The following is a 57671-nucleotide window of genomic DNA, read 5'->3' on the forward strand; positions in this document are numbered from 1 at the left end:
CTTCCAGGTCAAGGGCGGCGCCTCGGCAGTTATCTATTTGAGCGCCGCAACCGACTTTAAGTACGAGTTCCCCGCCTACCGCACAGGCCAATCAGAAGAGGCCCTCGACGCGCAGGTCAACACCGTCTTGGCTAAGGCTGTCGCTGCTGGTTGGGACACCATTAAGTCTGAGCACGTGAACGATCACCAAGCCCTGATGGACCGTGTCCAGCTCAACCTGGGATGGGACAACGCTCGGCCAACCGATGAGCTCCTTGAGCGTTACAAGCGTGGCCAGGCGACATCTGCTGAAGAACGCACCCTGGAAACACTGCTGTACCAGTACGGACGGTATATGACTGTCGGATCTTCTCGTGAAGATTCACAGCTTCCCGCGAACCTTCAGGGCGTGTGGCAACGTCGAAATAGCGACACCGGACCGGAAGCGGACTGGAAGTCCGACTACCACCTCAACGTGAATCTGCAGATGAACTACTGGCCGACCTACGCGGCCAACCTGTACGAGTCAGCAGACCCGATGATTCGCTACATCGAAGGCCTGGTCAAGCCCGGCCGCGAGACAGCAAAGGTCTACTTTGGTACTGACGGATCAGAGGGTTCAGGCTTCTCCGCACACACTGAAACCACCCCCTACGGTTGGACCGCACCTGGCTATAACTTCAAATGGGGATGGTCCCCGGCAGGTGTTCCGTGGATGTTGCAAAACGTTTATGACGCCTACGAGTACTCCTTGGATACCGAGCTCTTGGGTTCCCGCATCTACCCCTTGATGAAGGAACAATCTGACTTCTACATCTCCAAGATCTTGATGCCGACCCGTGACGCATACGGCGTGGAACGCTTGGCCTCCGCCCCTGCCTACTCGCCAGAACATGGTCCCGTGACCGCAGGCAACACCTATGAACAAATGCTTATTTGGCAGCTGTTCAACGACACGATCCATTCAGCGAAGGTTCTTGATCGTGACGGCGACAAGGTGGGTAACCTCGAGGGTTGCGCGACGGCGAACTGGAACCGAGATTGGGCCCGTGCGGGCGCCTTCGTTAACGCCGACGCTAACCGCTCGTGGAGCTGCGCGCTGTCCTTGCTCAAGCCAGTCGTTGTCGGCACTGATAACCAGATCAAGGAATGGTACGACGAGGGAGCACTGGGCAAGTGGAAGGACGGGCGCCGAGTCGACAGTTTCCAAAGCCCACACCGCCACATGTCGCACCTGCTGGGTCTCTTCCCCGGTGACTTGATCACGGTTGACGATCCCACCTTCATGGATGCTGCGAAGGTCTCGCTCAACGAGCGTACCGACTCTGCCACCGGCTGGGGTATCGCACAGCGTTTGAACGCCTGGGCTCGAACGGGCGATGGAAACCGCGTCCACCGCATTATCCGTAGTCTCTTCGCCAGCTCGATCTACGCGAATCTCTTTGACACGCACCCACCGTTCCAGATTGACGGTAACTTCGGCTACAGCTCCGCAGTCAATGAGATGCTCATGCAGTCCAACTCCACCTTCGTGGATTCGGAGCAGAAGGCACATGTGAACTACATCAATGTCCTTCCCGCACTGCCTGATGTGTGGGCGAGCGGCAGCGTGAAGGGACTGCGTGCGCGCGGTAACTTCGGCATCGATATTGACTGGGCGGATCATTCCGTGACCGAGGTCCGTCTGACCTCCGGCTCGGGCATTCCAGCAACGCTCGCCATTGCTGGTGCTCGTGGCGCCATTGTCCACGATGCTGAGGGGACAGAGGTGCCCATCACCGTCCTTGACGACAGCCACATCACCTTCCCCACTGAAACTGGAAAGACCTACACCATTTCTGGCATTCGGAGCGTGAGTGTCGAGTCTGTCACCGGCGCACACGTCATTGGTGGCAAGGATAAGACCCTGACCCTGCGTGCGAAGGTCCGTGATGGTCGCCTGACCGACGGAAGTGTCCCAGCTTTGACCTGGCAGTCAAGCAATCCGGAGATTGCCACCGTTAACAATGGTGTGGTGACCTCTGTGGTCGATGAGGGCACGGTCAGGATCGACGTTGCCCTCGCCGATGATCCAACGGTGAAGGCAAGTTTCGATGTCACGATCATCTCCGGCCGGACCGCTACACGTCAGATTGACGACGCGGATCCTTCCGTGAAGTACTCCGGTAGGTGGGGTACCTACAACACCGATAGCCGTAACCATAAGACCACCCTGCATTTCTCTCAGGGTCCCAGGGCCACAGCAACTCTGACCTTCACTGGCTCCAGCGTGGCTGTTTACGGCAATATCAATAACCACCCGAGCAATACGCTGGCTGATATCAAGGCCTGCGTGGGTGAAGAGAATTGCAAGACCGCTCAGACTAGTACTGCCTCCGATCTGCACCAGCAAAAGCTCGTTGAGTTCACCGAGCTGGAGTACGGCGAGCACACGATCACCGTGTCTCCAACGAATGGTGGTCGAAAGATCGAGCTCGATTTCTTCGAGATCGTTGTTCCCGGTGTGGATCGCACTCCTTTGCAGGATCAGCTCCAGCGCCTGGCAGGAATGGATCTGGATCCGAAGATCTACACGCCTGAGACCTTGGCCGCTGTTGAAGAGGCACGTGCCATGGCTGTGCTCGTGATGAATGCTGAGCAAGTTACTGCTGACGAAGTGGCGCTCACCACTGACGGCCTCAAGGATGCCCTTGACGCTTTGGCGCGCGACAGTGTGGCGCCGTCAACGGTGGCGAACCTTGTTGCTGACCCTGCTACCTCTAGCGTCGTCCTCACCTGGAATGCCGCTGAGGATGCTTTGGGTGTGAAGCACTACGAGGTGACCGGTGCGGACAAGACGCTGACGACCACTGAGTTGACCGCAACCTTCGAAGAACTCGCCGCTGATACTGCCTACACCTTCAGTGTTGTGGCCGTTGACTTCGCGGGTAATCGTTCGGAAGCCGCGAGCGTGGAGACGCGCACCAAGGTGGACACGCCGATCCTGCCGCAACCGAGCGATCCCGAACCGGAGACTCCGGCTCTTGAGGTCGATGAGGAAGCTCCCTTCGTTGCGGGGAACACGGTGCGTTTCACAGTGACTGGTCTGCAGCCGTTGACCCTGTACAAGGTTCAGTTGCACTCCGATCCGATTGATCTGGGTGAAGCGCTCTCGGATGCTGGCGGCACTTTGAATGTCGAGGCCGTTCTCCCTGCGACAGTGAGCGCTGGGGATCACCATATCGTCGTCCTGTCCGGCGAGGGCGTTGCCGCTCGCCTTCCCGTGAAGGTTGCCGCTCAGCCGGGTGACAATGGCGGCACTACTCCTGGCGGAAGTGACCAGGGTGGGAACAAGCCCGGTGGCGACGACCAGGGCGGGAAGAAGCCCGGTGGCGACGACCAGGGCGGGAAGAAGCCCGGTGCGGACCAAGGCGGCAAGCCCAATGGCGGTGACAACGCCAAGGACAAGGGCTCCGCGAAGAAGGATGGTTCCAAGTCCGGAGCTTCGTCGAAGCTGGCCTTGACCGGCTGGGCTAGTGGAGTGCTTCTCCTTGCCCTTGGCTTTGGTGGCGCAGGTGTCTTCTTCCTCCGTCGTAGCCGTGTTGAAGAGACCGCATAGATTCAGGTGAGGATCTCTTCTCTCTTTGAAGAGAATTCATTCTGATCCACTTCAGGGCCGTTCCCAGCAGGGAACGGCCCTGAAGCTATTTCGCACAGAGAACTGGGGGTCATGCTTATGAGCAATGACCCCCAGGAGATCGCCGATCATCGCGGCAGAGAGTATGGCCTACAGGTTAAGGATCTCCACATCCATACCGCCATCGGTAGTCAACGCCCACACCTGGCCGTAGAAGCCGAGCTCAGCTGCCCAGGACACCTGAATATTTGGTGCCCTTGTGAAGCCGTGGGCTTCATCGGGGAAGAATACTGTTGCCACAGCTCGTCCCTTTGCTGCCAGGGCATCACGCATGGCGCGGGCCTGGGAGGGGGGCACGACGCGGTCCTTCTCGCCTTGGAGGAGCAGCAGGGGAGCGGTAATGCGATCGATGTGGCTCAGGGGAGAGCGCTCTTCCCACACGGGGTCATTGAGGTCATTTGAACCGACGAGGCGGTAGGCGTAGTGCGACTCAAACTTATGGGTCTCCTGAGCGAGGAGTTTAAGATCAGCGATGCCGTAGCGGGACACGCCAGCGGTGAAGACATCGGTGGTGGCGAGAGCTGCCAGCGTCGTGAAGCCACCAGCGGATGCTCCGCGAATTGCCACTCTGGCAGGATCAACGAGGCCCTGAGCGATGAGGTACTGAGCGCCGTCGGCGCAGTCAGCAACATCGAGCACGCCCCACTGTCCCGTGAGACGTTCGCGGTAGGCGCGCCCGGCGCCGGTAGAGCCCCGATAGTTGACGTCAAGCACCGCGAAACCGCGGCTCGTCCAATATTGCAGGGGGACGGCAAGGCCCGGTCGGGCTGCTGTGGTGGGGCCGCCGTGGACGTTGACAATGAGGGGAGGCAGGTCGCCCTCGGGGGCAGTGAACTCGGGATTGACCGGAGGGTAGTAGAAGCCATGGGCCTTCTCTCCATCGCGCGTATCCCAGCTGATGATCTGTGCCCGCGACACAAGTCCGGGGTCAATCTCTGCCTCAGAGGAGGGACGGATCACTCGGGTGGTGCCGTTCTTTACCTCGACGATAGCGGGGGCGTGAGTGGCGGAATCGGCAAGGAATACGACGCGCTCGTCAGTGGAGGCGACGTTACCGATCGGCCACCAGCCGGTGGGCCATTCCTCGGTGAGGCCATTGTCCAAGCGGACCGTCCCCAAGTGCCAGGTGTGGTTTTCTGCCCAGGAGCAGATGAGTTGCTCATGGTCAAAGTTGTCAAAGGAGTGAAGGCCCAGTGCCCAGTGCGGGTGGGAGAAGGCCCGGGGGCCAGGGCGCAGGGGACGAGTGCGCAGGCGAGTGGCCCACGTCTGATCATCATCGCCTTCTACCCAGGTGAAGCCTTCTGTGCGGTAGAGGTTTGCCCAGCCTGAGGAATCATCAACATGAATAAGGTCGCCATCAAGGGTCCATCGTGGTTCGTAGACGCAGACATCTGTTCGGTCGATGATGCTGAGCTGGTGGCGAATCTGCCCGCCGAAGCCGAGGTCGCCGACATGCAGCGCCGACTGCGTCCATGGCATATGTGGATGGTCCCACGTGATCCAGGCGAGTTTGGTGCCATCAGGGGACAGGGTGGGGGCGGAGACGAAATCCGTGCCCTCGAAAACCGTTTCGATGGAGGAAGCGTCGCGGCTGGCGGAACCATCAAGGGGGATGGCTACGAGGCTATTGACAGGCTCCTCACCGACGGAGTGATCCTCGCAGACGGCGTAGACCAGTCCTCGCGTGTCGTCGCACTCAAAATCGCCGTAGCGTCGATTATCAAGGGGGGTGAGGGGACGGAGGATACCGCCGGAGACCTCTGTGTCGTAGCGGTAGACGCGGCCGTCAAAACCGTCAGAAAAGATGATCATGCCGTTGACGACGGCGTAGGCGCGGCCCCCGTATTCGTGGACGCGGGTGCGCACGTCGGGCAGGCGGATGCCGTCGATCATGGGGAGGACCTCGGTGGTCTGACCGAGGGAATTACGCCGGAGGAGGACATTGCGTCCATCGTCCTTGGGGTGGCCTTCGACCCAGTAGGTGTCTGGTCCATCAACACGTACCTGAGCAAGGGTCACGGAACGCGCCGTGAATGAGTCAACAGTGACAGGAGAAGTCCATTCACCATAGGGAGCGACGACCGGAGCCATGAGAGGGAACCTCTTTTCCGAAGACTGCGATAGAGGAGGGCGGGCCTCCCCATCCATGCTAATGCTTGGCGCGCTCAGGAGGGAGGATCCAGTCTCGATGTGGTCACATCCGTAGGGTGATTCGCGTCGTGAATACCGCTAATGTGCGTTTGGGCCTCTAGAATCGTGCTCATGGTTGAAAGTGGACTCCAGACAGTGCCTACTCTCCTGGCAGGCATCCAACACCCTGCTGAGTTGAAGAACCTTCAGGTGCCTCAACTCAAGCGGTTGGCGATTGAGATCCGCCGCCATTTGATTACGTCGGTTTCGCGGACGGGTGGGCATCTGGGTCCGAATCTGGGTGTGGTTGAGCTGACGATTGCCCTTCATCGTGTGTTTGACTCACCTGAAGACACCATCATCTTTGATACCGGACATCAGTCCTATGTCCATAAGCTGCTCACGGGTCGGCACGATTTTTCGCAGCTCCGCCAAGAGGGAGGTATTTCTGGGTACCCTTCGCGTGCGGAGTCCGAGCATGATGTGCTTGAGAATTCGCACGCCTCCTCCTCGCTGTCATGGGCCGATGGTATTTCGCGTGAGAAGGAGCGTCAGGGGGATGAGACGTGGACGGTGGCTGTCATTGGCGATGGTGCCCTGACAGGCGGCATGGCCTGGGAGGCTTTGAATAATATCGCGGCATCGGAGCACCGCCGCGTACTCATCGTCATTAATGACAATGGCCGGTCCTATGCGCCCACTATTGGCGGGGTTGCCCATCATCTTGACACTTTGCGTACCTCTGAAGGGTATGAGCGAACGCTCGCTTGGGGTAAGCGTGCTCTTTTGGGCTTGGGGGAGCCCGGCCGAGCCGCCTACGATGCTCTTCACGGTCTGAAGGCAGGTTTAAAGGACGCGCTCATTCCGCAGGTTATGTTCGAGGACCTGGGATTGAAGTACCTCGGCCCGGTGGATGGTCATGACGTCGCGGCTTTGGAGAATATCTTGAGCCGAGCGAAGGGCCTCAATCAGCCTGTTCTCGTTCACGTGCATACTCAGAAGGGCCGAGGCTACACCCCGGCTGAGGAGGACATCGCTGATCGTTTCCACGCGGTAGGGCAGATCCACCCGGAGACGGGACTGCCTGTCGCTCCTGCCCGTTTCGGATGGACCAGCGTTTTTGCCGATGAGATGTGCCAGATCGCTCGTGAGCATCCACATGTGGTGGGTGTGACTGCGGCGATGATGCTGCCTGTGGGGTTGGGACCGATGGCGGAGGAATTCCCCGAGCGTGTCATCGACGTGGGCATTGCCGAGCAGCATGCGGTGGCCGCCGCCGCAGGGATGGCCTACGAGGGCGCCCACCCGGTGTTTGCCGTGTATGCGACCTTCCTCAATCGTGCTTTCGACCAGGTGTTGATGGATGTTGCGCTCCATCAGGCTGGTGTGACCTTTGTTCTTGATCGTGCCGGTCTGACCGGTGACGATGGTGCGTCGCATAATGGCATGTGGGATATTGCCATGCTTTCGATGGTGCCGGGACTGCGCTTGGCTGCCCCGCGCGATGAGGTGAATCTGCGTGCGTGCCTGCGTGAAGCCATTGCCGTTGAGGATGCGCCCACAGTCGTGCGTTACCGCAAGGGCGAGTTGCCTGAACCGATGGAGGCTCTTCGCTGTGTTGGGGGAGTGGATATTCTCTTTGATTCCTTCACTGAGCGCGATGTCAGCGATTCCTTCGTCGGCGACGTCGCATCCTCCGACGCCCCTGCTCGGACGCGAGTGTCGCGGGTTCTCTGTGTGGGGACAGGCGCGCTTTTGCCGGACTCTTTGGAGGCCGCTGAGCGCCTGCGAGGCGAAGGATTTGAGGTTCGCGTTGTTGACCCGCGCTGGCTCCTTCCGATCAATCCTGCCCTGGTGGATCTTGCGCGGGAGGCCGACCTGGTGGTGACCGTCGAGGATGGCCTCGTTGAGGGCGGTTTTGGATCTGCTGTGCGCGATGCCCTTGCCCTATCCCGCGTGCCGGTGGTGAGCTGCGGTATCCCGCGTTCCTTCCTCCCTCACGCTTCCCGTGTGAGTTTGAAGGCGGCACTTGGTCTCGATGCTGATGGCATCGTGAGGGCCGTGAAGGATGCCTGCGCTCAGTTGCGGGGGTAGCTCTGCTACGCAGGACGAGGCGAACGCGCCGTCCTCGTCAGGCGAAAGGGCGCACGATCAGGTGCTGAGGGCATCAATGAGAGCGTCGGTGCACAGCGTGCGCTGCCACTCGCGCGCGCCACTGTGGACGAGGCGTTCTTCGATTTCCTCTCCGAGGCGGCGGCCTTCGAGGGGCGCCCAGCACAGATAGCGTTGGACCTTGGGTTCGAGGAGGATCTCAGGATCGAGGTCTAGTCCCTCTGCGATCTGCGCGATAGCAAAGCGTACGCTTCGCAGTCGTTCAAAAGCCTCGGGGTCGAGGCGGTTCCAGTGGCGAATCTCTGGGATGCCCGCGCTGGATCGGGGCACTCCTCGGGAGGGCAGTTCCTCCTCCGTCGCGAAACGGCCTCGGTTGATGGCGCGCATCCACTGGTCGGTGTGTTCGCGCGCAAGCGGGGAGCGGAAGTCCTGGATGGTCAGCAGTGTTCTGCGGTTGCGGGGTGGTTGGGCGGCGGCGCGGATCAGTGCGGAGTTTCGCAGCAGGCGGTTTGGGTCCATGTCGATGGCCTCTGCAATGCGTTCACGGGCGAGCCAGAGCTCACGGAGGATTGCGAGGTTGCGGCGGGACTTGAGGGCGCCCTTGCCGGGGACTTTGCGCCAGCGCTCGGTTTTCGGTTCGGGGCGCGGACGGGTAAGGATGTGGGCGAATTCGGCTTCTGCCCATTCCCATCGACCGGAGTCATGAAGTCGTGTGGCGAGCTTGCGGTAGAGCTCGGTGAGGACCTCAACATCCAAGGCGGCGTAGCGTAGCCAGCCGGTGGGGAGAGGTCGAACAGACCAGTCTGAGGCCTGGTGTTCTTTGGCAAGAGCAAGCCCCAGGAATTCCTTGGTAATAGCGGCAAGGCCAAAGCGTTGGCTTCCCACGAGGCGCGCGGCCATCATCGTGTCGAACAGAGCCTGGGGTTCCAGTCCGACTTGGCGCAGATTCGGTAGATCCTGCTCGGCATCATGGAGTAGCCATACGGTGGAGGCTGCGGGAGTCAGAGCACTCAGGTCGTTGAGGATGGTGGGGTCAATGAGGAAGGTGCCAACGTCCTCGCGGCGCAGTTGGATGAGGTAGGGGTCTGCGCCGTAGCGGAATCCGTGGGCGCGTTCGACATCTGCGGCGATGGGCGCCGTACCCGAGTGAAAGGCGTTGATGGCCTTGTCATAGGCTTCTGGGGTGTCGATGATTGCCGGGACGCCGTGTCGCGGACCTGCCAGGAGCACAGGATTTTCGCTGTCTCCGCTGGGGAGGTCGCCACTGTTGGAAATACGCATGCAGGTGTTAGATGTGTTCGAGGTGACGGGTAGGAACGACGCCGGACGTGCGGCACAGGAGTTCCATCCAGGCACTGAGGTGCTCACCGAGGTAGGCGGTGGTCGGCGTCCATGATGCGCGTAATTCAACGTAGAGCGTTGAGTCGGTAAGTTCAAGTCCGCCGAAGGATTCTGACATCTCTTTTGTGACGGTTCCGGTCAGATCATGGTAGCCCGCCCCTGCGTCGTCCAAGCAATCGTGAGCCCAATTCCACAGCGCTTCGCTCAGGAGAGGATCGGTGCTCATTTCAGCGTCGATTTGGGTACGTAACTGGCCGACGATCCTGAAGGTACCATTCCAGCCGATTTGCCCGTCAGGATCATAGAGGACGACGAAACGTCCCGTCGCGAGGGGATTTTGGTGTCCTTCCATGCGCGTGCGCATCGACAGTCCAGCGCTCCAGGGCGCGAGTTGGCGAGGAGGGGGGATCTCTTCGAGGATGAGTTCGGGTGAGCGTGGGGTGTCACGCAGGCTGAGGAGGGCCGTGATGAAGTCCGCCGGAATAGGTGTTTCGCTCACTCCTTCAGCGTAAATCCCTCCTGCGGCGGCGCTGTTCAGGCGCGCCGTCTGGCGGTGAATAGAGGCGCATTGTGGTCGCAAGATGCGTGTGCGTGCGAGACCTCAAAACGAGGTGTTGCGCACCTCACGTTTGCCTGAACGTGGTCTGAGATTGGTATTTCCCTTGCGTTCACGGCCAAAACCCGCTCTTGAGTGCTGATTTTGCATGCGGGCGCAGAAGTTGTTAGAGTTCTACTCGTTGCACGGAGCGATCTGAGATCCTCACGATGTACACGCGGATGTGGCTCAGTTGGTAGAGCATCACCTTGCCAAGGTGAGGGTCGCGGGTTCGAGTCCCGTCATCCGCTCGGGCGATTGGCGCAGCGGTAGCGCGCTTCCCTGACACGGAAGAGGTCACTGGTTCGAACCCAGTATCGCCCACTCGTCGTCACCTGGTGACAGGAGGACGCGGGGTTGATCCCCAAAATATGCGGATGTGGCTCAGTTGGTAGAGCATCACCTTGCCAAGGTGAGGGTCGCGGGTTCGAGTCCCGTCATCCGCTCGGTCCCCCTCGGAAACTCTCCGACGAACGGTGGGATGTTCGGTGGGTTGGCCGAGAGGCGAGGCAGCGGCCTGCAAAGCCGTATACACGGGTTCGAATCCCGTACCCACCTCGGGCGATTGGCGTAGTGGTAGCGCGCTTCCTTCACACGGAAGAGGTCACTGGTTCGATCCCAGTATCGCCCACCAGTAGTAGGCGGCACTCGTGTGCCGCCTTTTGTTATATCCCACAGCTTGACCCAAGAAGACCTATTCTCCCTGCACGTCGAGGAGGGACAAGCTAGTCTCAAGGTGACGCTTCTATGGAAAGAAGCCGAAAGGAGCACGCCCGAATGACTCAGACAGACCGACACTCCCTGCTTCCCGTGATCATTGGTGGGGATACCGGTGTCTACGCTATCGGTCGTTCCTTTCACGAGGCCTTTGGCTGTCGATGCATCGCGGTTGCCTCGGCACCCACCGAAGCCATTAAACGTTCGGTCTTCTTCGATGTGGAGCGCATCCCCCCGCGCATAGGAGACGAGGAACTCCTTGCTGTCCTCGTTGGTTTGGCGGCGGCGAACCCCGGTCGTGAGCTTATTCTGATGGCCAACCACGATCTTTTCTCGTCCTTCATTGCCCGCAACCGCGAGGTCCTTTCCTCTCACTACGCCTTACCTTTCCCCACTCTTGAGGTGGTCGACGCTGTCACGGACAAGGCCTCTTTCGCGCACATCTGCGAGGGGCTGGGCATTGCCACTCCCGGCACCGTTGAGGTCGACTTCTCGGCAGCGACACAGGCCCAATGGTGCGCTCCGACAATTCCCTTCGACTTCCCCGTCGTTGCCAAAGCCGCGCGCGGCGATGCCTACGACGCACTCGTTTTTGAGGGCAAGCGGAAGATCTGGTTCATTGAGACTGCCGAGGAGCTTGAACAGCTGTGGAGCACGCTCATTGATGCCGGATTCACCGACACCTTCCTCGTCCAAGAACTGATCCCCGGCGACAACACCTACATGCGCTCCGTGACCGCTTACGTGGATTCGCGCGGTGAGATGACGCTGATCGGTTCGGCTCGCGTGCTTCTTGAAGACCACGACCCGACACTGATTGGCAACCCTGTTGCGATGGTGACAGAGCCCTTTGAGGAATTGTGGGAGGATGCTCGACGCATCCTCGAGGCAACGAAGTATCGCGGCTTTGCGAACTTCGACGTCAAGATCGACCCGCGTAACGGCCGCGCACTCTTCTTTGAGGTTAATCCCCGCATCGGGCGGAATAACTGGTACATGAGTGCTGCGGGGGCCAACCCCATGTCGGTGATGGTGGCCGATCTTATCGACAAGATGGAATGTGAACCCGTGGAGGCTCGTAAGGAGATTCTCTACACCCTGGTTCCCAACTCCCTCCTCTTGCGCTATATTCGCGACGACGCTCTGCGGGCTCGCGTGGAGGGCATTATTGCCCGCGGGGAAGCCCTCAATCCCCTGGAATACCCGGTGGAAACAGATATGAAGCGGCGCCTCATTGTCGCCCTACAGAAACTGAATCAGCATCGAAAATTTGCCAGGTATTACCCTGAAGCCACGGACCAGTCTTTCTGATGCGTTGCTGCCCGCAGGGCGCCACCGTTCACCACACCTAAGGAGCTTGACGGCGATGACGACCTCACCTCAGTCCCATGCCCCGGCCACGCGATTGGTCGCAGTTGACGCTGAAGGCATGCGTATTGGCGCTGCGGGTGTTGCTCCGCTGCCTATTGAGCAATCGGCTCCCTGGGAGGCTTTTGAGGCGACCCGAGGAAACCGCCATTGGGGCCGCTTTGAGTGGTTCGAGGGTGAGAAACGCTGCGCGGTCATTAGCCTGTACGCGCACAGCCTGCGTGGAGTCACCTACCTGTGGGCCAAGCACGGCCCGGTCTGGCTCAAGGAAGCCACGCCTGAGCGTGAGGCAGCTTTCCGCGCTGATCTGGCGGCCGAGGTGAAGAAGCGTGATCGTTCGGTGGCCTTCGTTCGCCTGCATGCCACCTACAGCGCTGAGGATCTGGAAGACGTCTTGCAGATCATTACCTACGACCGCACTGTCATTATCGACACTTCCGGTGGGAGCGAAGAGTCTGTCCTCGAATCGATGACCACCGAGGGACGACGTGCGGTTCGTCGGGCGAAGAAGAGGATGGACGAGGGCGGCGGCATCATCGTCGAGGAAACCGGCCTGTCCGAGAAGGATTTCGCTGAGTATTACTCGATCCTTGTCGAGACGGCTCAACGCGATGGTTTCTCGCCTCATCCGATGGAGTACTACACCTCCATGCTGTCTGCTCTTGGTCCCGAGCATGCGCGCCTCTTTGGCGTCAGGGTAGGGGAGAATCGTGAGCTCGTCTGCTGGGACCTCGTGCTTGTCTATGACAAGCAGGCAGTGGCCTTCTACGGGGCTTCCTCCGCTCAGGCGCGCAATGTTTTGGGTCCCGATGCTTTGGACTTTGGTGTGGCCGCGATTTTGGCAGCGGAGGGAATCACGGGTGGCCTTGACCTGATGGGCGCGCATTCTCCGCGTATTCCCCAGCTCTTCCGCGTCGGCAAGTACAAGAAGCGCTACGCACAGCACTACACCGACGTTCCTGGCGCTTGGGATATGCCTCTGAAACCGACCCTGTACAAGGCCCTGCGTGCTGCTCTGCGACTCAAGCGTTCCCTGCGGGCCTGAGTCCTCCCCAACACGGCGCTCTTCTTGAGGGATTCTTGCTCGTGATCTTCTGCCCGCGTTCGCGCGTGCAGGCCTCCTGTGGTCACAGCACCTCCCGAGGGAGTGAGGGGAACTAAGCGCCCCAGTCGCAGGGGGTAGAATGGGCCAGTTAGTGTTTTCTGTAACCCCTGAGGAGCTCAAGGTGCCTTCTATCGACGTCATCATCGACGGTGTCAACCACAGCATCGAGGCAGGCACAACCGGCACTACCTGGTACGCCGACCGTAAGGAGGTCATCGCCCTCCACATCAACGGCGAGCCCCGCGATCTCTACAGTGAACTGCCTGAAGGCGCCACCGTTGATGCCATCACCATCGACTCCCCGGCTGGCCTCGATATCCTGCGCCACTCCACCACCCACGTCCTGGCCCAGGCCGTCCAGCAGGTATTCCCTGACGTGAACCTCGGTATTGGCCCCTTCATTACCGACGGTTTCTACTACGACTTTGGCAATATTGATGCCGTCACCCCCGAGCTCATGCGTGACCTCGAAAAGCGCATGAAGCGTATCGTCAAGGAAGGCCAGCGCTTCCAACGCCGCGTCATCACCGAGGCCGAGGCCGCTGTCGAACTCGCCGACCAGCCCTACAAGCTCGAACTCGTCCAGACCAAGGGCTCGGGTGCGGATGGCGCATCCGTTGAGGTCGGCGCCGGTGAACTCACCATGTACGACAATGTCGGACGCGACGACCAGGTGATCTGGACCGACCTGTGCCGTGGTCCCCACCTGCCCAACACCCGCCTCATCGGCCAGGGTTTTTGCCTGACCAAGGCCTCCTCGGCCTATTGGAAGGGTGACCAGGCCAACGATCCTCTCCAGCGCATCTATGGCACTGCGTGGGCCTCGAAGGAAGATCTCCAGGCTTATCAGGAGCGCATTAAGGAAGCTGAGCGTCGCGACCACCGCCGTCTGGGCGCCGAATTGGATCTCTTCTCCTTCCCCGAAGAACTCGGCGCCGGCCTGCCCGTCTTCCACCCCAAGGGTGGCATCCTCAAGCGTGTCATGGAGGACTACGTCCGCCAGGCTCATATCGACAATGGCTTCCTCTACGTGGGTACCCCGCACATCTCCAAGGAAGACCTCTTCCACACCTCGGGCCACCTGCCCTATTACGCCGATGGCATGTTCCCCCCGATGGACGATGACGGCCAGCTGTACTACCTCAAGGCCATGAACTGCCCGATGCATAACCTCATCTTCCGCAGCCGTGGCCGCTCCTACCGAGAGCTCCCCCTGCGCCTGTTTGAGTTTGGCACCGTCTACCGCAATGAGAAATCCGGCGTGCTCCAGGGCCTGACCCGCGTGCGCTCCATCACCCAGGACGACTCGCACTCCTATGTCATGCCCGAACAAGCCGCTGACGAAATCAAGCACCTGCTGAACTTCATCCTGACTTTGCTGCGTGACTTCGGCATGGATGATTTCTACCTGGAGCTGTCCACCCGCGACACCGACGGGAAGAAGAAGGACAAGTTCATCGGCACCGACGAACAGTGGGAAGAAGCCACCCGTATCCTGGAACAGTGCGCCGAGGAAACCGGACTGACCTGCGTGCCTGACCCGGGCGGCGCCGCCTTCTACGGCCCGAAGATCTCCATCCAAGCCAAGGATGCCATCGGCCGTACCTGGCAGATGTCGACCATCCAATACGACTTCAACCAGCCTGCACGTTTTGGCCTGGAGTACACCGCACCCGATGGCACCCACCAGCAGCCGGTGATGATCCACTCGGCGAAGTTTGGCTCCATTGAGCGCTTCATCGGCGTGCTCATTGAGCATTACGCCGGCGCGTTCCCCGCGTGGCTGTCGCCCGTGCAGGTCAAGCTCGTTCCGGTGGCCGAGGCCTTCTACGACTACGTTGAGGATGTCGCCGCACAGCTGCGCGCCCACGGCGTGCGCGTGGAGGTTGATCTCTCCGACGATCGTTTCGGTAAGAAGATCCGCAATGCCTCGAAGGAAAAGGTCCCCTTCACGCTCATCGCTGGCGGCGAGGATGCGGAGGCATGCGCCGTGTCCTTCCGTTTCCGTGACGGTTCCCAGACCAATGGGGTGCCCGTCGCCGACGCTGTGGCGGCGATCGTTGCCCACATTGAACAGCGCGTGAACTCTGATGAGGTCGAAGGCCTGATGAACGCCGAGGCCACAGAGTAAGGTCGTAGCGGGGGAGTGCCATTAGGTGCTTCCCCGTTATCGATCGGCGGGAGGTCGGAAAGGAGAATCACCATGACGCAGCCGCTCAATATGCCCTTGGGCGAACCCCTGGCAGGGGATGATCGCTACGAGGATGCTCGTGGGATTGCCGGGGTGCCCGATGGCTTCTCCCGCTTTTGGACGCCCTACCGTATGGCCTACATTCGGGGCGAGGCCAAACCCACAGACAGTTCGGCAGATGAATGCCCCTTCTGCCGTGCGCCGCAGCGCAGCGACGAAGAAGGGCTGATTGTCTATCGTGGAGCGCAGTGTTTTGTCGTGATGAACCTCTTCCCCTACAACTCGGGACACATGCTCGTGTGTCCTTATCGACACGTCAGCGACTATACGGAGTTGAACGAGGACGAACGCGTTGAATTAGGAGAGCTCACGGCTCAGGCTATGCGCGTGACTCGGGCAATTGCCGCACCGCACGGTTTCAACCTGGGTATGAATCAAGGTGATGTTGCAGGAGCGGGAATCGCCGCTCACCTGCACCAGCATATTGTGCCCAGGTGGGCGGGGGATGCAAATTTCCTGCCCATCATTGCGCAAACAAAGGCCATTCCCGAATTACTAGAAGACGCCCGCCGTCGTTTGGCGCAGGCATGGACACTCACAGGAGATGAGTAGTGAATCACCCGACAATCTCGGTGTATGGCGGGGTGCAGCCGCCTGACTGGTCGCACCAACTGCAACGCCGACGGGCCGGTATCTTTGAGGCGCTCGTCATGGCCTTTGGCATCATTGCCATGCTCATTGTCCTGTGGGTTATGTCCTTGCAGGGTGGCGTGATTCCCACCGCTTTGTTGACGGTGGCTGCCTTCCTGCCTTTCCTTGTCATCATGCAGGTGCTTGCCGCTGTTGATCGATGGGAGCGTGAACCCTGGGGGACAACGGCAATCGTTGCTCTCTGGGGAGGAGGCATTGCCACTTTCTTCTCGGGTATTTTCAACACGGTCTTTGAAATCGTGGTCGAGGCCGTCACCGGTGATGCCGTACTGGCGCAGACCATGACCATCATCGTCGCGGCGCCCATTGTGGAGGAGTCCTTCAAAGGCCTGGGCGTGGTCTTGATTCTGTGGAAACGGCGCCACCGTCTGAACTCGATTCTTGATGGCGTGTACTATGCGGCGGTTGCGGGCGCAGCCTTCGCTTTCATTGAAAACGTCATGTACTTCATGCAGGGGGCTGCAACGGGTGGTGTGGCTGGACTGGGCATCATCTTCTTTATGCGTGGCGTCATGAGTCCCTTCCTCCACCCCATGGCCACCTCGATGATCGGCCTGGCAGCAGGGTGGACGGCGGTGCGAATGGCGCAACGATCCACAGGATTCCTTCTGATCCCTGCGGGCTGGCTTGCGGCCGTCGCAATCCACGCGGCGTGGAATGCCACCGCAGTATTGTCCTCGCCCGGTATGTGGATCGCCCTCTACCTTTTCCTGCACCTGCCGATGTTTATCGTGTGGATGCTCTTCCTGCGCAGCGCCTCAGCTACGGAAGCAAAGGTCATCGCGCGCGGACTGGAAACCTACGTGGCCTCCGGATGGTTGCTCCCCAACGAGGTGCAGATGGTGACGACTCGCACCGGCCGCAAGAGCGCTCAGGCCTGGGCGAAGCAATTCGGTAAGCCCTCGCATGAGTCAATGACAGCCTTCCTCAATGGATGTGCAACCTTGGGCTTGGATGAAGAGATTATGCGTCGCCTGGGTCCCGACCCTCTGCGCGTGGCGCATGACAGGGAGGTCCTGCAGGAGATTACTCGCCATCGGCAGGTCTTTCTTGAGAGCGCAGGAGTGAGGATTTAATGTCGCCGCTGGGCTCGGAGTGGGTGCCGGACGAGGACGGTTTCCCTCACCGGAATGCGGCTCGCGTGGTGGTGTTCAACGCTCAGGGGCAGATCCTCCTCGTTCACGGCCACGATCGTGAAGACCCAAGGCACCACTGGTGGTTCACCATCGGGGGTGGGCTCGAGCCGGGTGAAGATCCCCGAGACGGAGCAGTGCGGGAACTCTATGAGGAAACGGGGATCAAGGTGTCCGCCGATGATCTGATCGGTCCCGTCCTCTACCGTCGTGCCCAATTCGAGTTCCTCGCGGTCACGGCCCGCCAAGACGAACACTACTTCGTCGTCCATACGGATGCTGCTGAACTATCTGACCAGGGTTGGACTGATCTTGAACGTGATGTTCTCGACGAGCAACGCTGGTGGGATCTGGAGGATCTGGAGGAGCTGTCTCAGACCACGATGCTCACTCCGGCGGGATTGCCTGAATTGGCACCACGGTGGCGTGACGGTTGGGATGGCGTTATGCGCGAGATGTGGGAGGGACGTTCTCCAGAGGGGCAGTGAGAACACTCAAGACATCCAGGCGCGACACAGACAACTGAGCGCCGACCTGTTCACGCACGGCGGGCTTGGCGCAGAAGGCGACGCCGAGGGCTGCCTCGTGCATCATGGGGATATCGTTGGCGCCATCACCAATGGCGACGGTCCGTTTCATGGGAACCTGATGGGCATCCGCCCACGTTCGGAGCATCTCTACCTTCGTGTCGGCGGTGACAATATCGCCCAGCACACGACCGGTGAGAATCCCCTCGCTGACCTCCAGGCGATTGGCACAGTAGTGATCGATACCGAGTGAGGCGGCCAAAGGCCCGACAACCTCTTCAAAACCACCTGAGACGATACCGAAGAACCCGCCACCGGTATGAACGGCATCAATCAGGTGCTGCGCACCGACAGTGACAGTAATCGATCGGCTTACCTCAGCAAAGACCTGTTCAGGCACGCCAGCAAGGGTGGCAACCCGCTCACGGAGGGACTGCGCAAAATCAAGCTCGCCATTCATCGCTCGCTCGGTAATGCGTGCCACCTCTTCTCGGGTTCCTGCGTAGTGGGCGATCTCCTCGATGACTTCTTGCCCAATAAGCGTCGAATCCACATCGGTGACGACCAATCCCGCCCCCTCGGATGCAATCGCTTCGGGAATGGCGATGACCTCGCCACCACAGCTGCGAAGCTCCATGAGAGCGGAGGTGCCGAGGTCTACGCCGACGCCGAGAGGAAACACGTCAAGTGCGGGGAGGCCAGCGGTGGCCTCGTAGCTGGCGGCAGGGCGAAGTCCGGGGAGTATCCCGGCGCTGTGGAAGCGCTTGAGGAACTCCCCGGACTGCAGGGCCTGCGGAAGAATGAGAGCCAGGCGGTCGCCTTGACTCACTTGGTCACGGCCATTCCCTTAGGAACAACGGTGATCCCAGATTCTGTCACCGTGTAGCCACGTGCGAGGTCATACTCAAGGTCGACGCCAACGGTGGCACCCTCTTCGACGACGACGCCCTTATCGAGGATCGTTTTGGCGACGATGGCATTGCGACCCACGCGGGCATCATGCATGACGACGGAGTCGGTCACCTGAGCCCACGAATGAATGTAGGTGCCCGGCGAAATGATCGAGTGGTAGACCTCGCCTCCGGAAATAATCGTTCCCGGTGACACGAAGCTGTCAACGGCGTGACCCATACGGGAATGCTCAGAGCCGTAGACGAACTTTGCGGGAGGCAGGTCGCCGTCGATCATCGTCATCGTCGGCCACTTCCGGTTGTAGAGGTTGAAGACCGGGTGGACGGAGATGAGATCCATATTCGCGTCGTAGTAGGCGTCGAGCGTACCCACGTCGCGCCAGTAATCGCGGTCGCGATCGGTGGATCCTGGCACGTCATTGTCCTGGAAATCGTAGACGCCACATTCGCCTCGTTCGACGAACCAGGGAATGATATTGCCGCCCATATCGTGCTTGGAATTGGGGTTGGCTGCGTCTTCCTTCAGCGCGGCAGTCAGGGCGTCGGTGGTGAACACGTAGTTCCCCATCGAGGCCAAAACCTTCATCGGGTCGTCGGGAAGGGCAAGATGATCGGGGGAGGCGGGCTTTTCAACGAAGTTCTGGACAACGCCGTCCTTGCTGTCAATCACGCCGAGAGCGGGAGCAAGTTCTATAGGCTGGCGGATGCCGGCGACCGTGCAGGGAAGACCAGAGTCAATATGGTGCTGGACCATCTGTGAGAAGTCCATGCGGTAGATGTTGTCAGCGCCGATGATGACAATGTATTCGGGTGCTTCGTCTTCAACGATGTTGAGGGACTGGTAGATGGCGTCCGCAGATCCAAGGTACCAGTGGGGCCCGCGACGTTGCTGGGCAGGCACAGGGGCAACGAAGTTTCCGAGCAGGGGGGACATGTACCACGTCTTCGTGACATGTCGGTCCAGGGAGTGCGACTTGTATTGCGTCAGCACCACAACCTTCATGTAGCCCGAGTTGACGATATTCGACAGAGCAAAATCGATAATGCGGTAGTGGCCTCCAAAGGGGACAGCGGGCTTTGCGCGGTCAGCGGTTAGCGGCATGAGCCGCTTGCCTTCGCCGCCGGCTAGGACAATCGCAAGCACAGAATTCTTCGCCATAGATCACACTTTAGGGCTCTGAAGCGCAGAAGGCGAGCATATCAGCGACTGAAAACTCAAAATTCGGGCGAGGAGAGCCTGCTCTGAGCGGTGCAAAGGGGCTCGCGGGGTATGACAATAGTCGTAACGTCCTAAGGTGTTCCACCACACGTGCGCCGTAAAATCGTTAGGCTTGGTGAAACACCCATCCTGAAGGAGGCCCTGATGCGCGTAGACCTGCTTACCCGCGAATACCCACCCCACATCTACGGTGGTGCAGGAGTGCATGTGACCGAGCTGGCGAAGGTTCTTCGCCCGCTAGTTGATGACCTGCGTGTTCAAGCCTTCGATGGGCCTCGCGTGCCGGGCACTGATGGGGGCGAACCCGGTGTCACAGGCTTTCATGAGCCTGAATCTCTCAAGAATGCCAATGCTGCGCTGCGTACCCTCGCTGTGGATCTCGAAATGGCGGCCGCAACCGAAGGCACCGACCTCGTCCATTCTCATACCTGGTATGCCAACTTTGCTGGACACCTTGCCTCTCTCCTGCACGGGGTCCCTCACGTCATTAGTGCCCACTCTCTTGAACCTCTTCGTCCATGGAAGGCTGAACAGCTGGGCGGCGGCTACCGCCTGTCCTCCTATGTCGAAAAGACCGCCTACGAGGCTGCATCCGCGATCGTCGCCGTCTCTCACGGCATGAAGGCTGACATCCTTCGCAGCTACCCAGCTGTCGATCCCGCTAAGGTTCATGTCATCCATAACGGTATTGACCTTGAGAAGTGGCACGCTCCTTCCAGCGATGCTGAGCGCGAGCGCCAGGAACAGGTGCTGGCAGAGCACGGTATCGACACCTCACGACCGACGGTTGTCTTCGTTGGGCGTATTACCCGCCAAAAGGGTCTGCCTCACTTCTTGCGCGCGGCTCGGCGTCTGCCTGAGGATGTCCAGATCGTTCTGTGTGCGGGCGCTCCGGACACCCCTGAGATTGCTGCCGAGGTTGACGGTCTGGTCGCTCAGCTGCGTGAAGAGCGCTCGGGAGTCATTCTCATTACGCAGATGCTCCCGCAAAAGGATGTGGCCGCTATCCTCGATGCCGCCGATGTGTTTATTACTCCGTCGGTGTATGAGCCTCTGGGCATCGTGAACCTGGAAGCGATGGCTCTGGGGTTGCCTGTCGTTGGTACGGCGACGGGCGGTATTCCAGATGTCATCGTTGACGGTGAGACGGGTTTCCTCGTTCCCATTGAGCAGGTTCAGGATGGGACGGGCACCCCGATTGATCCGGAGCGTTTCGAGGCCGACATGGCAGAGCGGCTCATTCGCGTCCTTGACGATCGAGAGCTCGCGGCACGCATGGGGGCTGCTGGTCTGGCACGCGCGCGGGATTTGTTCTCCTGGCAGGCCATTGGCGAGAAGACGCTGGAGCTGTACCGGACTCTCGTCTGAGCCTTGGGAATGACCTCGTTGGAGGCCATATAGCGAAGTTCTATTCTTGAACTGCCCCGCGTCATGGCATCGAATTGCCCTGACGCGGGTTAGTCTTTTCTTATGAGCAGCGTTCTTAACCTCCAGGGAGTGAGCCTGACTCACTCCGGCCAGCGAATTCTTCACGACGTGACGTGGGCGACCGACAGCGGACAGCACTGGGTCATTATGGGCCCCAATGGCGCTGGAAAGACCTCGCTGGTCCGGGTGGCGACGGGACGCGAAGCTGCCGACGAGGGCGAGGTCGTCATCCTGGGAACCCCAGTTGGGGAGCACCCTGTGGGTAATCTCGCGACGGCTATCGGCCTGAGTTCGCAGAGCGTTGCTTCGCGCCTGCGTCCGGGCCAGAGCGCACGTGAGTGTGTGCGTACTGCCGCGTGGGGGCAGACACGGTCTTTCGATGAAGAATACGAGGAGTCCGATACGGAGCGTGCCAATGATCTGCTGGCTGCTTTTGGGGTTGGGCACGTGGCTGATCGGCGTTTCTCTTCCCTGTCGGAGGGGGAGCGTCAGCGCGTCCTATTGGCCCGCGCATTGATGACAGATCCTGAGGTTGTCATCTTGGATGAGCCAACGGCGGGCCTTGACCTTGGTGCCCGTGAGTTGCTGCTTCGGGCACTGTCAGAGATTATTGCGGGTCCGCGTGCGCCGCAGCTCATCCTTGTCACTCATCAGATTGAGGAGATTCCGGCTGGCTTTACTCACGCAGCTCTGATGGCCGACGGGCAAGTGACTCATGCTGGACCCATCGACGAGGTGCTGACGGGTGTGAACCTGTCAATGGTCTTTGGATTGCCGCTCAATGTGACGCATGCAGATGGCCGTTGGCACGCGCATGCGCCTCGCGAAGAGTGAGCCTCGTCTATTATTTCGTTAGCGGAACGTTGCGGTTCTGACCGCTGAGTCAGCGGAATCTCGAAGGAGGATGTTATGAGTTGGGTATGGTGGGTTATCGCAGCAGTTGGGCTTGGCATTGTTGAGTTGCTAACCGTTGATCTGATTTTCCTCATGCTGGCTCTCGCTGCACTGTGTGCAGCACTGGCCTCTGCCTTGGGTGCGCCTCTGATTGTGCAGGTTGCTGTGTTTGCCATTGCCGCAATGATTCTGCTCTTCCTTGTGCGTCCGTGGGCGAAAGCCCACCTGGCACGTTCGACTCCGAATGTGCAGACGAATGCGCAGAGCCTTGTGGGCATGAATGCAGTGGTCACTGAGCCCCTTGAGGGTGACAACGGCCGCGTGCGTCTCGATGGTGAGATTTGGAGTGCCCGAGCTGTTAATGGTGCTCTGTTGCCTAAGGGGACGGCTGTCACTGTGAAGGAAATTGATGGCGCGACAGCTGTGGTGATGCCGATTGCTCAGCCTGCTGCTGCGCCCTGTGAGTGCTGAGCGCTCTACACACTAGCTTTTCTGGGATCACACCCCTAAAGAAAGGACGGACTTATGTCCCCTGTGCTTCCCCTGTCTCCCTCGGGCCTGACGCTTTTTGGGGGAACGATCGGTCTGATCGCCATCGTTCTTTTCGTCATCTTCATTGTGACGATCGTGGTGCGCGCAGTCCAGATTGTTCCCCAGTCGCGTGCATTGGTTATTGAACGTCTTGGTAAGTTCCATTCGGTGATGTATGCGGGCCTGCACCTTGTCGTGCCCTTCCTCGACCGTATCGCCAGCCGCGTGGATCTTCGTGAACAGGTGACGAGCTTTCCCCCGCAGCCGGTGATCACCGCCGATAACGTCGTGGTCTCCATCGACTCGGTGATCTACTACCAGGTCAACGACCCGATGCACGCCACCTACGAGATCGCCAACTACATTCAGGCTATCGAGCAGTTGACGATCACCACCCTGCGTAACGTCATCGGTTCCCTTGACCTTGAAGCAACCCTGACGAGCCGCGACAATATCAACGCTCAGCTGCGTGGCGTCCTGGATGAGGCAACCGGCCGCTGGGGTATCCGCGTGAACCGCGTGGAGCTCAAGGCTATTGATCCGCCGCCCTCAATCCAGCACGCTATGGAGCAGCAGTTGCGTGCTGAGCGTGACAAGCGTGCAGCGATCCTCACGGCTGAAGGTGTCCGCCAGTCGCAGATCCTCAAGGCTGAGGGCGAGAAGCAGTCGGCAATTCTGTCCGCAGAAGGTGACGCACAGGCTGCAGTGACCCGCGCTCAGGGTGAAGCCCAGGCGATCCAGACGGTCTTTGACGCCATTCACAATGGCAACCCGACACCGGATCTGCTGTCCTACCAGTACCTGCAGATGCTGCCACAGATTGCTCAGGGCGATGCTTCGAAGGTGTGGGTTGTTCCCACCGAGCTCACCGCAGCACTCGATGCTGTCGCCAAGGGATTTGGCGGAGCAAAGAACTGACAACGGCTGGAGGCCGTGTATGGCGCGCATGGCGACATACACGGCCTCCTCACTGTTGACTGATTTGGCGTCAAGGAGAAAACCATGGATCGACTTCAAGAACAGGTGCTGCGTGAAGTAGCCGAACGCAATATTCGTTTCATCCGCCTGTGGTTCACTGACGTTGCCGGCGTCTTGAAATCGGTGGCTATCGATCCAGGTGAACTCGAAGAGGCCTTCGAAGAAGGCATTGGCTTTGATGGCTCCGCCATTGAGGGATTGACCCGCGTCCACGAGTCCGACATGCTTTTGCGGCCCGATGCTTCGACCTTCCAGCTGCTGCCTTGGCATGACAGCGATAAGGCTGTCGCTCGCATGTTCTGCGATGTCTACACCCCCGATGGCCTGCAGGCACGCTCGGATCCTCGTGGTGCGCTGGAGCGCACAGTGGAACGGGCCCGCGCCATGGGTTTCACCGTTATGGTCCACCCGGAGATTGAGTTCTATCTCTTCCAGCAGCCCTTGACGGTCGACCATATGGTTCCCGTTGATAATGCGGGCTACTTTGATCACGTGACCCGGGGCGACTCGAATGATTTCCGCCGCCGCGCAGTGCAAATGCTTGAAGATTTTGGGATTAATGTGGAGTTCAGTCACCATGAGGGTGGTCCCGGACAAAACGAGATTGATCTGCGCGCTGTTGACGCGGTAACCGCTGCCGATAACATCATGACGGCACGTACTGTTATTGAAGAAGTTGCCTTGCGTGAAGATATGGTGGCCTCTTTCATGCCCAAGCCTTTTATTGAGCATCCGGGCTCAGGCATGCACACCCATATTTCTTTGTTTGAAGGTGAAGAGAACGCCTTTTATGACCCGGCGGGTGAGTATGGTCTGTCGGCCACCGGGCGCCATTTCATTGCTGGCTTGCTTGAGCATGCGGCTGAAATGTGCGCGGTGACGAACCAGCACGTGAACTCCTATAAGCGCCTGTGGGGTGGGGGAGAGGCGCCCTCGTTTATCTGTTGGGGGCACAATAATCGTTCTGCCCTGGTGCGCGTGCCGGTGTATAAGCCGACGAAGCGTAGCTCAGCACGTATTGAGTACCGCGCCTTGGACCCTGCGGTGAACCCTTACTTGGGTTTGGCGGTGTTGATCGCTGCTGGTCTTGACGGCATTGAACGGCGTCTGCCTTTGATGCCCGAGGCTGAGGACAATGTGTGGGATTTGTCGGAGAGGGAACGTCAGGTCTTGGGGATCGATCCTCTTCCTGCGTCTTTGCAGTCGGCGGCGGCGTTGATGCGCGGCTCAGAGCTGGTGGCGGCGACCCTTGGCGAGGAGGTCTTTGACTACGTGCTGCGCAATAAGGAGAAGGAGTGGCGTGAGTACCGGGCGCAGATTACGCCTCAGGAGCTTCGCGAGTTCATGAAGGTCAACTGATGGTGGTGGAGTCGCCGGGTTCTGCTTCCTTGGCGGAGGGGGATATCGGGGAGGTTGATGCGGGCCGCCCTGCCCGGCAGCGCGGTGGCCGTGATCTTCGCGCGCAGGAGTTGCGCGCGCGGGGGTTTACAAGCGTTGAACGCGCGCAGGTGATGTGTGAGGAACTGCCGGGCGATCCACAGTGGTGGGCTGAGTTGTGCGGGGCGAGTGCGGATCCTGATCTGTGTCTGTTGCAGATGATTCGCTTCCACGAGGTCGCTCCGGCAGTGGTTGCGGAGTTGGCGTCGGATGCGTTGCGTTCGAAGCGTCTTGCTGCGCTTTTTGGTATGTCTCGCCAGCTGGGCGACTATGTGGTCGCCCTTCCTGAGCGAGCGCGGTGGCTGTGGATGAAGCCTGATTCGGTGAGGAAGCACCTTCTTGAGGCAGTGTGTGCCATGCCGCTGAGCGATGGTGGCCAGTCCCTGGGGAGCGAGAAGGACGATGCCGATAGTGGCGGCACCGTTGTGTGTGCTGGGGTTGCGGCGGGCGTGGATGATGTGCGCCGGGCCTATCGTGAGGTCTTGTTGGGGATCGTGGCCGACGATCTTACGCATGAGGATCCTGTGGCGTATATGCCTGAGGTCGGCCGCCGTATGGCTGAGTTGGTGGATGCGACGCTTGAGGCGGCGTTGTCCGTGGCGCGCCGTGATATCGATCCTGAGGGGCGGGTTCCTCTGGCGGTGATTGCCATGGGGAAAACGGGAGCTGAGGAGCTCAATTACATTTCCGATGTTGACGTCGTCTATGTTTCCCAGGGTGATGAGGAGGCGCTGTCGATTGCAACTCGGCTTGCCTCAATGACCGCGCAGGTCTGTTCAGGGGCGGGTGGGGAAGAGCCGCTGTGGACGGTGGATGCTGCCTTGCGTCCGGAGGGGAAGGATGGGGCGCTTGTTCGGACCCTGGATTCGTATAGGGCATATTGGAGTAAGTGGGCGCAAACCTGGGAGTTCCAGGCCTTGATGAAGGCGCGCTGCGCAGCTGGTGATGTGCGCCTGGGTAGTGATTTTGTGGAGGCGGCTGCTCCCTTCGTGTGGAGTGCGTCGAGCCGGGAGGGCTTCGTGGAGGCTGCGCGTTCCATGCGTGTGCGCGTTGAGCAGTCGGTGCCGCGAAAAGACGCTGATCGTGAGCTCAAGCTTGGGCGTGGGGGCCTGCGTGACGTGGAGTTTTCTGTGCAGCTTCTTCAGCTCGTCCACGGTCGTTATGATGATGCCCTCCATCAGCGCAATACTGTTGAGGCTCTGGCGGCTTTGAGCGCAGGTGGCTATGTGGCGCGCTCCCACGCTGCGGAGCTACGCGAGTGCTACACCTTCTTGCGGGCTGTGGAGCATCGCGCGCAGCTGCCGCGTATGCGGCGCACGCATTTGCTGCCCACGCAAGACAGTCAACTGCGGGCCTTGTGGCGTTCCTTTGGGGAGCGTTTCACCAGTGGGGAGGCCTTTACTCAGGAGCTTTCGCGGGTGCGTGCGCGCGTGCGCGCCTTGCACGAGGATATGTTCTATCGTCCGATCGTGGCGGCAACGGCGCAGTTGAGCCTCGATCAGGCGGGTCTGGTGGCGATGGACGCTGCGGGGTTGGACGAGGCCGGGGCGCAGGCTCGTCTTGCGGCGATTGGCTACCGCGACACTCGTGGTGCTTTTGGCCATATTCATGCTCTGACGGAGGGGACCTCGCGCAGGGCAACTATTCAACGCAATCTTTTGCCGATTGTGCTGTCGTGGCTTGCTGACGGTCCTGATCCTGATATGGGTCTGCTGAATTTCCGTACCTTGTCAGATCATATTGGCGATTCGCACTGGTATTTGGCGCTTTTGCGTGATTCGCGGGTCGCTGCCCAGCGCCTGTGCGAGGTGTTGTCAACGAGCCGTTGGATCGCGCAATCTTTGGAGCTTCGTCCTGAGGCTGTGCAGTGGTTGGATGATGACGCGTTGCTTGCTCCTGTGGGACGGGAGCGCTTGGGAATTGAGATGACTGCCCTGCTGAATCGTCATCCTGATGCGGAATCGGCGGCAACGAGGGTGAGGGCTGTTCGCAATCGTGAGTTGACTCGCGCTGCTATGGCCGATGCGGTGGACCATTTGCGGCCTGTCCGTCCTGAGATTGCTGCTGCTACTGATCAGGTGCTGGAGGCGGCCCTGGAGATCGCCTGCCGCGAGGAGTATGCCGTTTATGGCGAGCTGGTGGATGTGGCTTTCCTGGCGATGGGGCGTTATGGCGGGGAGGAGTCGTCTTTTGCCTCTGACGCGGATGTGATGGCTGTTCATCGCCCTCGTGAAGGAGTGTCGGAAGCCGGGGCTGCGGAGGCTGCGACACGGATTGTTCATCGGGTACGTACGCTCTTGGGCTCGACCTCTTCTCAGATGGGGGTGAGTTTGGATCTGGATCTGCGTCCGGAGGGGCGTAGCGGTCCGATGACGAAGACCCCGCAGGCCTATGAGGAGTACTACGGGCGCTGGGCTTTGGCTTGGGAGAGGCAGGCGCTGTTGCGTGCCCGCCCGGCTGCGGGGCCTGCGGATCTTTTGGTGGAGATGATGGCGTGCGTTGATGGAATTCGTTATGGGGAGCCATTGTCTGATGCGGCGCTGACCGAGATTCGCCTGTTGAAGGCGCGGATGGAGCGGGAGCGTTTACCTCGCGGCGTTGAACCTGCCCGCCACGTCAAGCTCGGGCCGGGTGGTCTGACGGATGTTGAGTGGGTGGTGCAACTGCTCCAGCTTCAGCATGCCGCCACCTGCTCTGCACTGCGCACCACCTCTACGCTTGGGGCTTTGGAGGCCGCTTTGGGGGAGGGGCTGCTCGCTGGTGAGCAGGCGGAGGATTTGCGTCGGGCGTGGGAGTTGGCGGCGCGGATTCGTTCGGGCAATGTGTTGATTTCGGGTCGGATGAGCGGTGCAAAGCTTGATGTGCTGTCCCGTGATGTGCGCGATTCGATGCCGTTGGCGCGTTTGATGGGCTATGGGCGTGGCCAGGAGAGTCAGCTTGAGGAGGATTGGTTGCGGGCGGCGCGCCGCGCGCGCGTGGTTATGGATGAGGTGTTTTACGGCTTGCATTAGGGGTGCGATAGCGCCTGTGATGACCCGCGATGCGGTGTAGGCGACGTCATTGCGTTTTTGTGAAGGCGATCCTGCGCTTGCTATAATGATAACGATTATCAATAGTAGTGAGTGAGGATCGGAATGCTCACGAGGCGTTCACACGTGCAACAGTCTTTCCGCAAAGACCACAACCCCGCCCTCTCCCAGGGCGTCGGACACCCCCAAAACCGGGCACTACTGCGCCGAACATTGAGCGCCGCAGTCGCCCTCCTCCTCGGTACCGTCACAACAGGTGTCTTCGCCGACAGCGCCTACGCCGGGCCCGACCAGGACCGCGTGACCATCACCCGCCAGCACGTTGACGCTCCCGTTCCTGCCTGGAACTCGGCCGCAAAAACTCTCTCTATCCAAGTGGGACAAGACCCTGCTGACAGGCGCGTTCTTTGGCTTGGGCGCGGGTGGGGTGGCAGTTCGGCCTATCCAATCGTCAAGCACCTCTTCTCCGTCCCTGAGGATCCCGAACTTGCCTTCCTCGGTGAGGTCGGCACCATGTGGCTCTCTGCCCCTCAGGATCCCGGGCCTGGTAATACCCCCATTTGGGCGGGCATTGGTGTCGATGGATCCCTCTTTGGCGCCGCCTCACGCTTTGAAGCAGGAAACTATGTTCTTGATCTCGTGAGCGTTCATGGTCCTGGCCGCATGGAACTCTTCACCCGTACCTCAGCCGGTGTGCGTCGAAGCTGGTCAAGCCACGACAAGGCCTACCGCACGATCTTTAACCCCCGGCACATGCATGCCTTCACAACCTTCTCCAAGCCGGGTCGTTACGAACTCAATGTGGCAGCTGTCGCGCGCGACGCACGAGGCAAGACCGTCTACACCTCCCGCGTGACCCCTGTCGTCTGGCAGGTGGGCGGTACTCGGCCCGACCACGGAACGGTGAAGGACGTCCGGGCAGCTTTCGCGCAGGCTCGCACTCAACGCGCCGATGGTGGCTCAGCCCAGCCTGAACTCACCATCGCCCAGAAGACGAACTTCCTCGTCGTCGGCGATGACGCTCTCACCGACTTCCTCTTCACAACGGGGAATACGAGCGACCGCGGCACCCTCGTCGTCACGATTGACGGCTACTACATGACCGAAGTGCCGGTCGAGAATGGCGCGGCCTCCTTTGATGAGATGATCGGTGATGGAGCATCCACTTTCCAGGCCATCTACATTCCTGGTGACGGCGCCAGCGCGCGCTGGGCCTCCCAGCCCGTGGAATTCTCGCGTCAGCACAAGGACCCGGTGAGGATCACTCAGGGAACTGACGAACTGGTCGCTGAGGGCGCGCGGGAGATTTCGCCCACCCTCACTGCCCAGGACCAGCAGGTCAGCAGCGGCGCCATTGAATTGGCCATTATGCCCCTGCCAGATGGCGAGGGGCACTCCGTTGCCCTGCGGGGCGATCAGCGCCTCAACGCCACCTTCACCCTGGGTTTCTACCCGAATAAGCGCACCGACATCGCGGATTGCTCCTCCGAAGGAAAACTCGTCAACGGTCAGGCACTCTTTGTCGCCCACATGAACTACTGCAAGGACTCTGCGGTTGCTCGAGTCTCCATCGTGCCCCACCCCTACGCGAATGTAGCGCCGGTGACCCTGACCATCAATAACCCTGATATCTCGACGGCTCGGGTTTACCCTTTAACGCTGCCGCTGCGGGCCAATAATGACTACGACCTGCACACCGAGCCGCCCGTTGACGAGGCACCCGGGACGCCAGATTCTCCCGGGACGCCTGGTGGCTCAGGTTCCCCAGCGCCCAGCCCAAGCCCCAGCCTCAACCCCTGCCCAAGCCCGACCTTCCCCCGATCGTGGAAGAAGCGCCCGCTGTTGAGCCCTCTCGACTGCACCTCTTGCGATTCGTCAGGGGCACCTGGATATCCGCCTGGCGCCCACTGCCAGTGGCAGCCTCGAAATGGCGATCAAGGATGACAGTCTGAGCGGCGAGAATCGCAGCCTCTTGCGTGAACCCTCCGCTGTGACCTTGGTTGTGCCGCGTTCCGCGCGTGAACGTCGTACTGAGCAGATGGCTCATCCCTCGTTGAACTTCCTTGGCCCCGTGGGTGCAGAGTTCTATGTTCTGCCCGAAACACAGGTGAATTCCCTCATCTGGCCCGGTTTTTCCACAGAGGGTATCGATTATGGGAAGTACCCGCAGGGCATTGATTATGAGGTCACCTTGGCCGAGGGCCCTGCGAATGGTGCAGTGTCCTTCCTCACGTCGGCGGGAATCGGACAGGGGATTGATCTTCGCGTGCATTCGAAGGACGCTGAGAAGAAGTGGATCCGCACCAGTGAGAGCACCCACCTGCACGGTGCCTGGGTGTTCAGTGAGCCCGGTGTGTACCGCGTGTCCGTGCGTGCCGTGAGCGGTACTACGGAGATCGCTCCAGCGAAGATCTTCACCTTTGCTGTGGATCAGGACCGTCAGGAACAGCCTCCTGTGGACAGCCCTCGTCATGGCCAGGATGGGACGCCGAGTGATGACAAGGCAGACACAAAGCCCGCACCAAACAGCCCAGGTGCGCCGGCTCCTGGGGCAAATGCTCCCGCTCCCAACCAGCCTGATCTGCGCAGGGACATTAATGAGATCAAGGGGATGACGGCACCGAAGAACGCTGATTCTTCGGGATCTGGCAACTCTTCTGCGGGGGCTGACAAGCCTTCGGGCAGTGCCGGGGCGCAGGCTTCCTCAACGGCACAGGGCTCCTCTTCCACACAGGCTCCCTCGGCCTCTGCCTCTTCCTCTGAGGGGCGCAGTAGCGCCCGTTCCTCTCAACGTGTGGGCCGCGTGGTCGATATTTCCTCTGGAAACTCCGCATCGTCAGCCCAGAGCGCCCGGTCGGCTGAGAAGCCGCAAAGCGGCGATGCCGCACAGTCTGGCTCCGCTGCGAAGAAGGACGCGCAGAAGAAGAAAGCGAAGGCCGCGAAGGCATCTGCCGGTGCGCGTGGCACTGATAACGCCCAAAGCGCCTCCGCAGATGGCGGGCAGTCCGCAGAGGCCCTCTCGGCCGTCAACACCGTGCTGGGCGGCTACTCTCCAGCAACCGTGGGCACCATTCTCGCTGCGGTCATCGTTGCGGGGATCGTCATTGTGTTGGCCGTGAGAAAGAGCCTCCGCTCTTAAGGAGGAGGCCTCGCCGACGCAAAGCCGACGAGGCCTAGCTCCGCACGCTGCACAGAAGTGCTGTGGGGCAGGAGCTTGATGGAGTGTTTCTTCCCTGGACGGTGAGTGAGAAGATTGTCCAGCGGGCCAATCCTGCCCGCATCGCGATTGCAAGGATGATGGAATGCGCTTGGTACTGGTTCGTCACGGTCAAACCTCGTCAAATGCCACGGGAGCACTTGACACGGGCAGGCCGGGTGCCCCCCTCAATGGCTGCGGACAGGAACAAGCCCACTCCCTCGCTCGGCGCTGGGAGAGCGAGGTCGCAGCCCCACCTTCGGCCATCGCCGTCTCGCCCCTGACGCGCACCCGTCAAACGGCAGCGCCCCTGTGCGAGCGTTACGGCATTACACCCATGGTTCGCCCTGGTATTCGTGAGGTGCGCTCAGGCGACCTGGAGATGAACGCCTCCCTGTCCGACATTGGGCGCTACATGGGCACCCTTGCCCCGTGGGCCGGTGGAGACTGGGATGTGCGGATGCCCGGTGGTGAGAGTGGGCGGGAGATTCTTGGTCGCGCACTTCCTGTTGTGCAAGAGGTCCTCCTCCATGCCTTTGATGTGGCTGGCGAGCACGGCGTCGGTGTGATTGTCGCCCATGGGGCGCTCAATCGTGTCATTGCAGCGACGCTTGCCCCAGAGATCACTGTCCCGCTCGTTATGAAGTACCGCCTCGAGAACACACATACTGCCGTCCTAGACCTGCCTTCTTCTTCCGCCCTTGAATCGCTCGATGCGATGCTGGGCGGCTTTGAAGCACAGACCTGGAATGAGCGTCCCGTGGGGGAATGGGACGTCTCTGACGGCGTTGTCATGAGTCTGAATAACGGCTGAGCCCACGCCAAGAATCGACACACAGTGTGATCCCCTGCACTTTTTGCGCTGGGCTGGGAGAATGGAAGTGTCACTTTGCAACGGCGCGAAAGGGGCCAGCCATGTCGGATCACACGCTCTCTCCCGCTCAGCCCGAAGTGCTCTTCGAGGGCGTTCGGACTTTCTCGACCGAAAAGCGGCGCGTCTGGAAATTCATGATGATCGCGATGGGCATCATCACCCTCTTGGCCTGCATCGCCATCATCCGCTGGATGCTCACCGACTCAGAGTCCATCAACACCTGGGTCATGGCGTTGGTTGCCGTTGTCATCGCCCTCGCCCTCGTCGGTGTCGCTACCGTGGGGCGCACGCGCATCGAGTGGCGCCTGACTCGTGAAGACTTCATCGTTCAAGAAAGTGTCATTGGCACTTCCCGCACGATCCCTCTGGACACGATCCGTGCCGTTGTGGAGCATCCTGACAACGAGGACCTTGCCGGTTTTGGAGTGCGTTTGAAGAACGGTCTTGTTTACTTCTCTGTCGGAGCGCCCCTCATTCGCCTTCACATTGATGGGCGGCGCGACATCGTCCTGTCTGTGACCAACAGCGACGCTGACTTCCTCATGCGTGAACTGGGCGAGCGCCCACCTCGGCACGTGGATCATTCCGTTGTGGAGTGAGCCTCACGGGCAAGGAACTCGTGCAGAGCGAGGGTTTCAACCGGAAACTTCCGGTAGGCAAGGTAGTCGTGCAGGAACGACACGTGCTCTGGGCACGACAACCATGTCTTGTGGCGCCCGGTGTGGATCGCGGGGTTTGACCACACCAGGGCATGGGTCGCCTTCTCCTCGCACTCGCGAGCTGAGCAGATGAGGTCGCGGGGGCCGCGAGCAAGAGCCATCATCGAATCCTTCCACGGGTGGGAGTTCCTGACCAAACCTGACCCTTACCAGTCTAGAGCCGCCTTCAGGGCGGCCAACAGTGCCCGCCGGAGGGGGGAGGCGATAATAGAGAGATGAAACACACTCTCGTCCTCATTCGACATGCTCAAGCCGAAGCACACTCCTTCGATGGCGACCATAGTCGGCCGCTGAGCGCACGCGGTCACAGGCAGGCTCAGTCCCTTGCCGCACGCCTGGCGGAGCTTTTGCCCGCCGTCGACATCATGGTCTACTCCGATGCTCGCCGAACCCAAGAGACCGCCGAGCACATCCGCCAAGCCTGTCCTCCGACGAAAGAATGGGCCGACCATGGCGTGTATTTCGCGATGCCCAGTGACATTCTCACCCTGATTTCCGGCTTCACAGAGGCCACGACAGCCATCATCGTCGGACATGAGCCGACAGTGTCCGAGGTCGGCGCTTTCCTCGCCAGGGATTCCCAGGATATTCATCGAGGCGTTCCCACGGCCACCGCCCTCGTCCTGCGCAGTGACGAAACGTGGGCGAATATTGGACCGCACTCGTGCAGTCTCGAAATCCTCCACCAGCGGTAGGGCGCGCTCAGCTCTGTTAGCAGCGGCACGCCCAGCAGGGCGTGCGCGCAAAACAAGGTGGCCAGGAATGCCGTTAGAATAACGAGGTACGTATCTACCCCAGAGGAAGCACTGATGTCGGGACACTCTAAGTGGGCAACCACCAAGCATAAGAAGGCCGCTATTGACGCCAAGCGCGGCAAGCTCTTCGCTCGCCTCATCAAGAACATCGAGGTCGCAGCACGCACCGGTGGTGGCGACCCCGCAGGTAACCCCACTCTCTTCGACGCCATCCAGAAGGCAAAGAAGAACTCCGTCCCCGCCGACAATATCGACCGCGCCGTCAAGCGCGGCTCCGGTGCTGAAGCCGGTGGCGCAAACTACGAAACCATCATGTACGAAGGCTATGGCCCCAACGGCGTTGCTTTCCTTGTCGAGTGTCTGACCGACAACCGCAACCGTGCAGCATCAGACGTTCGCCTTGCCTTCAACCGCTCCGGAGGCTCCCTGGCTGACCCCGGCTCGGTCGCCTACCTCTTCTCCCGTCGTGGCATCATCGAAGTGCCCGCAGCCGACGGCGTTGACGAAGACTCCCTCATGGAAGCCGTCCTCGACGCAGGCGCCGAGGAGGTCATTGACCTGGGTGAAGGCTTCGTCATTGAGTGCGAGCCCACCGATCTGGTGGCCGTGCGCACCGCATTGCAGGAAGCAGGCGTTGACTACGACTCTGCTGAAGTCCAGTTTGTTGCGTCTACCGAGGTTGACCTGGATGTTGAGGGCGTGACGAAGGTCAATAAGCTGATCGACGCCCTTGAAGACTCCGATGACGTTCAGAACGTCTACCACAATATGACCATGTCGGACGAAGTCCGCGCCCACTTTGAAGAGGAAGAGTGAGCATGTCTGAATCCCCCACCGCCCGCGAGGTTGGCACCCCCCGCGTCAAGCGCGGAATGGCCCAAATGCTCAAGGGCGGCGTCATCATGGACGTCGTCACCGCCGAGCAGGCCAAGATCGCTGAAGATGCTGGCGCTGTGGCCGTCATGGCCCTGGAACGCGTCCCCGCCGATATCCGCGCACAGGGTGGCGTCGCCCGCATGTCCGACCCTGACCTGATTGACGAGATCATCAACGCCGTGTCCATCCCCGTGATGGCAAAGGCCCGTATCGGCCACTTCGTTGAGGCTCAGGTCCTGCAGTCCCTCGGCGTCGACTACATCGACGAGTCCGAGGTGCTCACCCCCGCAGACTATGAGCACCACATTGACAAGTGGAACTTCACCGTCCCCTTCGTCTGTGGCGCCACCAACCTGGGTGAGGCCCTGCGTCGCATTAACGAGGGCGCCGCCATGATCCGCTCCAAGGGTGAGGCCGGAACCGGTGACGTCTCCAACGCCACCACTCACATGCGTAAGATCCGCGACGAGATCCGCCACCTCACCTCTCTTCCGGAGGATGAACTGTACGTTGCCGCGAAGGAACTCCAGGCCCCTTACGAGCTGGTGGCTGAGGTTGCCCGCGAAGGCAAGCTTCCCGTGGTGCTCTTCACCGCAGGTGGCATCGCCACCCCCGCTGACGCTGCCATGATGATGCAGCTCGGCGCTGAGGGCGTGTTTGTCGGTTCGGGTATCTTCAAGTCCGGTAACCCCTCCGAACGCGCTAAGGCGATCGTCAAGGCCACCACCTTCTACGACGATCCTGCCGTCATCGCCGAGGTTTCTCGCGGACTGGGTGAGGCCATGGTCGGCATCAACGTTGACGATGTGCCCGTCTCTCACCGCCTGGCGGAGCGCGGATGGTGACCATCGGTGTTCTCGCCCTTCAGGGCGACGTTGCCGAACACATGCGGGCGCTGGAGGAATCCGGCGCCCGCGCCGTGTCAGTGCGACGTGAGCGCGAACTGGATGGCCTCGATGGCCTGATTATTCCTGGCGGCGAATCCACGGCCATCTCCAACCTCATGCTCTCCTTCGGGCTGTATGAGCCCTTGAAGGCGCGCATTGATGCTGGTCTGCCGGTGTGGGGAACCTGCGCGGGCATGATTATGCTCGCCTCGGAGATCCTTGACGGGCGCGAGGATCAAAAGAGCTTTGCCGCCATGGACATGACTGTGCGTCGTAATGCTTTTGGTCGTCAGGTGGATTCCTACGAGGAAGACCTGGACGTGAAGGGCGTTGAGGGCGGTCCCTTCCACGCGGTGTTCATCCGCGCCCCGTGGGTGGAGCGCATTGGCGAGGGGGTTGAGGTGCTTGCCCGCGCTGGGAATGATCCTGACGGCCCCTTGGTGGCGGTGCGCTCGGGCCGCGTCATGGCGAGCTCTTTCCATCCTGAGGTGGGTGTGGATCACCGTATGCATGCCCTGTTCGTCAGCATGTGTGAGGGCAGTTAGATCTCACTGTTGAGGCAGGGAGGGGAGGGTGCGCTATGCGTGTCATGGGTATTGACCCGGGTTTGACCCGTTGTGGGATCGGCGTCGTGGACGTTGATGCTTCGCGGCGCGCCCACCTCGTCCATGTGGGGGTTGCTCGTTCGGCAACAGAGATGGCCACCCACCTGCGTCTGCGTGATATTGCGAACGCGATTGATGCCGTCATTGAGCGCTACCAGCCTGAAGTTGTGGCGATTGAACGGGTTTTCGCTCAGGACAACCTCCAGTCGGTCACGACAACCATGCAGGTCATGGGTGCGGCGATGGTGTGTGTGGGGCGTGCGGGCCTTCCAATGGCGGTCCACACGCCTTCTGAGGTGAAGGCTGCCATCACCGGCAGTGGGACGGCTGATAAGGCGCAGGTGCAGCATATGGTGGCGCGTGTGCTTGGACTGGCTCAGGCGCCCAAACCTGCTGATGCTGCGGATGCGTTGGCGATCGCGATCTGTCATGCCTGGCGGGGGACAGGTTTGCTGGGGGCTGGGGATGATTCTCAGATTTCGGTGTCGATCTCAGGCAAGCTGCAGGCTCGCGGTGAGATGACCCCCGCGCAGCGCGCATGGGCGGAGGCTCAGGCCGCGCAGCGTCGTACGGGCGCTGTGGATCCGCGTCTGCGCAAGAGTGGGCAGTGACCCCTCTAGGGGTGTCATGCGGGGGCATGCCACCAAAGCGGCTAGTATCGTACATATGTTCGCATGAGGGCTTGGCCTCAGAGCTTTTCCGGTGAGTGAGGGTAGAAAGGACGCTGCGGGTGATCGCACAGCTTAGGGGAGTGGTGGAGCATGTGGGCCTCGACCAGGTGATCCTCATGGTCGGTGGCATCGGCTGGAGCGTCCACGTTACGCCCGCAGCAGCGCAGGGCATGGTCAAGGGCATTGAGGTCACCGTTCACACGGCCATGATTGTGCGTGAGGATTCCATGACGCTTTACGGCTTTGCGTCCTTTGATGAACGTGAGGTTTTTGAGCGTCTCCTTGGCGTGTCGGGGATTGGTCCACGCACTGCCCTCGCTGCGCTGTCGGTCCTTAACCCCGATGATCTGCGCCGCGCGGTCCGCGATTCTGACGTGGCAACCTTGCAGCGCATCCCGGGTGTTGGAAAGAAGTCCGCTCAGCGTATGGTCCTCGAGATCGGGGACAAGCTGGGTATCCCCGCTCACGTCGATCCGCTGTCTACCCCCGCCGCGCAGGACGAGGCTGCCGCCGAGGTCAAGTCTGCGCTCATTCAGCTGGGTTGGAGTGACGCGGTGGCGTCGAAGGCCTTGGATTCTTTGGCGGGGCAGGGTTTGGGGGCCTCGGATCTTTTGCGTGCAGCGCTGTTGAAGCTGGGAGGCCAGCGTGGCTGAGGATTTCGATATTCCCGGATACTCCGCCGCCGAGGTTCCTCCCACGGAGAGCCTGCGTATTGTTGCCCCCGATGCGGGGGACTTAGAACGCGCTGCCGAAGCCGCGTTGCGTCCTAAACGTTTGGCGGATTTTGTGGGTCAGCCGGTGGTGCGCGATCAACTGCAGCTCGTTCTTGATGCTGCGCGCGCCCGAGGCGTTCCCGCCGACCACGTGCTGCTTGCTGGCCCTCCCGGGCTGGGGAAGACGACGCTGGCGATGATTGTTGCCGCTGAAATGGGCACCTCCTTGCGCCTGACATCCGGTCCGGCCATTCAACACGCGGGCGATCTGGCGGCGATCCTGTCTGGGCTTCAGGAGGGGGACATTCTCTTCATTGATGAGATTCACCGCCTGGCGCGCACGGCAGAGGAAATGCTCTACTTGGCCATGGAGGATTTCCGCGTCGATATTGTGGTCGGTAAGGGGCCGGGCGCGACGTCGATTCCACTGACCTTGCCGCCCTTTACTGTGGTCGGTGCGACGACCCGCTCTGGGTTGCTGCCCGCGCCGTTGCGCGATCGTTTCGGCTTCACCGCTCATCTTGAGTTCTATGATGTGGCCGACCTGGAGCTCGTCGTGAAGCGTTCAGCTGGGCTCCTGGGCGCACCGATTGATGAGGAAGCGGCCCACGAGATCGCTTCGCGTTCGCGCGGTACCCCTCGTATTGCCAATCGTTTGCTGCGCCGGGTGGTGGATTTCGCTCAGGTCCGCGGCGACGGGAGGCTTTCCTTGTCCGCCGCGCAGGGGGCGCTGACCCTCTTCGAGGTTGACCGCTATGGCTTGGACCGCTTGGATCGCGCGGTACTGGAGACGATTTGCCTGCGTTTCGCTGGCGGCCCGGTGGGGTTGACGACCCTTGCCGTGACGGTTGGGGAGGAAGCGGAGACAGTGGAAACCGTTGCCGAGCCATATCTGGTTCGCGAGGGTTTCCTCATGCGTACTTCTCGTGGGCGCGCCGCGACGCAGAAAGCCTGGCAGCATTTGGGCTTGACGCCTCCACAAGAGGGCACGCTCTTTTCCTAAAAGGGGGGCGCGCGGGAACCTCGTAGAAACGGGGCAGTGGCGCTTCAGAGCAGATGAGGGGACAGATACAAGCGACATCACAGTTCTCAAATACCCCGGTGATGCATACAGAATCGATGGAGGGGACTAGACTGCTTGTGGTGCGGAATGTCCGCGCAGCTGTTTTCTGCTGAGAAAAGAGGTCCCTCGTCATGGAGTTCCTTACGAACAACCCCATGCTCATTGTTCTCCTTGGTCTGCTGGTTCTCATGATGATTATGAGTTCTCGTGGCCGCAAGAAGATGATGGAGCAACAGGCTGAACAGGAACGCATGCTCAATGAGAGCCTCGTGCCCGGTGTGTGGGTCAGGACCGGAATTGGTCTGTGGGCACGCTACGTTGATACCGACGGCGACATCGTGATCCTCGAAACAGCTGACGGTACTGAGATGTACTGGGAGCGTTCAGCGATTCGCGAAGTCGGCGAGCTGCCCTTCGCTCCAGAGATTGACGCTGCCGAAGCTGTCGACAGTGAGGACGAGGACGAGCGCGTGTTTGGCCTCGACTCTGATCCCACCGATACGGATCCTTCCGGTCAATCCAAGCTCTGATTCCTGCACCCCGTCACACAACATCATCTGAAGGTTTAGAACGTGTCGTCTAAGAAGCGCCGTCCCGTGCGTTCGCTCCTTGTGTTGCTCGTTGCCATCGTCGCCTCTATTGGCGCACTGGTTGCGGGTCATCAGACACAGGGAGCGTCCTACACCCCGCTACTCGCCCTTGACCTTGAGGGCGGTACGCAACTGATCCTCACCCCTGTATCCACGGCCGCAGACGACCGTGAAGTCACGGAGAAGGACATCGCAGAGGCCATTAACATCATTCGTCAGCGTGTTGATGCCTCTGGCGTTGCCGAAGCTGAAATCACCTCCCTGGGGACGAGCAATATCGTCGTCGCCCTGCCGGGTACTCCCTCGCAGGAGACCCTGGATCTGATTCGCTCCTCCTCGCAGATGGACTTCCGTCCGGTCCTCCAAGCTGGGCAGGCGGTGACCACCGCCGACGAGCAGGCGATGTCCTCCATCGGCGGACAGCAGCAGGGCGAGGCCGCTCAGTCGGGTGAAGTCGTTCAGTCTGGCGAACATGCTCAATCCGCTGAGGCCGCCCAATCTGCTGGCGATGCCGAACCTGTGACGCAGGCACAGTCCGCTGATGCTGCGCAGAGCGAACCTCAGCTGGTGCCGCTCGTCGCTTCTGAGGAAGAAGCGATGCAGATTGCCGACCACAACCGCGATGGCAAGCTCTCTGACGCCCCCGAAGGCCCGACCACCAACAACTCTGATCTCAAGTGGATCACCGAGCAGGCCATCTTCGACTACCTCACCCTCGATTGCACCTCCGCTGAGGCGCGCACGAAGCGTGCCGTGTCGGACCCGGCGAAGCCCTTTGTCACCTGCGACAGTGAAGGGTTTACGAAGTTCATTCTTGGACCCGTTGATGTTTCTGGCGACAAGCTGTCGAGTGCCGCTGCCGGCCTCATCTACAACAATCAAGGCCAGCCCACCGGCGAATGGGGCGTCAACCTCACCTTCGACTCCGAAGGGTCTGCCCTTTTCGCTGAGTCCTCCAAGCGCCTCTATGAGTTCCAGGAAGACCAAGAAGGTCCGCGCTACGGCGCCGGTGCTGCACGTAACCACTTCGCTTCGGTCTTGGATGGTCGCGTTATCACCGCTCCGGCAATGAACGCCATCATTCCCGATGGACACGCTCAGATCTCCGGTAATTTCACCGCCAACTCCGCCGCAGCCCTGGCTAACCAGCTGAACTTCGGCTCTCTGCCCCTCAACTTTGAGGTCCAGTCTGAACAGCAGATTTCCGCCACCCTTGGTGCGGAACACCTTGAGAAGGGCATTTGGGCTGGCCTCATCGGCCTGCTCCTCGTTGTCTTGTACATGGTGTGGCAATACCGTGGTCTGTCGCTCCTGTCGGCCACCTCACTGCTCGTCGCTGGCCTTCTCACCTACATGGTCATCACCCTCCTGTCCTGGCTGATCGGCTATCGCCTCTCCCTCTCGGGTGTTGCGGGCCTGATTGTCTCGGTGGGTGTCACAGCCGACTCCTTCATCGTCTACTTTGAACGTATCCGTGACGAGGTCCGCGATGGACGTCCTCTGACGGCCGCCGTGTCTGAAGGCTGGGAGCGCGCCAAGCGCACGATCCTTATCTCCGACGCCGTGAACCTTGTGGCAGCGGTGGTCCTCTACGTCCTGGCTGTCGGTGGCGTGCAGGGCTTCGCCTTCACCCTCGGCGTGACGACGATCGTTGACCTTGTGGTGATCTTCCTCTTCACCCACCCGATGATGGAGCTACTCGTGCGCATTCCCTTCTTCGGAAACGGGCACAAGCTTTCTGGCCTTGACCCAGAGCACCTGGGCGCCAAGAGCGGCATCACCTACGCGGGCCGCGGTCGCGTGACCGTACGCGAGCCCGTCCGTGATGCTGAAGGTAAGCGCCTGTCCCTGGCCGAACAGCGTCGTCAGGAGCGCCTTGCTGCTGAATCCGCCGTTGCAACTGTTGAAGAGGGTGAGAAGTGATGATGAGTTTCGCTCAGTGGGGCAACGCCCTCTACTCCGGTGAGAAGTCCTACAAGGTCGTCGGTCACCGCAAGCGCTTCGTCACGGCCACCCTCGTGGTCCTGGCCCTGTCTGCACTCATTGTCGGCATCTTCGGTCTGAACCGCTCCATCGAGTTCACGGGTGGCTCGCAGTTCACCGTTGTCGGCGTCTCTGAGAGCTCCGAGGCGATTGCCCGCGAGGTTGCCGCCGAACAGAAACTTCCCGGCGACATTCGCGTGACCTCCCTTGGCGTCGACTCAATGCGCGTCCAGGCCGAAACACTCGACCCCGACGCAGCCAGCGCGATGCGTGATGCCCTGGCACAGGCCTACGGCGTTGAGCCGACCAGCGTCCAGTACGAATCCATCGGCCCCTCTTGGGGTAAGGACGTCACCTACCAGGCGGCTTTGTCCCTCGTGATCTTCCTGGCCCTGGTCAGCGTCCTCATGACGGTCTACTTCCGCTCGTGGACGATGTCCCTGTCGGCGATGGTCGCCCTCCTTCACGACGTGTTCGTGACTGTGGCCTTCTTCGCCCTCGTGCGCGCCGAGGTGTCGCCTGCAACCGTCATCGGCTTCCTGACGATTCTCGGTTACTCGCTCTACGACACCGTCGTGGTCTTCGATAAGGTGCGTGAGCTGACCGCCGACGTGTGGGACCAGAAGCACTACACCTTCGGTGAGCGCGTGAACCTGGCCGTGAACCAGACCATGGTTCGTTCGATTAACACCTCGATCGTGGCCCTACTACCTGTTGGCGCGATCTTGTTCATCGGCTACTACCTGCTTGGTGCAGGTACGCTGATTGACATCTCCCTTGCCCTCTTTGTTGGCATGATCGCTGGTACGTACTCCTCGATCTTCATCGCCTCCACCCTGCTGGTGGCTTTGGAGGATCGTCGCGCGCGCACCCGCGAACACAACGCTCTTGTCGAGCGCACCCGTGAACGTCGTTCCGGCCGTGACTCCAAGGCTGAAGACCTCGCGGTCTCCTTCACCGAGGATGCCCCCGAAGGCGCCATCACAGCCGGTCAGCGTCTGTCGAACCGTGCTCAGCCCTCCCGAAAGAAGAAGAAGCGATGAGTACACTCAACCCCGAAATTGCCGAACTCGTCACCTGCAATCTTCGTGAGATCCCCGATTTCCCCGAAGAGGGCGTCCTCTTTCGAGACATTACGCCGCTGCTGGCTAATGGCCCAGCGTTCGGACGTCTGATCGAACTGCTGGCGGATCATTACCGCGGGCGCATTGACGCCGTAGCCGGCCTGGAGTCGCGTGGTTTCATCCTCGCCGCACCTCTGGCAACTGCCTTGGGCATTGGCATGGTGACCATCCGTAAGGCAGGCAAGCTGCCTGGACCTGTCATCGGTGTGGACTACGCCCTTGAGTATGGCACTGCCCGCATGGAACTGCGCCCCGATTCTGTCGAGGATGGCCAGCGAGTGCTCGTCGTGGACGACGTGCTTGCGACCGGCGGTACCGCTGCTGCTTCGGTGAAGCTGCTGCGCAACTGTGGCGCTGAGGTGGCGGGCGTTGCCGTGCTGCTGGAGCTCGTCGACCTCAACGGCCGTTCCCAGCTTGAAGGCATCGAGGTTGAGGCCGCTGTGCGCTTCTGAACGAGGTCTTGTCGATCGGCCATGACAGCGAGCTGATCTGGCACGACACGCGAGTGAGGGTGGATCTGGTGATCCACCCTCACTTTTTGCGTCTGTGACCAGGGCGAATACTGGTCCATCTGTGGGCAATGTCAGTCATTTAATCCTGTGGCGGTTATCATAGGAAAATGACTGAGCAACGCAACGAGACGACGCCCCGGAAAGCACCAGCCGCAGGTTCGCTGGTGCGCTCGGGCCTGGTGTGGTTTGGTGGCCGCACCCCACGAAACACAGCCTTCCCCGAAATTGAACCGCTGTTGCGAGCGCTCAAGGCCAATCACCCTAAGGCTGATGTCAGCGTCATCGAACGCGCCTACGCCACCGCGGAGCTCTATCACCGCGGTCAGATGCGCAAGTCCGGCGAGCCCTACATCACCCATCCGGTTGCCGTGGCCACGATCCTTGCCGAAATGGGTATGACGACGCCGACCCTCGTCGCTGCACTGCTGCACGACACGGTGGAGGATACGGACTACACCGTTGAGGAGCTGACCGCCGACTTTGGTGAAGCGATTGCTCAGATCGTTGATGGCGTCACCAAACTCGACAAGGTCCGCTACGGGGAGAACGCCCAGTCTGAAACGCTCCGTAAGATGATCGTCGCCATGAGCCGCGATATTCGCGTGCTCCTTATTAAGCTTGGCGACCGCCTGCACAATGCCCGCACGTGGCGCTTCGTGCCCAAGGAGTCTGCGCAGAGTAAGGCCCGTGAGACCTTGGAGATCTACGCGCCTTTGGCCCATCGCCTGGGTATGAACACCATCAAGTGGGAGCTGGAGGAGATCTCCTTCAAGACCCTCTATCCCGAGATCTACGAAGAGATTGACCGTCTCGTCCAAGAGCGCACGCCTGAACGTGAGACCTATTTGCGTGACGTCATTTCGCATATCGAGGACGACCTGCGTCGGGCTGGTATTCAGGGCACCGTGGGTGGCCGCCCGAAGAACCACTATTCGATCTACCAAAAGATGATCGTGCGCGGGAAGGCCTTCGATGAGATCTTCGACCTGGTTGCTGTGCGCGTTTTGGTGGAGTCGGTGAAGGACTGCTACGCGGTGCTTGGGTCTTTGCATGGTCATTGGAACCCCATTCCGGGGCGCTTCAAGGACTATATTGCGATGCCGAAGTTCAATCTTTACCAGTCGCTGCATACGACGGTGGTGGGCCCGGGCGGTAAGCCGGTGGAGATCCAGATCCGCACCTTTGAGATGCACGAGCGGGCTGAGAATGGTGTGGCGGCCCACTGGAAGTACAAGCAGAACCCGAATGCGACCGCTGCCTCGGGTGATGATTCGGACCGTATGAGTGCCGATGAGCAGATGAACTGGCTGCGTTCCCTGATTGAGATGGAACGCGAGACGGGTGATCCGGAGGAGTTTCTCGACTCCTTGCGTTATGAGATCGCCGGCGATGAGGTGTACGTCTTTACTCCCAAGGGCGAGGTCGTGGTCCTGCCCGCCAATGCGACGCCCGTCGACTTTGCCTACTCGGTGCACACCGAGGTCGGTCACCGCACCGTTGGGGCGCGTGTGAACGGACGCCTCGTTCCACTGGACACGCATCTTGAGTCTGGTGAGACCGTTGAGGTTGTCACCTCGAAGTCTGATAAGGCCGGGCCATCTCGCGACTGGTTGGCTTTCGTTGCTTCTCCTCGGGCGCGCTCGAAGATTAAGGCGTGGTTCTCCAAGGAACGCCGCGAGGAAGCGGTCGAGGCCGGTAAGGAACATATTGCTAAGGTCATGCGCAAGCAGAATCTGCCTCTGCAGCGCCTGATGAACCACGAGTCGATCCTGTCGGTAGCCAACGCCTTGGGCTATCCCGATGTGACGACCTTGTACGCGGCAGTGGGGGAGAACCACATTTCCGCACATAATGTCGTCAACAAGCTCGTGGAGAACCTCGGCGGCGGTGACGGCACGGAAGAAACGCTTTCCGAGGGCGTGACCCTGGGGGCACCTCGCGTGCAGAAGAGCACCCAGTCGGCGTCTGGCGTGACGGTGGCGGGAATGAGCTCGAATGATATTTGGGTGAAGCTCGCGCGTTGTTGTGCTCCGGTGCCTGGAGATCCGATCAGTGGTTTCATTACTCGTGGCCAGGGCGTGTCTGTCCACCATGAGGATTGCCAGAACGCGATGCGTTTGAGTGAGCTCAATCCCGAACGTTTCGTGGAGGTGTCCTGGAATGACGAGGGCGCTGGTGGGCAGTACCTCGTGCAGATTGAGACGCGAGCCTTGGACCGTGCGGGCCTGCTGTCGGATCTGACGCGTGTCTTGTCGGACTATAAGGTCAATATTTTGACGGCGTCAACGGTGACTTCTGCCGATCAGGTGGCGTGCGCGCGTTTCTCCTTCGAGCTGGCCGATATGAGCCACCTCAATGCGGTGCTGTCTGCGTTGCGGCGCGTTGATGGTGTCTTTGAGGCGACGCGTCGGACGGGGACGGAGAGGCGTGTACGCGGCCAGGTCCTTGACGACTAGGTTGGAAAGTCGGCCAAAAGTCCGTCTTTTATGCTGCGCGTGTACTTTGTGGCGGGAATGTTATACCGCTATTTGACGGTTGTGTCGTATTCGGAGACGAAAAGGCCATAGAATAGGAGTTGTGCCACACGGTGGCATGATTGTACTGTGCGTGTACTGGGCGCCCGCGCCTGCGTACCGACCAACGCGCTTGGGCGCTTCGCCGCCCTCGTCTCATGAAGGAACATCGTGACAACGACGCCTAACACTCCTGAAGAAACCACAACCGAAGCAACTGCTACCGCCTCAGTTCCAGCGACTCACGAGTTTGGTCGCATCGACGAAAATGGCAATGTCTACGTGCGTGACGGTCAGGAGGAACGCCTGATCGGCGGATACCCCGACGATGTTCCCGCAGACCCCTTCGCCATGTACGTGCGTCGTTTCGAGGACCTCCAGGCCACGGTGAAGCTCTTTGAGGATCGCCTCGCAACCCTGACTCCCAAGGATATTGACCAGACCCTGGCAACCATCCGCGAGGCCGTTCGTGAACCCGCTGCCCTGGGTGATCTTGATGGCCTGCGTGCCCGCGTTGAGGAGCTGGCTGCCCGCGCTGAGGAGCGTAAGGAAGCTGCCCGCGAGGAACGGAAGGCTGCGAAGGAAGCCGCTCTGGTTGCCCGCACTGCCGTGGTCGAGAAGGCCGAGGCCATTATTGCTCAGGCCCCTGAGCGCATCCATTGGAAGCAGTCGGGGCAGACCATGCGCGACCTGCTCGATGAGTGGAAGAGCCTGCAGCGCTCCGGCCCCCGCTTGGAGAAGGCTGTGGAGGATGAACTCTGGAAGCGTTTCTCCAGCGCCCGCACCCAGTTTGACCGTAACCGCCGCCAGTTCTTCGCTGCCTTGGATAAGGCTCAGGCTGAGGCTCGTTCCATTAAGGAAGCGATCATTGCTGAGGCTGAGGCTCTGCAGTCCTCCACCGATTGGGGGGCAACCACTGCCGCCTACCGTGGTCTGATGGACCGTTGGAAGGCCGCCCCGCGCACTACTCGCAAGGATGATGATGCCCTCTGGGCGCGTTTCCGCGCTGCTCAGCAGGTCTTCTTCGACGCTCGCCGTGCGAAGGATGAGGCGACCGACGAGGAATACCGCGCCAACCTTGAGGCGAAGGAAGCCCTGCTGGTTGAGGCTGAGGCTCTGCTGCCCGTCACTGATCTTGAGGCTGTCAAGCCCCTGCTCCACAATATCCAGGACCGTTGGGATGAGATTGGCTTCGTGCCTTCCGCTGAGCGTGGCCGCATTGAGGCCCGCATGCGCGCCGTTGAGGATGCTGTGCGTGAGGCGGAAGAGAAGGAATGGCAGCGTTCCAACCCGGAGACCCGCGCTCGCGCCGAAGGGATGCTCGGCCAGCTTGAGGATCAGCTCGCTCAGCTTGAGGCTGATCTGAAGGCCGCTGAAGAGGCTGGCAATGCCAAGCGCGCGAAGGACCTCGCTGAGGCTCTGGCCACCAAGAAGGCGTGGCTGGAACAGATTCGCTCGACGATGGCCTGATATGCGCCTGCACGTTATTCCGACGCCTTTTTACGCCGCGAATTGCGTGATTATCGTCCCGGACGGGTCAACGACCGCCTGTGTCGTTGACCCGTCTGCGGGCGTTATCGACACAATCACGCGGATCCTGGCAGATGAAGGCCGAAAAGTAGGGGCGGTTCTTTGTACCCACGGCCACGCTGACCACGTGTGGGAAGCGGCGGCTGCGGCCTCGCTCAACGAGGAGGGCACGCAAGTTCCGGTCTACATTCCTGGGCCTGACCGCTACCGTATGGATGACCCGCTGGCGCATACTCCAGCGCCGCCACAGGTGACGGCCATGCTGGGGCCGTGGCGTAAGCCCGAGGACCTGCGTGATTTCCCGGCCGGTTCCGTGGAGCTGATTGACGGTCTGTGGATGAAGATGGTTCCGGCTCCTGGTCACACCGAGGGCTCGGCGGTATTCATTGGACATTGTGATGTGACGGTAGTGGTTGATGGTGAGGAAGTGACCTCCTCGTCCACTCCGATTCCGTGGGCACTGTCCGGCGACGTTATTTTCGCTGGTTCGGTGGGGCGCACGGATCTGCCTGGCGGGAATGAAACGCAGATGCGTCACAGCCTGCGCACGATTTCGAATGCGTTGGACCCGCAGACCTTCATGATTCCTGGGCATGGGCCGGTGACGACTTTAGCGGATGAGATCGCGACGAACCCGTATCTGTCACGGGCGCGAAAGATTGGTTAGCCGCCACACTGACGTGGTCTGTCATTTGGGATTGTCTGGCGAGGGCGGGTAGGGGAACACCACAGTTGGCGTTTTCTCTGCCCGCCTTCTCGCATGTGAGAATAGAAGCATGGCACGTACATCTCTTTCTGGATTCCCTGAATGGCTGCCCGAGGGGCGCGTTATTGAACAATTTGTTCTTGATCATCTGCGTCGCGTATTCGAGTTGCATGGGTTTGCCGGCATTGAGACTCGCGCTGTGGAGACCCTGGAGCAGCTTGAATCCAAGGGCGAGACCTCCAAGGAGATCTACGTTCTGGATCGCCTCCAGGCCATGAAGGAGGCCGAAGCGGGGCGTCGCTCGTCGAAGGAGCGTCGCATGGGCTTGCACTTTGACCTGACGGTGCCTTTCGCCCGCTACGTCATTGAGAACGCTAATGAGCTGGACTTTCCTTTTAAGCGCTACCAGATCCAGAAGGTGTGGCGGGGTGAGCGCCCTCAGGATGGGCGTTTCCGTGAGTTCATGCAGGCCGATATTGACGTTGTCGGTATGGGTGAGCTGCCTTTCCATTACGAGGTTGAGCTGCCTCTGGTGATGGCTGAGGCTCTGTCGACGCTGCCGATTCCGCGTGTGACCGTGCTGGTGAATAACCGCAAGGTTGTCCAGGGCGTGTGCGAGGCGCTGGGCGTTAGCGACGTTGAGGCGGCGTTGCGTGGCCTCGATAAGCTCGACAAGATTGGCCCCGAGGGTGTCGCTGCCGAGCTGGCTGACAATGGCATGACCTTAGAGCAGACGCAGGTTCTGCTGGAGATGGCGCAGATTCGCTCTGCTTTGGCGGCGGAGATTCGCGAGGGCGTTGCCGCGCTGGGGTTGTCCTCGGAGCTCCTTGAGGAGGGCGTTGATCAGCTCTGCGCCCTGTTGGAGTCGGCTGAACTGCGCCTGCCGGGTGTAGTGGTCGCGGATCTGAAGATTGCGCGTGGTCTGGATTACTACACGGGTTCGGTGTACGAGACTGTGATGGAAGGCCATGAGGATCTGGGGTCGATCTGCTCGGGTGGCCGCTACGATTCGCTGGCGACGGATGGCAAGCGCACCTATCCGGGTGTGGGCCTCTCAATCGGCGTCTCCCGCCTGGTGTCGCGCCTGATTTCAGCTCCGGTGCTGCGCGCTTCGCGTAAGGTGCCCACCGCCGTCCTCGTGGCCGTGATTGACGAGGCTGACCGCCACCGTTCTGACGCTGTTGCTGCGGCTTTGCGGGCACGGGGGATTCCCTGTGACGTGGCGCCGTCTGCTGCGAAGTTCGGCAAGCAGATTAAGTTCGCTGATAAGCGTGGGATTCCCTTTGTGTGGTTCCCCGGGGCGCAGGGCGAGGCGGACACGGTGAAGGATATTCGCAGCGGTGAGCAGATTGATGCCCTCGCAAGTGAGTGGATGCCTTCGGTTGAGGATCTGCAGCCTCAAGTGGAGCTGTGCTGACTAGGGGTTCAGTGATGTGTGGAGTGTGGGAGCCGCAGTGCCGGCTCCCACACTTTTATGCTGATTGTCTGGGAAAGCTGGGAGTTATCCACAGATCATCCAAAGCTCGACGAAAAATGCGCGGTGTGCGCTAGCGTAAAAGCCATGTCGAACAATGTGGTGACACCCAACATCGGGTACTCCGGTCAGATGCTTCCTGTTAGGAGACGCGCAGGGTTGCGCGCCCTCGTGTCCGTCCTTCTAGTCGTTGTTTCGGGATGTTTCCTCGCGGCCTGCGACGGTGGCGGAGGGGCGCAGAGTTCACAAGTGCGGAACGTGTCGGGTGAGGGAGGGCAGAGTGCCGACATCGTCATGTCCGGGAGTTATGAGCTTGATGTGTCAACCGGAAAACTGTTGAATCCGGCAAGGAATTGGGGCATCGAGCGTCCCAGCGAGGTGCCCGGAATGGAAGAGAACAATGCCAGGGGTGCCCGCAGCGCTGCCGAGTATTTCATTCGGGTCCTCGACTACACATGGAACAGTGGCGATAGCTCCTTGCTCCGTGAAGTCTCACTGCCTGATTGTGTGTGGTGCCAGCACTATGCTCAGCTCACTGATGAGCGCACCGCAGCCGGAGGTTGGGTGTATAACGCGGATTTTACGATTGCGAGGTTAGAGGACGCATTTGAGATCGAAGGTCATCCGGGACTGTGGAATACAACTATCGACGTCTTTCAACATAAACGCTCCGTGTATGACGGAACTTCCGTAGAGGACGCGCCCGAGAGCAAAGCCGTGCTCTATATCCAGACACGATATGAGGGAGATCGATGGAAGGTATGGGCGGTTATCGCAGAACAGGTACAGCAATGAGCCGCAACGCTCGACCAAGGGGGTTAGTGTTATGCGCTCTTGTTTCATGCTTAGTCGGCTGGCCTCAGACAGCTTTTGCCTGTAGCACCAATGACTGTCTGGGCGCAGAACAAGTGCACAACAACGGCATCGCTGTCCAAAGAACGAGGACAGTACCCGCAGCTCTACCGCCTCCGGAAACCCCTATGGCAGAAGCCCCGCCCGCTGTTTCTGCGCAGACTTATCGGAGGCGCTGGCAAGACTTCCTTGGGTGCGCGTGGGTGGACTACGACGCCGGCCTCGTCGGACCGTGCGATACGCGCGACCCAGAGGAGCTGCGTAACGAGCAAGACCCGTTGACGCTGCTCTATTCTGCGCTGGATGTGGCGACCATTGATGGTGCGGGTCTGCGCATTCAACCGTGGATTCAAACCTTCGTTGGCGTACCAACCTTGGCCTACGCCACGCAGCCAATAGTCAATACCAGTGTCAACGTCTTGGGATTAGACGTTCCCGTGGAGTTCACCGCTCGGGAATACTCCTTTGACTTTGGCGACGGTTCGCAGCCTCTAGTGTCGAGCGAACCTGGTGCCCCGTACCCCGACATGACGAACTTCCACATCTACCAGGCACCGCAGGATTTCGCTACAGTCACGCTCACGACAACGTGGAGCGCGAAGGTGGTGCACCCAGAAACAGGGGATGCCATCTTCGTGACGGGTGCGCTCCAAACGACAGAGAGCGCCCACCCTCTTCCCGTTCGCAAAGCGAAGGGGTATTTGACGGATACGGCTGAGGAACTCAGGGGACGCTAAGAACGGACGAAGCGCTGAGCGCTCTCGTCTCTTGGGAGTTGCGTGACATCTGATGCTGTCATTTCCACAGCCGTCACGGTTTGCGTCACGTTGAGGTGTGCAGGGGGTGAGATTCCCTGACTTCGGCAAGGGCAGGGAGCGATGATAGGTCGTCATCTGTGGCCTGACCTGCTCTTATGCGCTAGCGTGTGGGTATGACGAATCGCACATATGACTTCCCGTGGCCTAATACACGCAGGCGTGGTCGAGCTTTGGCGGCGGCCATAATTGCAACGCTCCTTGGCTTGACAATGAGTGCCTGTACCTGGTCAACACCTACCACTCAAAGCTCAGCAGAGCCCGTTGCTCCGCAAAGCACTGCGGCTACGGCGGATGTGTCGCAGAGCGCGGATGCGACGATGTCCGGGCGTATTGACGTCGATCCAGCAACAGGTAAGCCCATGAACCCCAACCGCGATCGCAACTACGAGCCGCCTCGTGAGGTTGAGGGGATGAAGGACAATACCGCACAGGGCGCCAGCCGCTTCGCCGAATACTTTATCTATGTCACGGATTATGCCTGGAATACGGGTGATCCTGCATTGATTGGCGCAGTGAGCGCCGACGAATGCGAGTGGTGCAAGGAGACGTCCCGTCAGATCACGGAGATGAAGCACGCCGACGGCTGGGTAGACAACCTTTACAGTAAGGTGTTGCAAAGTGGCGACGCGATGGAGGCGACTGACCAGCCAGGTACGTGGGGTGTTCGACTGCATGTCAGGACGGAGCCGACCACTATCTATACCGGCAGTGAGCTGCATGATATCCCGAGCAGGGATGCGCTCTTTGACGTGCTGCTTCGCTGGAATGACGACACGTGGAAGGTCATCAAAGCAGGTTGGCCGAATGGAAACTAGACCTGTGAAGGGTGAGGGCGTTCTCAATTGGGAATACTGAGCGCCTTCGCCCCATACTCGGGCACACCCGAAGTCCTTCCCCCATCCGACCTGCGCACCCAGGGGACGCCAAGGCTTCTACTTAACTATCTCAACGTGGGAAGTGTAGGCTCACAGTGATGAGCACTTCACTTTCTGCCCTTCGTCACCTCCGTCAGGCTCTCGCGCAGGCGTCCTTCGCCATTGCGACCGAGGCCTCCGCGCAGGGGGCTGCAGCAGCTGCGCGCGCCTTACGCATCCTTGATGACCACGTCCTGCCTCGTCTTGAGGCGACCGATGCGCCCCTGCTATGCGTGATCGGGGGCTCGACGGGGTCGGGGAAGTCAACATTGCTTAACTCCCTGGTGGGTGAGAATCTCTCAACTTCTTCGGTCGTGCGCCCCACCACCCGCCACCCCGTCCTCGTCCATCGTCAGGAGGACGGGCAGTGGTTCATGGATTCGACGATCCTGCCCGCACTGCCGCGTATGGCGCGTAGTGGCCCTCCGCCCCTCACGAGGCGGGAACCCCCGCCCACCTTGAACTCCGTGAGAGCGCGGCGCTCCCTGTGGGGCTGGCGATGCTTGACGCGCCCGATGTGGACTCCGTCGTGGATGAAAACCGCGCACTCGCCCGGCAGATGCTTGATGCTGCCGACCTGTGGGTCTTTGTCACCACTGCCGCCCGCTATGCTGACGCCGTGCCGTGGTCAGTGCTCGCGCCCGCTGCTGCGCGCGGCGTCCTGGTCGCTATTGTGCTCAATCGCGTGCCACCCGGTGCTGGCGAGCAGGTCGCTGCTGACCTGGCGCGCCTCATGGGGGCGCAAGGCTTGGGCAGGGCGCCACTATTCGTCATCGAGGAACATGCCTTGGAGGACGCGCGCCTGAGCGACAGCGATATTGCCCCCGTGAGGGAGTGGTTGGAATCCCAGTCGGCTGATGCGCAGACCCGCGCGGAGGTCGCCCAACGTGCGGTGGCGGCATCGGTCGCTCAAGTTATCCACTCCGCGCAGGAAGTCCGGGCCGCACAGGAGGCCGAAGCGGCGCTGCGCGAGCGCAGCCGTCAGCTCGTCGATCATGCTGTTGACGCGGCGTTGCTGCGCCTGGCTGACTCCACAGCCGATGGGACGCTGTTGCGCGGCGAGGTCGTTGCCCGCTGGCAAGAGATCGTGGGAGCTGCAGACTTTACGCGCTCGCTGACGCGCACGGTGGCGACGGTCCGCGACCGTATCACCAGTTACCTGACGGGTAAGCCCGCCCCTGTCGCGCCGGTTGAGGACGCTTTGGAAGCGGGATTGAGCACTCTTATTGAAGATGAGCTCATGCGTTTGCGTGAGGATGCTGAAGGGGCCTGGAGGGCCGATCAGTGGCTGTCTCGTCTGCTTCCTGTGGCGGTTGCTGCGCCGAACGCTCGTGAGCTCGCTGTGGATGTCACCCACAGGTGGCAAGCTGAACTCCTGGAAATCGTTCGCACCCAGGGCGCTTCAAAGCGGACGGGGGCGCGGATCATGGCCATCGGCGTCAACGTTGTCGCTGTGGCGTTGATGATCGTCATTTTCGCCTCCACTGGTGGTATTACCGGCATGGAACTGGGCGTGGCGGGAGCGAGCGCAGCTGTCTCTCAAAAGCTTCTGGAGGCGATCTTTGGCGACCAGGCCGTGCGAACAATGACGAAGCGCGCTCAGGAGCTTTTGCGTGAGCATCTTGCCCAAGCGGCAGAGGCGATGGTCGCCGGACTGCGAGCCGCTTGTGAGGATAATGCTCCTGAGCTCGTGGCCGCAGATGGGGAAGGGCAGCCTGTGACGGTTGAGGATGCTCTCAAGGAGGTTATGCAATGACGAATGCCACCTCATCTCGACGTGCCTCTCACCCTGCTCACGCCCTCGATATGCCTGAGGGCGCGTTGCGCACGCGGGTGGCCTCGTTGAACGATCTTCTCTACGCCCTCGAAGAGGACCTATCCGCGCCTAGCTTGGCGGCGACGAAGGCCGTCATGGAACGGGTGGGAACGCGCGATAGTCTGGATCCTTTTAGCGTGATTGTTGCCCTCGTGGGAGCGACGGGCTCGGGCAAGTCGAGCATTTTTAATGCCGTTGCTGGCGCGCAGTTGGCCGCCACGGACGTTATTCGCCCCACCACGCGTCTGCCCCTGGCTGCCCTCGCTCCCGTTGACGAGGGTGAGGCGAACGCTTCGCTAGCGCGGGAAGGTGCGGGTATTGGCGCGCTGCTGGATTGGGCGGGGGTGACGCAGCGCGTGGAGATTCCCAAGCCTGGCCGTCTGCCGGCGGGAGTGTGCCTTATCGACGTGCCCGACATTGATTCGGTGGATCGGGCCAATGGGGAGTTGGCGCGGCGCCTCCACGAGCGGGTGGATATTGTCGTGTGGGTGGTGGATCCTCAAAAGTATGCTGACGCCATCATTCACAATGAGTGGATTGCGCCGATGGCAGCCCGCGTGCAATCGGTGATTGTTGCCTTGAACCAGGTGGACCGTTTGAGCGTCGAGGAACGTCAGACGGTGCGTGGCAGCCTCACCCGCCTGTTACATGAGGACGGCCTGGAAGATCCCGTCATCGTTGAGACCTCCGCAGTCACCGGCGAGGGGGTCGCAGCACTGCTCAGTGAGGTGGCGGCGAGCGCCCAGCGCGTGCGTGAAGATGCGGTGACGCTCCATGCTGACTTGGATGCGTTGAAGGCGCGTCTGCGGGCCGAACTTGATCTGGGGGTCGGCGCGCCCACTTCGCGGGGCGCGGTGGGCGCGTGGCAGCCTGAGCATCAGGGCGCGGATGTCCATAAGAGCCTGGGCAGGGCGCTGGCCGATTCAGCGGCAGTGGATAGCGTGGCTTCGGCGGTGCGTTCAGCCTACCGGCATCGCCAGGTGAAGACCTGCGGGTGGCTGCCTCTTCGCTGGCTGGGAAGCTTGCGTATTGATCCCTTGAAGCGCCTGCACCTGTCAGGGGATGGGCGCCAGTCGTCTTTGACTCACGTGGATTTGTCGCAGCTCATGGGCCCGTCGGGCGTGTCGGTGGCCTTGCGTCAGTCAGTGGAGGGTTTCGCTGCTGGGCGCCCTCAAGCGTGGGGGCAGCGTATCCGCCAGATTGCGCGTGATCGTGCGGAGAGTCTGACGGACGCTCTTCAACGAGGCATTGCCCGCACAGACCTGGGGATGGGGGTTGCGCCAAGTTGGTGGAAGGTGGCCGACCTCGTGCAGTGGCTGATGTGGCTCGTCGCGATTGTCGGCGGTGGCTGGTTGGGCGTCATTCACATGGTGAAGCACTTCCTGCTGGTTGACATTGGGGCGCCTCAGTGGGGAATCGTCCCTGTTCCAACGTGGCTGCTGATTGGCGGCATTGTTGCCTCCCTGCTTGTGGCGGTTGTTGCGGGTATTACAGGGCGTGTGGGCGCGCGTCGGCGTGCGGCTGTGGCTCGAGGGCGTTTACGCAGTGCGGTTTCTGAGGTTGCTGCCATTCATATTGGCGAGCCGCTCATGGCTGAGCATGAGCGTCAAGCTGCGGTTGTTGAAGCGTTGGTAGGGGAGTAGCCCGTCCAGGTAAGGTGGCTTTGCGTAGGGCAGGCCGGTTGGCTGTGGAATGAGGGTGCCGGATCGTGGCGAAGAAAAAGGCTGCCAAGCAGGGGCGTGCGGGTACTCCCGCCCTGCAGGTCCTTGACGCGCATGGCGTTGACTTTGAACTCATTGAGTATAAGCACTCGCGGGTGATGGAGAAGGGCTATGCGCTGGACACTGCGCGAGTCCTCGGCGTGAATCCGGAGTGCGTCTTGAAGACTCTCATGGTGGAAGCTGACGGGAAGCCTGCGGTGGGGGTGGTCCAGGCTGATCGTTTGTTGAACCTCAAGCAGATTGCACGCGCTTTGGGGGCAAAACATGCGCAGATGATGGATCCTGCGAAGGCCGAGCGCCTGACCGGGTACGTGACGGGCGGGATTTCTCCACTGGGGCAGCGCACTCTGCTGCCAACGGTCATTGATGCTGACGCTGAGCACGCTGATGAAGTCGTGGTTTCCGGCGGGAAACGCACCCTGTCGATTCGTCTGGCGCCGGCTGATCTGGCGGCACTGACGAAGGCGGTCTTCGCTCCTATTAGCGACCGCAGGCCGTGAGGGTACTGAGGGCCGGGGTGGATTCATTCCTGCCGCCTTGTTGGGGCAGATCGGAGCTCTAGGTTGTGAGTGTTGCCTTGAAAAGGACTTGAGCTGAACGCTGCCCTGGCGGTGCAAATGGCGACGCTGTTCGTTTTTGGCTGATTGAGTCCTATTCGGCGGTGGTACTGAACACCGTGTACACGCCGCTTGGGAGCACTTGGATGCGCAGCCGCTGGGCGTCGATACCCGCCCGTTCGTGCAGGCGCACGCCCTGCGCGATGGTGCGGTGTAGGACGGGGATGGGCCATCCCATGAGGCCGCAGAGGAATTCCTTTTGTGGCCGGTTGGCGTTCATATTGCTTGTCACCATCAGACCACCGGGCTTGAGTGCGCGCATACTGGCGCGTGTGAGGTCGACGTAGATGCTGTCGGGCAGGTATTCGCGCAGGCCTGAGTCTTCGACGACGTCGAGTGTACGGCCGTTGAGCACGTGATCGAGGTTGAGCAGTTTGCCGCGTGGGGTGAAGAGGTTGTGGCATTGGAGTTCGATGCGCTCTTCAAGCCCCATGCGGGCGGCGAGCTCTTCAGCGGCTTTGAGGGCAACGGGGTCTTGATCGAGGAGGATGAGGCGCGGGCATTGGCCGTAGGCCTTGTGGAGGCTGCGCATTGCTTCAAGGACGGGTAGCGCGGTGCCGCATCCGACGCTGAGCATCGTCATCGCATCCAAGCCCTGGCCGTCGTGGTGGCGTTGGCGCAGGTGGGCGGTGATGAGGTCGTTGACGGCCTCTTTGCGTTCTCGAATACCGAGGCTGTCGCTGCAGTAGCGGACGATGTGGCGAAAACCTTCGGTAATGGGTGCGTCGAGGAAAGCTTGGGCGTCGCTGAGGTGGCGCGGAACAGTGGCGTTGCTGGTGGTTGGCGTGGAGGTTGGTGTGCTGGGGGAGAGCAATGTTGCGACGCTCATCCCAGTCATGTTCCCTGCGGCTGTGAAGGGAGCGTGGAGGTTAGCGCCGGTGAGTGGGCCGCCCATGCCCGCGTGTTGGCCGGGGCCGGGGGCGCCTTCGGCCTCGCAGTGAAGGTCATGCGCTGCCGCTATGGTCAGAAGGGCGAGGGCCCGCCCGCATTGCCCAAGCCAAGGTGTGGCGGCAATGTCGGTGTAGAGGATGCGGTTGCGTTCAGCGTCAAGCTGGGTTTTGAGGGCGCGGCGGCTGCGGCGGATGAAGGCGAGCTTGGCAAGGGTGCGTGAGAGGCGTGGGCGTTCACTCGTGCGATGGATGAGGGCCCATAGTGGGTTTCGCTGGAGGATGGAGGCGCGTGCATTCAGGAAGCTGCGGCCACGTTCAGCGAGGTCAACGTAGACTGCGGTGATGGCCTCTGGGGATGCGTAGGCATGGTCGAGGGTGACGGCAGCGATTGTCACGTCGAGGCCCTGCTGGCGTGCGTCTTCAATCTCGGCCAGTAGGCGTTGGGAGCTTGCGGCATCGCAAGCTGCGAGGCGCAATTCGGCAACTGTGGTGGTCATGGATGGCGTCCCTTGCCTGAAGTGGAGGGAAGTTGGTGAGGAGAGTTCCCGCTTCACCACAAAAGAGTACTTTATCCTTCAGGCGTTTTTGCTGAGGTTTGATAAGTGAGACACGCAGAATCGAGGAGGCGCATCCGTGGCGACTTGGCTTGCGGAAGGCATGCGCGGGATCGCCTGTGACAGGGCGAAGGCTGCTTTTGCTCCCCCGACGGTGTGCGCGGGATAATAGCGGGGCGTCCGGGGAGATGGATAGCCGGGTCATCTGGGTATCTGGGTATCTGGGTAACTGGGTATCTGGGGGAGGGGAGTGAGATGAGTCTTTTCGATGAACTGCCGAGGGAGCAGGGTGCGGTGCAGGCGGATCCTGCTTCTTCCTCCCTCTGGTCGGGAAGTCCTGCCCAGAGGCGCCGCGTTTCTGCTCCTCGTTCTCGGAGGGCATCTCAGCGCAGGAGCCGGTACATTCCGAGCGCTGATCAGCTGATGGCTCGCGAGTTTGTGGCTGTCGATTTCGAGACGGCGAATCGGCAAGGCGGTGTGTCCGCCTGCCAGATTGCGCTGGTGAAGGTGCGTCATGGCCGCGTTGTCGATCGCTTCGTGAGTTACCTTCTACCGCCCGAAGGCTTCCAACGCTTTGAATTCACCTACCTTCATGGGATTTCTTTTGCGGATGTTCAGCGTGCGCCATCGTGGGAGGGCGTCGGCGCAGTGGTGGGTACCTTCATCGGTGCGCTGCCGGTGTATGC

Annotated in this window: 47 protein-coding genes, 5 tRNA genes and 1 pseudogene (2 of these 53 only partly in view); 46 read left to right on the plus strand and 7 right to left on the minus strand. The window is 60.6% G+C overall.

Going from position 1 to position 57671, the window contains the following annotated elements; genetic code table 11:
• Positions 1–3577, plus strand: partial view of a glycoside hydrolase N-terminal domain-containing protein gene (locus HWX48_RS02230; RefSeq protein ID WP_175954195.1) — the 3' portion only. 875 nt of this gene lie to the left of the window's left edge; 3577 of the gene's 4452 nt are visible here — the last part of the coding sequence; the start codon falls outside the window, past its left edge; the stop codon is at positions 3575–3577.
• A 168-nt stretch (positions 3578–3745) separates the two neighbouring features.
• On the opposite strand, the gene HWX48_RS02235 is transcribed toward HWX48_RS02230, so the two are convergent.
• Positions 3746–5746 (minus strand): S9 family peptidase, encoded by a 2001-nt coding sequence (locus HWX48_RS02235; RefSeq protein WP_175954197.1) that lies wholly within the window; start codon positions 5744–5746, stop codon positions 3746–3748.
• Between the two features lie 195 nt (positions 5747–5941).
• On the opposite strand from HWX48_RS02235, the gene dxs reads away from it, so the two are divergent.
• On the plus strand, positions 5942–7879 hold the full coding sequence (gene dxs / locus HWX48_RS02240; RefSeq protein WP_254872917.1) for a 1-deoxy-D-xylulose-5-phosphate synthase: 1938 nt from the start codon (positions 5942–5944) through the stop codon (positions 7877–7879).
• A 57-nt stretch (positions 7880–7936) separates the two neighbouring features.
• Here dxs and HWX48_RS02245 read toward each other — a convergent pair whose 3' ends face one another.
• Together HWX48_RS02245 and HWX48_RS02250 are read right to left on the minus strand one after the other, a co-directional pair.
• Positions 7937–9178, minus strand: coding sequence for an HRDC domain-containing protein (locus HWX48_RS02245; RefSeq protein ID WP_175954200.1), 1242 nt, complete (start codon positions 9176–9178; stop codon positions 7937–7939).
• 7 nt (positions 9179–9185) lie between these two features.
• Positions 9186–9737, minus strand: a complete 552-nt coding sequence (locus tag HWX48_RS02250) for a DUF3000 domain-containing protein (RefSeq protein WP_254872918.1) — start codon at positions 9735–9737, stop codon at positions 9186–9188.
• Positions 9738–10011: 274 nt separating this feature from the next.
• Between HWX48_RS02250 and HWX48_RS02255 the strand changes: the two genes are divergently transcribed.
• The 11 genes from HWX48_RS02255 to HWX48_RS02305 all read left to right on the plus strand — a co-directional run bounded on the left by HWX48_RS02255 (position 10012) and on the right by HWX48_RS02305 (position 17546).
• Positions 10012–10084: transfer RNA gene (locus HWX48_RS02255), tRNA-Gly, on the plus strand.
• A gap of 1 nt (position 10085) precedes the next feature.
• Positions 10086–10157 (plus strand) — tRNA-Val (locus HWX48_RS02260).
• Positions 10158–10206: 49 nt separating this feature from the next.
• A tRNA-Gly gene (locus HWX48_RS02265) sits at positions 10207–10279 on the plus strand.
• Positions 10280–10320: 41 nt separating this feature from the next.
• Positions 10321–10391 (plus strand) — tRNA-Cys (locus HWX48_RS02270).
• 1 nt (position 10392) lies between these two features.
• A tRNA-Val gene (locus HWX48_RS02275) sits at positions 10393–10467 on the plus strand.
• Between the two features lie 143 nt (positions 10468–10610).
• Positions 10611–11861 carry a carboxylate--amine ligase gene (locus HWX48_RS02280; RefSeq protein ID WP_175954202.1) on the plus strand — a complete coding sequence of 417 codons (1251 nt, stop codon included), beginning with the start codon at positions 10611–10613 and terminating at the stop codon, positions 11859–11861.
• Between the two features lie 55 nt (positions 11862–11916).
• The gene (locus HWX48_RS02285; RefSeq protein WP_175954204.1) at positions 11917–12963 is read left to right on the plus strand and encodes a peptidoglycan bridge formation glycyltransferase FemA/FemB family protein; all 1047 of its coding nucleotides are present in this window, start codon (positions 11917–11919) and stop codon (positions 12961–12963) included.
• Between the two features lie 181 nt (positions 12964–13144).
• On the plus strand, positions 13145–15154 hold the full coding sequence (thrS, locus tag HWX48_RS02290; RefSeq protein ID WP_175954206.1) for a threonine--tRNA ligase: 2010 nt from the start codon (positions 13145–13147) through the stop codon (positions 15152–15154).
• 72 nt (positions 15155–15226) lie between these two features.
• Positions 15227–15826 (plus strand): HIT domain-containing protein, encoded by a 600-nt coding sequence (locus tag HWX48_RS02295; RefSeq protein WP_175954208.1) that lies wholly within the window; start codon positions 15227–15229, stop codon positions 15824–15826.
• A complete protein-coding gene (locus HWX48_RS02300; protein WP_175954210.1) occupies positions 15826–17001 on the plus strand; it encodes a PrsW family intramembrane metalloprotease in 1176 nt (391 codons plus the stop codon). Before HWX48_RS02295 ends, HWX48_RS02300 begins: the two co-directional genes overlap by 1 nt.
• Complete coding sequence (locus HWX48_RS02305; protein ID WP_175954212.1) at positions 17001–17546, plus strand: NUDIX hydrolase; 546 nt, start codon at positions 17001–17003, stop codon at positions 17544–17546. The genes HWX48_RS02300 and HWX48_RS02305 overlap by 1 nt, the downstream gene beginning before the upstream one ends.
• On the opposite strand, the gene serB is transcribed toward HWX48_RS02305, so the two are convergent.
• Entirely contained in the window at positions 17503–18222 is a 720-nt protein-coding gene (gene serB / locus HWX48_RS02310; protein ID WP_175954380.1) for a phosphoserine phosphatase SerB, read from the minus strand. The two genes, HWX48_RS02305 and serB, sit on opposite strands and share 44 nt — an antisense overlap.
• Positions 18223–18410: 188 nt before the next feature.
• Complete coding sequence (glgC, locus tag HWX48_RS02315; RefSeq protein ID WP_175954214.1) at positions 18411–19655, minus strand: glucose-1-phosphate adenylyltransferase; 1245 nt, start codon at positions 19653–19655, stop codon at positions 18411–18413.
• Positions 19656–19859: 204 nt separating this feature from the next.
• Between glgC and glgA the strand changes: the two genes are divergently transcribed.
• The 10 genes from glgA (at position 19860) to HWX48_RS02365 (ending at position 32681) form a co-directional block, all read left to right on the plus strand.
• The gene (glgA, locus tag HWX48_RS02320) at positions 19860–21083 is read left to right on the plus strand and encodes a glycogen synthase (protein ID WP_175954216.1); all 1224 of its coding nucleotides are present in this window, start codon (positions 19860–19862) and stop codon (positions 21081–21083) included.
• 102 nt (positions 21084–21185) lie between these two features.
• On the plus strand, positions 21186–21977 hold the full coding sequence (locus HWX48_RS02325) for an ABC transporter ATP-binding protein (RefSeq protein WP_175954218.1): 792 nt from the start codon (positions 21186–21188) through the stop codon (positions 21975–21977).
• A 75-nt stretch (positions 21978–22052) separates the two neighbouring features.
• The gene (locus HWX48_RS02330) at positions 22053–22508 is read left to right on the plus strand and encodes an NfeD family protein (protein WP_175954219.1); all 456 of its coding nucleotides are present in this window, start codon (positions 22053–22055) and stop codon (positions 22506–22508) included.
• Between the two features lie 54 nt (positions 22509–22562).
• Positions 22563–23486, plus strand: coding sequence for an SPFH domain-containing protein (locus HWX48_RS02335; protein WP_175954221.1), 924 nt, complete (start codon positions 22563–22565; stop codon positions 23484–23486).
• 84 nt (positions 23487–23570) lie between these two features.
• Entirely contained in the window at positions 23571–24905 is a 1335-nt protein-coding gene (locus HWX48_RS02340) for a glutamine synthetase family protein (protein ID WP_175954223.1), read from the plus strand.
• Positions 24905–27994, plus strand: coding sequence for a bifunctional [glutamine synthetase] adenylyltransferase/[glutamine synthetase]-adenylyl-L-tyrosine phosphorylase (locus HWX48_RS02345; protein WP_175954225.1), 3090 nt, complete (start codon positions 24905–24907; stop codon positions 27992–27994). The genes HWX48_RS02340 and HWX48_RS02345 overlap by 1 nt, the downstream gene beginning before the upstream one ends.
• Positions 27995–28138: 144 nt before the next feature.
• On the plus strand, positions 28139–29956 hold the full coding sequence (locus tag HWX48_RS02350) for a choice-of-anchor M domain-containing protein (protein ID WP_175954226.1): 1818 nt from the start codon (positions 28139–28141) through the stop codon (positions 29954–29956).
• On the plus strand, positions 29940–31151 hold the full coding sequence (locus HWX48_RS02355) for a choice-of-anchor M domain-containing protein (RefSeq protein WP_175954228.1): 1212 nt from the start codon (positions 29940–29942) through the stop codon (positions 31149–31151). Before HWX48_RS02350 ends, HWX48_RS02355 begins: the two co-directional genes overlap by 17 nt.
• 163 nt (positions 31152–31314) lie before the next feature.
• Positions 31315–32022, plus strand: a complete 708-nt coding sequence (locus HWX48_RS02360) for a histidine phosphatase family protein (RefSeq protein WP_175954230.1) — start codon at positions 31315–31317, stop codon at positions 32020–32022.
• Positions 32023–32123: 101 nt separating this feature from the next.
• A complete protein-coding gene (locus HWX48_RS02365) occupies positions 32124–32681 on the plus strand; it encodes a hypothetical protein (protein ID WP_175954232.1) in 558 nt (185 codons plus the stop codon).
• Here the strand turns inward: HWX48_RS02365 and HWX48_RS02370 are convergent.
• Entirely contained in the window at positions 32663–32902 is a 240-nt protein-coding gene (locus HWX48_RS02370; RefSeq protein ID WP_175954234.1) for a hypothetical protein, read from the minus strand. The two genes, HWX48_RS02365 and HWX48_RS02370, sit on opposite strands and share 19 nt — an antisense overlap.
• Positions 32903–33016: 114 nt before the next feature.
• On the opposite strand from HWX48_RS02370, the gene HWX48_RS02375 reads away from it, so the two are divergent.
• From HWX48_RS02375 to ybaK, 22 genes and pseudogenes are all read left to right on the plus strand, one after another.
• A complete protein-coding gene (locus tag HWX48_RS02375; protein WP_175954236.1) occupies positions 33017–33496 on the plus strand; it encodes a histidine phosphatase family protein in 480 nt (159 codons plus the stop codon).
• A 114-nt stretch (positions 33497–33610) separates the two neighbouring features.
• Positions 33611–34372 carry a YebC/PmpR family DNA-binding transcriptional regulator gene (locus HWX48_RS02380; protein WP_175954238.1) on the plus strand — a complete coding sequence of 254 codons (762 nt, stop codon included), beginning with the start codon at positions 33611–33613 and terminating at the stop codon, positions 34370–34372.
• A gap of 2 nt (positions 34373–34374) precedes the next feature.
• Entirely contained in the window at positions 34375–35277 is a 903-nt protein-coding gene (gene pdxS, locus HWX48_RS02385; RefSeq protein ID WP_175954240.1) for a pyridoxal 5'-phosphate synthase lyase subunit PdxS, read from the plus strand.
• On the plus strand, positions 35271–35864 hold the full coding sequence (pdxT, locus tag HWX48_RS02390) for a pyridoxal 5'-phosphate synthase glutaminase subunit PdxT (protein WP_175954242.1): 594 nt from the start codon (positions 35271–35273) through the stop codon (positions 35862–35864). Before pdxS ends, pdxT begins: the two co-directional genes overlap by 7 nt.
• Before the next feature lie 35 nt (positions 35865–35899).
• Positions 35900–36535 (plus strand): crossover junction endodeoxyribonuclease RuvC, encoded by a 636-nt coding sequence (gene ruvC, locus HWX48_RS02395; protein ID WP_175954243.1) that lies wholly within the window; start codon positions 35900–35902, stop codon positions 36533–36535.
• Between the two features lie 119 nt (positions 36536–36654).
• Entirely contained in the window at positions 36655–37248 is a 594-nt protein-coding gene (ruvA, locus tag HWX48_RS02400) for a Holliday junction branch migration protein RuvA (protein ID WP_175954245.1), read from the plus strand.
• Positions 37241–38311: a Holliday junction branch migration DNA helicase RuvB gene (ruvB, locus tag HWX48_RS02405; RefSeq protein ID WP_254872919.1), complete on the plus strand. Its 1071-nt coding sequence runs from the start codon at positions 37241–37243 to the stop codon at positions 38309–38311. Before ruvA ends, ruvB begins: the two co-directional genes overlap by 8 nt.
• 191 nt (positions 38312–38502) lie before the next feature.
• On the plus strand, positions 38503–38901 hold the full coding sequence (gene yajC / locus HWX48_RS02410) for a preprotein translocase subunit YajC (RefSeq protein ID WP_175954248.1): 399 nt from the start codon (positions 38503–38505) through the stop codon (positions 38899–38901).
• Between the two features lie 42 nt (positions 38902–38943).
• Positions 38944–40884 (plus strand): protein translocase subunit SecD, encoded by a 1941-nt coding sequence (secD, locus tag HWX48_RS02415; RefSeq protein WP_175954250.1) that lies wholly within the window; start codon positions 38944–38946, stop codon positions 40882–40884.
• A complete protein-coding gene (gene secF, locus HWX48_RS02420; RefSeq protein WP_175954252.1) occupies positions 40884–41987 on the plus strand; it encodes a protein translocase subunit SecF in 1104 nt (367 codons plus the stop codon). The genes secD and secF overlap by 1 nt, the downstream gene beginning before the upstream one ends.
• Positions 41984–42520, plus strand: coding sequence for an adenine phosphoribosyltransferase (locus tag HWX48_RS02425; RefSeq protein WP_175954254.1), 537 nt, complete (start codon positions 41984–41986; stop codon positions 42518–42520). Before secF ends, HWX48_RS02425 begins: the two co-directional genes overlap by 4 nt.
• A 167-nt stretch (positions 42521–42687) precedes the next feature.
• Entirely contained in the window at positions 42688–45036 is a 2349-nt protein-coding gene (locus HWX48_RS02430) for a bifunctional (p)ppGpp synthetase/guanosine-3',5'-bis(diphosphate) 3'-pyrophosphohydrolase (RefSeq protein WP_175954256.1), read from the plus strand.
• 228 nt (positions 45037–45264) lie between these two features.
• Positions 45265–46563, plus strand: a complete 1299-nt coding sequence (locus HWX48_RS02435; protein ID WP_175954258.1) for a DUF349 domain-containing protein — start codon at positions 45265–45267, stop codon at positions 46561–46563.
• A gap of 1 nt (position 46564) precedes the next feature.
• Complete coding sequence (locus tag HWX48_RS02440) at positions 46565–47290, plus strand: MBL fold metallo-hydrolase (protein ID WP_175954260.1); 726 nt, start codon at positions 46565–46567, stop codon at positions 47288–47290.
• 109 nt (positions 47291–47399) lie between these two features.
• Entirely contained in the window at positions 47400–48746 is a 1347-nt protein-coding gene (gene hisS, locus HWX48_RS02445; RefSeq protein ID WP_175954262.1) for a histidine--tRNA ligase, read from the plus strand.
• A 315-nt stretch (positions 48747–49061) separates the two neighbouring features.
• Positions 49062–49598: a DUF6318 family protein gene (locus HWX48_RS02450; protein WP_175954264.1), complete on the plus strand. Its 537-nt coding sequence runs from the start codon at positions 49062–49064 to the stop codon at positions 49596–49598.
• 185 nt (positions 49599–49783) lie between these two features.
• Positions 49784–50392: a hypothetical protein gene (locus HWX48_RS02455; RefSeq protein ID WP_175954266.1), complete on the plus strand. Its 609-nt coding sequence runs from the start codon at positions 49784–49786 to the stop codon at positions 50390–50392.
• 290 nt (positions 50393–50682) lie between these two features.
• Positions 50683–51288: a DUF6318 family protein gene (locus HWX48_RS02460; RefSeq protein ID WP_175954268.1), complete on the plus strand. Its 606-nt coding sequence runs from the start codon at positions 50683–50685 to the stop codon at positions 51286–51288.
• 158 nt (positions 51289–51446) lie between these two features.
• Positions 51447–51743 (plus strand): annotated as a pseudogene (locus tag HWX48_RS11380) (dynamin family protein); the annotation flags it as partial.
• Between the two features lie 143 nt (positions 51744–51886).
• The gene (locus HWX48_RS11170; RefSeq protein ID WP_254872920.1) at positions 51887–53143 is read left to right on the plus strand and encodes a GTPase; all 1257 of its coding nucleotides are present in this window, start codon (positions 51887–51889) and stop codon (positions 53141–53143) included.
• Positions 53140–54846 (plus strand): GTPase, encoded by a 1707-nt coding sequence (locus HWX48_RS02470; protein ID WP_175954272.1) that lies wholly within the window; start codon positions 53140–53142, stop codon positions 54844–54846. Before HWX48_RS11170 ends, HWX48_RS02470 begins: the two co-directional genes overlap by 4 nt.
• A 65-nt stretch (positions 54847–54911) precedes the next feature.
• Positions 54912–55424 (plus strand): Cys-tRNA(Pro) deacylase, encoded by a 513-nt coding sequence (gene ybaK, locus HWX48_RS02475; RefSeq protein ID WP_175954274.1) that lies wholly within the window; start codon positions 54912–54914, stop codon positions 55422–55424.
• A 151-nt stretch (positions 55425–55575) separates the two neighbouring features.
• On the opposite strand, the gene HWX48_RS02480 is transcribed toward ybaK, so the two are convergent.
• The gene (locus tag HWX48_RS02480; RefSeq protein ID WP_175954275.1) at positions 55576–56928 is read right to left on the minus strand and encodes a class I SAM-dependent methyltransferase family protein; all 1353 of its coding nucleotides are present in this window, start codon (positions 56926–56928) and stop codon (positions 55576–55578) included.
• Between the two features lie 312 nt (positions 56929–57240).
• On the opposite strand from HWX48_RS02480, the gene HWX48_RS02485 reads away from it, so the two are divergent.
• Positions 57241–57671: the 5' portion of an exonuclease domain-containing protein gene (locus tag HWX48_RS02485; protein WP_175954277.1), read on the plus strand. Its footprint extends 265 nt past the window's final position; only the first 431 of its 696 coding nucleotides appear in the window; the start codon lies at positions 57241–57243; its stop codon lies beyond the right edge, outside the window.

Origin of the sequence: Schaalia sp. Marseille-Q2122 (genome assembly GCF_903645355.1) — a bacterium.
GTDB lineage: Bacteria > Actinomycetota > Actinomycetes > Actinomycetales > Actinomycetaceae > Pauljensenia.

Coding starts and splice junctions, on each gene's coding strand:
- HWX48_RS02235 (WP_175954197.1), bottom strand. CDS start 5,746: ATGGCTCCGGTCGTCGCTCCCTATGGTGAATGGACTTCTCCTGTCACT.
- HWX48_RS02245 (WP_175954200.1), bottom strand. CDS start 9,178: ATGCGTATTTCCAACAGTGGCGACCTCCCCAGCGGAGACAGCGAAAAT.
- HWX48_RS02280 (WP_175954202.1), top strand. CDS start 10,611: ATGACTCAGACAGACCGACACTCCCTGCTTCCCGTGATCATTGGTGGG.
- HWX48_RS02285 (WP_175954204.1), top strand. CDS start 11,917: ATGACGACCTCACCTCAGTCCCATGCCCCGGCCACGCGATTGGTCGCA.
- HWX48_RS02295 (WP_175954208.1), top strand. CDS start 15,227: ATGACGCAGCCGCTCAATATGCCCTTGGGCGAACCCCTGGCAGGGGAT.
- HWX48_RS02305 (WP_175954212.1), top strand. CDS start 17,001: ATGTCGCCGCTGGGCTCGGAGTGGGTGCCGGACGAGGACGGTTTCCCT.
- serB (WP_175954380.1), bottom strand. CDS start 18,222: ATGGAGCTTCGCAGCTGTGGTGGCGAGGTCATCGCCATTCCCGAAGCG.
- glgC (WP_175954214.1), bottom strand. CDS start 19,655: ATGGCGAAGAATTCTGTGCTTGCGATTGTCCTAGCCGGCGGCGAAGGC.
- glgA (WP_175954216.1), top strand. CDS start 19,860: ATGCGCGTAGACCTGCTTACCCGCGAATACCCACCCCACATCTACGGT.
- HWX48_RS02325 (WP_175954218.1), top strand. CDS start 21,186: ATGAGCAGCGTTCTTAACCTCCAGGGAGTGAGCCTGACTCACTCCGGC.
- HWX48_RS02330 (WP_175954219.1), top strand. CDS start 22,053: ATGAGTTGGGTATGGTGGGTTATCGCAGCAGTTGGGCTTGGCATTGTT.
- HWX48_RS02335 (WP_175954221.1), top strand. CDS start 22,563: ATGTCCCCTGTGCTTCCCCTGTCTCCCTCGGGCCTGACGCTTTTTGGG.
- HWX48_RS02340 (WP_175954223.1), top strand. CDS start 23,571: ATGGATCGACTTCAAGAACAGGTGCTGCGTGAAGTAGCCGAACGCAAT.
- HWX48_RS02345 (WP_175954225.1), top strand. CDS start 24,905: ATGGTGGTGGAGTCGCCGGGTTCTGCTTCCTTGGCGGAGGGGGATATC.
- HWX48_RS02355 (WP_175954228.1), top strand. CDS start 29,940: ATGGCGATCAAGGATGACAGTCTGAGCGGCGAGAATCGCAGCCTCTTG.
- HWX48_RS02360 (WP_175954230.1), top strand. CDS start 31,315: ATGCGCTTGGTACTGGTTCGTCACGGTCAAACCTCGTCAAATGCCACG.
- HWX48_RS02365 (WP_175954232.1), top strand. CDS start 32,124: ATGTCGGATCACACGCTCTCTCCCGCTCAGCCCGAAGTGCTCTTCGAG.
- HWX48_RS02370 (WP_175954234.1), bottom strand. CDS start 32,902: ATGGCTCTTGCTCGCGGCCCCCGCGACCTCATCTGCTCAGCTCGCGAG.
- HWX48_RS02375 (WP_175954236.1), top strand. CDS start 33,017: ATGAAACACACTCTCGTCCTCATTCGACATGCTCAAGCCGAAGCACAC.
- HWX48_RS02380 (WP_175954238.1), top strand. CDS start 33,611: ATGTCGGGACACTCTAAGTGGGCAACCACCAAGCATAAGAAGGCCGCT.
- pdxS (WP_175954240.1), top strand. CDS start 34,375: ATGTCTGAATCCCCCACCGCCCGCGAGGTTGGCACCCCCCGCGTCAAG.
- pdxT (WP_175954242.1), top strand. CDS start 35,271: ATGGTGACCATCGGTGTTCTCGCCCTTCAGGGCGACGTTGCCGAACAC.
- ruvC (WP_175954243.1), top strand. CDS start 35,900: ATGCGTGTCATGGGTATTGACCCGGGTTTGACCCGTTGTGGGATCGGC.
- yajC (WP_175954248.1), top strand. CDS start 38,503: ATGGAGTTCCTTACGAACAACCCCATGCTCATTGTTCTCCTTGGTCTG.
- secF (WP_175954252.1), top strand. CDS start 40,884: ATGATGAGTTTCGCTCAGTGGGGCAACGCCCTCTACTCCGGTGAGAAG.
- HWX48_RS02425 (WP_175954254.1), top strand. CDS start 41,984: ATGAGTACACTCAACCCCGAAATTGCCGAACTCGTCACCTGCAATCTT.
- HWX48_RS02430 (WP_175954256.1), top strand. CDS start 42,688: ATGACTGAGCAACGCAACGAGACGACGCCCCGGAAAGCACCAGCCGCA.
- HWX48_RS02440 (WP_175954260.1), top strand. CDS start 46,565: ATGCGCCTGCACGTTATTCCGACGCCTTTTTACGCCGCGAATTGCGTG.
- hisS (WP_175954262.1), top strand. CDS start 47,400: ATGGCACGTACATCTCTTTCTGGATTCCCTGAATGGCTGCCCGAGGGG.
- HWX48_RS02455 (WP_175954266.1), top strand. CDS start 49,784: ATGGCAGAAGCCCCGCCCGCTGTTTCTGCGCAGACTTATCGGAGGCGC.
- HWX48_RS02460 (WP_175954268.1), top strand. CDS start 50,683: ATGAGTGCCTGTACCTGGTCAACACCTACCACTCAAAGCTCAGCAGAG.
- HWX48_RS11170 (WP_254872920.1), top strand. CDS start 51,887: ATGCTTGACGCGCCCGATGTGGACTCCGTCGTGGATGAAAACCGCGCA.
- HWX48_RS02470 (WP_175954272.1), top strand. CDS start 53,140: ATGACGAATGCCACCTCATCTCGACGTGCCTCTCACCCTGCTCACGCC.
- HWX48_RS02480 (WP_175954275.1), bottom strand. CDS start 56,928: ATGACCACCACAGTTGCCGAATTGCGCCTCGCAGCTTGCGATGCCGCA.